Origin of the sequence: Burkholderia sp. Tr-20390 (assembly GCF_017104595.1) — a bacterium.
Lineage (GTDB): Bacteria > Pseudomonadota > Gammaproteobacteria > Burkholderiales > Burkholderiaceae > Burkholderia.
Window position 1 is genome coordinate 1 of sequence record NZ_JAAGPC010000028.1, and the last position, 55,976, is coordinate 55,976.

Sequence of the window (55,976 nt, forward strand, 5' to 3'; positions counted from 1 at the left end):
CACCTGCCGGGCGCCGGCGCCGCGGGCGGCCTCGGTTTCGCGCTGCACATGCTCGGCGCGCAGTTCGAAGCGGGCGCCGAAGTGGTCGCGCGGCAGGTCGGGCTCGATGCGGCGCTCGCCGGCGCCGACTGGCTGATCACCGGCGAAGGCCGCTCGGACGTGCAGACGCTGCACGGCAAGGCGCCGTTCATCGCATGCCGGCACGCGCGGGCCGCCGGCGTGCCCGCATCGCTGCTGTCGGGCGCAGTCGACCCGGCCGCGCTGCCGCGCCTGTCCGAACATTTTTCCGGCTGCTTCTCGCCGGCTCCCGGGCCGATCACGCTCGACGTCGCGATCCGCGACGCGGCCGATCTGCTCGCGAACGAAGCGGAGCAATTGACACGCCTGAAGTACGGCGCACATTGACCGTTGACCCGAGCGCGCGATACAGGAACAATCGGGCCCGCCCTTTTTCTTCAGGATTCGACATGAAAGGCCGTCAAGCCGGGCTCGATCAGTTTCTGACCTATCGCCTCCATGCGCTCACGAAGCGATCCGACCGCGGGATCGGCGAGGTGTACCGGCACAAGCTCGACATCTCGCTGCCCGAGGCGCGCGTGATCGCCGCCGTCGGCGCCTTCGGCCCGTTCTCGATCATGGATCTCGCGCGCCACACCAATCTCGACAAGAGCCAGGCGAGCCGGGCAGCCGAGGCGCTGCTGCGCCAGGGGCTGCTCGAACGCAGCGCGAGCGAGGAGGATGGCCGGATCGTGCTGATCGCGCTGACCGCCGACGGCCGCGCGCTGCATCGCAAGATCATGCCGATCGTGCGCAAGTGGAACGACAGCTTGCTCGCGTGCCTGTCCGACAGCGAACGCCAGACGTTCGAACGGCTGCTCGACAAGGTCGTCGCGCACGCGACCGAGCGGGACGACTGAGCCGCAACACGGGCGCGGCGCCCGCAGTATTGATCCGACGAATTTGACGGGCCGCCCCGGTCGCCACATCGGCGACGCGGGCGGCCCGTTTTGCGTCATGCGGCGCGTCGCGATGCAAACGGACTGCAGCGCTCCGTCTCGCCGGCGTCGCGCGTGCAGCGGCCCCGCCCGCGCTACAGCCCGCTGTTCGCCGCGCGCTGGCGCAGCAACCCGAGTACCGCGTCGCAATACGGGGTCGGCACGCCGAGCTTGCGCCCGAGTTCAGGGAACACGCCGAGGATCGGCCCGATCTCGAGCGCGCGCCCCGCTTCGAAATCCTGCAGCATCGACGTCTTGAACGCGCCGAGCTTGCGCGTGACCGCGATCCGCTCGGGCCCGCTCATTCCCGTCGACAGACCGAGCCTCGCGCCGATCGCGGCAGCCTCCTCCATCATCTGCAACGCGAGATCCTGCGTGAACGGATCGTCGAGCAGCTGCTCGGCCGTCGAGCCCGTCAGCGCGCTCAGTGGATTCATGTTCATGTTGCCCCACAGCTTCGTCCAGATCTCGGTCCGGATCGCGGGCGTCGACTCGACGTCGAAACCGCCCGCGGCGAGCGCCGCGGCGAACCGGGCCGTGGCGACGTCAAGCCGCGGATCGGGCGCACCGACGATCAGCCGGTTGCCGCGCCCGCGGCGCACGATGCCCGGCGCGTCGGTACTCGACGACAGGTGCACGACGCAACCGATCGCCTGCGCGGGCGGCAACGCCGCCGACACCGCGCCGGCCGGATCGACCGCATCGAGCGGCACGCCGTCGAGCGCCCCTTCGAGCCCGTGCGTGAACCACCACGGCAGGCCGTTCATCGCCGCGACGATCACGGTGTCCGGCCCGACCAGCGGCGCAATTCGGGCGGCCAGGGCCGGCAGCACCTGCGCCTTCAGTGCGATCACCACGTAGTCCTGCACGCCGAGCGCGGCCGCATCGTCACTCGCTCGCACCGCAACCGACGATGTCTCGCCCGCCTCGTCGATCACACGCACGCCGTGCGCATTCAGCGCATCGAGCGTCGCGCCGCGCGCATACGCACTCACGATCATGCCGGCCCGCGACAGCGCGGCCGCCAGCAACCCGCCGATCGCGCCGACCCCGACCACCGCCGCGCGCACCGACCCTGAATTCGTGTCGTTCATGATGGAATTCCGTCTCCTGGGAGCTGACGAGCATAACGCTCAATAGTTGCGGGCACAACCATTCGCGTGACCGCATGCAACGTGCGGCGGTCGCGCGACTCAGCGCAATTCAGCGCGACTCGCCACCGGCTTCCACCGGCTCGTCGTCGGCCGCACTGCCCGTTGCGCCGAGCACGCCGGCGATCTGGCTCTTGTCGTGCATGCCGAGCTTGCGGTACGCGCAGCGCAGGTAGTGGCGCACGGTCGTCGGCGAAATCGCCATCTGTTGCGCGACCTCCTTGTGCGAGCGCCCTGCGCCGTAATAGCGGATCGCCGCGAGCTCGCGCGGGCTCAGCCGGTCGAGCAGCGAGCGCGGCCGCGCCTCGATCTGGAACAGGCCCGCAACCGGCACGCACTGGATTCGCAGCGCATCGCCGACGAATGGCTGGCCCGACTGGCGCCGCAAATGCGCGACGAGCGGCTCCGGCACGCGCGTACCGGCCCACGCCGGCCATTCGGTGCGCAGCACGTCGTCGAAACCGTGGTCGGCATGGTGAAGCACGCCGAAGTTATCGCACAGTGCACGCGCCGCCGGCGCGACCGTTTCGCCGCGTTCGCGCGTGAGCTGCGCGGCGCGATTGATCGTCAGCGCCGCCGCGAGATGCGGAATCACTTCCTCGAAGCGGCGTGCATCGTCATCGCTGAACGGGCGATTCAGGCCCTGGCGGTAGATCGACATGAACGTCGTCAGGCCGAACCGGCGATCGAGCGTGCACACGCACATCAGTTGTGCGAGCCCGTACTTCACGCACCAGTCGCGAAACCGGGCATCGAGCCCCGGTTCGACGACCGACAGCCGCACCGCATGGCCATGCGCGCCGCGCAGCGTGCGGTGCGCGAGCGGGTCGCAATCGCGCACGCGCTTCCAGTCGCTGAAGAATGCGTGCGGCAGACGGTACAGGAAGCTGTTGTGCATCACCGGGCCGGTCGGCACGTGGGTCGCGACGCCCGTCCATGCGGCGTCGAACGGGACAAGCGCCTGCAGCAGCGAAAAGAAGCGGTATTCGAATTCGCCGATGCCGGACCGTGCGGCAACCGCGTACAGGTCGAGCAGCATCAGCCCGAGTTCGCGCTGCGATGCGTCGCCGCGCGTGACGCCGTCGAAATCGGCGCGCCGGGACGGCAGCGGCGGCCAGGCGAAGTCGTCGAGCACGATGGCGGCCGGCACGTCGCGCAGCGCATCGAGATCCTGCCCGAAATCCGTCGTGATCCTCACCTTCCGCTCCCCTGCCCGATCGGGCTGCTGATGTGCGCAACGACACCGATCGATTATAGCGATCGGCTTTTTTGACGGGCCACGGTGCCGGAACGGGCGCCAGCCCCATCCATTTGAACGGTGCACGGCACGTTGCTGCTCCGCAGCACGCCGCGCCACGGCACAGCGCCGCGTGCGTGCCGCGCACCACGGGTTTTCCACACCGTTCATCTGTACGACTGTTCGAAGGTTTTCCCGCTGCGGACACTGCGTCGCGACAACACCAACGACAAACCGATGCAGGACGGTATGGAGAACCCCACGTGACGAAACCCCGCTTCATCCGCACGGCCGCGGCCGTCGCGACGCTTGCCGCGTGCAGCGCTGCCGCGCACGCGCAGTCGAGTCTCACGCTGTACGGCGCGCTCGACGCCGGCGTGCAATACCTGACGCATGCCGACAGGCGCCACTCGGCCGTTCAACTGCAGAACTACGGCATCCTGCCTTCCCAGATCGGGATGAAAGGTCACGAGGATCTCGGCGGCGGCTGGCGTGCGCTGTTCAAGCTCGAACAGGGCCTCAACCTCAACGACGGCACCGCGACCGTGCCCGGCTATGCCTTCTTCCGCGGTGCGTACGTCGGCATCGCGGGGCCCGTCGGCACCGTCACGCTCGGCCGGCAGTTCAGCGTGCTGTTCGACAAGACGCTGTTCTACGACCCGCTCTGGTATGCGTCGTACAGCGGCCAGGGCGTCATCGTGCCGATGACCGCGAACTTCATCGACCACTCGGTCAAGTACCAGTCGCCGACGTTCGCCGGCTTCGACGTGGAGGCGCTTGCCGCGACGTCCGGCGTCGCCGGCAATACGCGCGCCGGACGCGTGCTCGAACTCGGCGGCCAGTTCACGAGCAACGGCCTGTCGGTCAGCGCGGTACTGCATCAGGCACATGGCGAGGTTTCGGCGGCCGACGACACGTCGGCGCGCCGCCGCGAACTCGGCACGCTCGCCGCGCGCTATGCGTTCGCCACACTGCCGCTCACCGTCTATGCGGGCGTCGAACGCCTGACCGGCGATCTCGACGCGGCACGCACGATCGTCTGGGGCGGTGCGCGCTACCAGATGTCGAGCGAGATCGGCCTGAACGCGGGCGTCTACCACACCGACTCGCGCACGCCGGCGATCGGCCACCCGACGCTGTTCATCGCGAGCACCACGTACGCGCTGTCGAAACGCACCGTCGCGTACGTGAACCTCGGCTACGCACGCAACAGCAGCCAGAGTTCGCAGACCGTCTACGAATACGACCCGACGCCGCTCGCCGGCGCATCGCAGTTCGGCGCGATGGTCGGCATGTACCACCTGTTCTGATCCCACACGAGAACCCGCCATGAAAACCCTTTCACCGGATGCCGCACTCCCGTCCGACGGCCGCGCGTCGACCTTCGCACGCTCGACGCTCGTCGCGCTCGTCGTGTTCGCGGCCATCACGCCGCTGCTGCTGCTCGTGGCACCCGCCGTCGCGGGCCAGCTCGCGACGCAGCTCGGGCTGTCCGCGTCGCAGATCGGCACCTACTTCTTCGTCGAACTCGGCGCGTTCAGCCTCGCGACCGTGCCGTCGTACCTGTGGCTCGGCCGGGTCGACGCGCGCCGCGTCGCCGCGTTCGCCATCGCGCTGTTCGGCGCGGGCAACCTGCTGACCGCGCTGTGGATGCCGGGCTTCGTCGCGCTGCTCGCGCTGCGCGCCGTCACCGCGCTCGGCGGCGGCTCGCTAATGGTGCTCTGCATGACGAGCGCCGCGACGAGCGAGAACAGCGACCGCGTGTACGGCCTGTGGGTCGTCGGCCAGTTGATCGCGGGCGCGATCGGCCTGTTCGTGCTGCCGCATGTGTTCGCGGCGTTCGGGTTGCGCGCGCTGTATGTCGCACTCGCCGCGCTCGCGCTGGTCGCGGCGCCGCTGTCGCGCGGCTTTCCGTCCACGCTGGGCACGCGAGCCGCACCCGCGCAGAACGCGCGCAACGCTGCGGCGCGGACACCGCAAAGCTTCGTCGTGCTCGCGATCGGCGCGGTGCTGACGTTCTATCTCGCGATCGGCAGCGTGTGGACGTTCGCCAGCCGCGCCGCGACCGAAGCCGGGCTCGATCCGCAGTCGACCGGCAACGTACTCGCGATCGCAAGCGTGATGGGGATCGCCGGTGCGGCGCTCGCGTCGTGCGCAGGCGGCCGGCTCGCGCGGCGCGCGATGCTCGCGGCCGGTTACGCGCTGCTGGCGGCCTCGCTCGTCGCGCTCGCGGTCATGCGGCACGCCGGCGGCTACAGCGCAGCGATCTTCGCGTTCAAGTTCGCGTGGACGTTCGTCCTGCCGTTCATCCTCGCGACCGTCGCGCAGATCGACACGTCGGGCCGCCTCGTGGCCACGCTCAATTTCGTGATCGGCGCGGGCCTCGCGGCCGGCCCGCTGCTCGCCGGGCTGATGCTCGATGCCGGCGGCACGATGCGCGTGCTGTTTACGGCCGCGACGGCCGTCGCGATCGTGTCGTTCGCCGCGTTGCGCCACATCGATCGCCGCACGCGCCCTTCCATTTCCACCCAACCGTGACAGGTCACGCACATCCATGAATCGCACTGCCTTCTTCACCGACGAACGCACTTTCTGGCACACCGGCGGCACGCACGCGCTGTTCTTCCCGGTCGGCGGCTGGGTCCAGCCGCCGTCGAGCGCGGGCTACGCGGAATCGCCCGATTCGAAGCGCCGTTTCCTGTCGCTCGTGCAGGCCTCGGGCCTGGCCGCACAGCTCGACCTGCGCGGCGCCGAGCCGGCCTCGACCGCCGACCTGCTGCGCATTCATCCCGCACACTATCTCGACGCGTTCCGCGCACTCAGCGACGCGAACGGCGGCGACCTCGGCGATCTCGCGCCGTTCGGCAAGGGCAGCTACGAGATCGCTGCGCTGTCGGCCGGACTCGCGATCGCGGCCGTCGATACGGTCCTCGGCGAACGTGCGGCGAACGCCTTCTCGCTGTCGCGGCCGCCCGGCCATCATTGCCTGCGCGATCGCCCGATGGGCTTCTGCCTGCTGGCGAACATCCCGATCGCGATCGAGGCCGCCCGTGCGAAACACGGCATCGAGCGCGTCGCGGTGATCGACTGGGACGTGCATCACGGCAACGGCACGCAGTCGATCTACTACGACGATCCGGACACGCTGACGATTTCGCTGCACCAGGATCGCTGCTTCCCGCCCGGCTACAGCGGCGCCGACGACCGCGGCGAAGGCGCAGGCGTCGGCGCGAACCTGAACGTGCCGCTGCTCGCGGGCAGCGGCGACGATGCGTATCGCTACGCGTTCCAACGAATCGTGCTGCCGGCGCTGGAGCGTTTCCGGCCCGATCTGATCATCGTCGCGAGCGGCCTCGACGCAAGCGCGGTCGATCCGCTCGCACGCATGCAGTTGCATACCGACAGCTACCGGTTCATGACGCGTGCGGTGAAAGAGGCCGCGCAACGCCATTGCGGCGGGCGGCTCGTGATCGTTCACGAAGGCGGCTATTCGGAGGCGTACGTGCCGTTCTGCGGGCTCGCGATCGTCGAGGCGCTGGCGGATGTTCGCACCGACGTCGCCGATCCGATGCTCGACCTCGCGATCGCGCAGCAGCCAGGCGCACGGTTCGTTGCGTTCCAGCGCGAACTGCTCGACGAACTGGCTACGTCGTTCGCGTTGTAGAGCGCGCCGGCGGACGCGACGAGGGCCGGCCGGCGCCGGCCCTCTTGCGCGATCGATGCGGATGGGGTTTCCTGTGCTTTTATCCCCGTTCCGGCCCGAAGCCGCACTCTTCCGATGAAATCGTCCCCGCGCGATCACAATGACGATACCAAGACGCGCCGCCAGCCTTCGAAGCTGGTCCTGAACATCGCCGCCGTGACGGTCGGCCTCATCACGTTCGCGATCGGCGCGGCGTGGGTGATCTATAGCTGGGTCGTCGATCGCGAAGCGCAGTATTTCGCGATCCCGCTGGTGTTCTCGGTGCCGGTGATCGTGGCGGTCGCGATCCGGAGCTTCTGGGAATAGGCATGCCTGGAATGACGCAGCGCCGCGGGTCGGGCGACGCGCGGCGCTGGGTGTCTGGCTTGTTTCAGATGAAGCGGGAATTCCCGCGGTTCACTTGCGGGCCGGTCACAGGCCCGGTCGGGCACACGGATTGGGGGCTGCGCCCTGATATCCGCCCGTGACGGCGCCCAGCGCGGCGCCAGCCAGCGACGTGCCGAGCGCTTTCAGCACGTTTTCCGTAGAGAACGTCTCGCCGCTCGACATCACGCGCCCCGAATACGCGGAGCACGCTGACGACGCCGATGCAACCGTCTGCACGGGCTTGGCACTCCATGCGATGTTCTCGGCAGGCGTATTGGCAAATGCCGGCGCAGCCAGTATCAGCGTCAGAACGGAAAATGGAATGCGTACGGTATTTTTCATTGGCCGACCCCTCGGTGTAATTGTGCTTCGTGTGTGAATGAGCAGCGGTCACGATATTACGCGCGGCCGAGTTTCCGTGTCTGCTCGTACGGATTTGCATGCTGGAGAAAAACACGGCCTAAACAAAAAAGGGCTGTGGCAAGCCGACCGGCGGCGCCTTTCGGGTATGGACAGGCCGCCCTCTCGCAGAAATCTTCGAGTCAGAATTTATGGAGAACGAGAAGATTAGCATGAGCGGCAAGCGCTACACGGACGAGTTCAAGATCGAAGTAGTCAAGCAAGTCATCGAGCGCCGTCATTCGGTGGCAGATTCCGACTATCAAGTTGGAGATTTCGCTGCCGATATCAAACGTGCAGCCAGCAATATCGAAATTCACATGATGAAATCAGACAAGGGCTGGCAACTATTCCCAATAGCAGCCTCGCTCCAACCAACTAGAATTTCAACTGGAAGCCTCATCGTGAATAATTTTTTCGCCGCCGTCGTCGTCACCCTCTCGGCGATCCCCGCATCGAGTTATGCTGCGGGCAATATCAAAAATACCCCCGACTATCGAAATGCGTATCAATGCGCAACAGATGCACTCGCACACCATGACGTCGACCCCAAAGGCGGCGAGAACGGGTTGACGACGTACTGCATCGGAAATTCGCATGATCCGAGCAAGGCAGAACTGCAAGGTTTTCGTGACGCGATCCGAGGTGAACGGCCGATCGCTCAGGCGGCGCCAACCGCCTGCACGTTTGCGTATGGCGTCTACGAGGCCAACGGATCACATGCGGACGGTTTCGCGGAAGGCCGCCAGACGATTCGCACGCTCAAAGAAGTCGCTTGGGCGATCCAGGCCCATCAGGTTGCACTCTACGACCGCAACAATCAGCCGATCTCGTCCGATGTCTCCCGCCATTGGTTCGTATCGAAGAACGGCATTGAATGGAAAATCTCACCGGAAGCCCGAAAAGCCTGTTCGAGACAACAGATCGGCTAAGGTTAGCAGCCGGTATGCACCGGTTATGCTCCCGGTTTGTGCTGCGACATAGGCAGTTGCGCCATGGGTCAGCTGCAAGTTCAATCGCCAACACGATCACCTTTCCACGTCCTGTACAAGAAGCAACAACCATGAATACTTGGCACTATGAAAAAGGCGGCCAACGCGTCGGGCCGGTCTCGAATGACGAGATGCGGCGTCTCATTCAGGAACGCGTCATCACCCTTGGCACGCTTGTATGGAAGCAAGGCTTTGTCGACTGGCGCACGATGGGCGACACCGAACTCGCCTCGCATCTCGAAACCTCCACCACGCCGCCTGCATTGCCGAACACGAAGATCAGCAATGCCATCGTCTGGATTCTTGCATTCGCACCGATCATCGGCCTGATGTTGCAGGCAATGATCGGCGGAGCACTAGCGCCGACCGACGACATGGCCGGGCTGGCCGGCGAGATCGCAGTCAAGTCCGGCCAGTACTGGTGGATCACGCTCTTGCTGAACATCGGCCTGAGCTGGGTCGACGAACGACGCTTGAAGCGCGCGGGCGTCGACACGTCGCAGTTCGGCAAGCTGGTGTTTGTCGTGCCGGTCTATCTTTGGAAACGCGCCCAATCCCTGCGCCAGACACCCGCGTATTTCTGGACGTGGATCGTTCTCTTCGTACTTTCGCTGATCGAAGCTGCCTGATCGGCTTCTCGCTGGTGATAGTCATCGGTCTTCAACGCCTTTCGAACGCGATGTTGCCAGACTTCGACCAGCTTGATCCTCTCAAACGCACTTGATTTTGCATGTGAGTAAGAGGCGTATCGAGTTGGCGCGCCTCTTACTACCCCGCCAAGCACTTCGCCCTGAATCGACACCCACCATCGACTGATGGATTGCATTCGATCACCCTTCTGCCGCTGGAGCCATTTGCACCGGATCCAGCGTGAGATGCGTTGGCCGTCAGCAAGCTTGCAGGACTTTTCGCGGGGCTTCGCCGCACGGACGGCGACATCGATAAGGGGCATTGGGTCATGGGCGCATTTACGTGCCCCAGATCAGGAAAACTGCCCCCTGCGATGCCCCCGATTCCGCGGGTATCAATGGAAAAACGTTGGGCAAAGCTGGTAACAAAAAGCCCCGTAAGTGCTTGACTGACGGGGCTCTTTGGCCAAACTTGGAAATGCTTGGCAGGATATGTGGTGCGTGAGGCCGGACTCGAACCGGCACACCCTTGCGGGCGTCAGGACCTAAACCTGGTGCGTCTACCAATTTCGCCACTCACGCGCATTTCTGTCGCCTGACCACGCGGCACGAAAGATGCGTGACCACGCGCCCGGGACATCGCGCCGGTTGGTTTGTAACCGGCACGCCCGATCAGGCGAGCGCGAGATTCTACCCGATCCGCGCGGGCTTGTCTCGCCCCTGCGGGCACCCGTCGTGCAGCGATGCTAGAATGCCGCGCTCGACGTTTCGGCACCGCGCCGCCGCGCGTCCCCCGAACCCGCCTCCCCACACGATTCCGCCCGTGAACTTCGACGACTACTGTCAGCAAAAGGCCGCCCCCGCGGGCTCCAGCGTCTACTACGCGCTGCGTCAGGCGCCGCACGCCACGCAGCCGCGCCTGACCGCGCTGTTCGCGCTACGCCGCGAACTCGAGGAAACCGTCAAGGAAACCAGCGACCCGACCGTCGGACACACGAAGCTCGCGTGGTGGCACAAGGAACTCGCGGCACTGGCCGACGGGCAGCCGTCGCACCCGGTCACGAAGGCGCTCGCGCAGCATCATCCGGCGATCGCCGCCGAGGCCGATGCATTGCGCACGCTCGTCAACGGTTACGGGATGGATCTCGAACAGGCACGCTACCTCGATTTCGCGAACCTGCAGCGCTATATCGCACAGGTCGGCGGCACCTTCGCGTCGCTGGTCGCGCGCGCAAGTTCGCCAAACCCGGCGGATCCGCAACCGTGGGCCGCGGACGCCGGCCGCGCGCTGATGCTCGCGCAGTTCGTGCAGGATCTCGGCAACGACGCACGCCACGGCCGCATCTATCTGCCGATCGACGAACTGCAGCGTTACAACGTGACCGCGGCCGATCTGCTGAACCGCCGCTACAGCCCGGCCTTCACCGAATTGCTGCAATTCCAGACGGCCCGCGCGCGCGAAGCGCTCGTGGCCGCCGAAGCGGCGATCCCGGCATCGGAACGCCGCGCCCAGCGCACGCTGCGTGCGCAGATCGCACTGGCCGGCTCGCTGCTCGACGAAATCGAGCGCGACGGCTACCAGGTGCTGCATCAGCGCATCGCGCTGACGCCGATCCGCAAGCTGTGGATCGCGTGGCGCACCGCGCGCCGCCGCTGATCCTCACGCCTCACGCCTTCAGCAACGGCAGCGTATCGAAGCGCTGCTGCAGCACGCGGGTCGCATCGAGTCCCCACCACGGCCCGAGCACGGTCGCGTAGAGCTGGCGGAAATCGACCGCGACCGGCAGGTTGCCGTTGCCGTCGAGCCGCCCGAGCGCCGGCGGCGCACCGTACAGCCCGCCGGCCACGCGGCCGCCCATCACGAAATGCGGCGCGGCCGTGCCGTGATCGGTACCGTTGCTCTGGTTCTCGCGCACACGCCGCCCGAATTCCGCATACGTCATCACGAGCGTCTGGTTCCAGCGCCCGAGTTCGATCAACGCGCCGCGCATCGCGCTCATCCCTTCCGCGAACTGCTTCAGCAGCGCGGCCTGCTGCCCCGGCTGGTTCTGGTGCGTATCGAAGCCATTGAGCGTCAGGCGCAGCACCGCGACGCCATCCTGCGCACCCGGGCCGGACGCTTCGCACGCGGCCAGCACCTGCATCGCGGTCTTGACCGACGTGCCGAACGCGCCGGCCGGAAAGGCCGTCCTGAATTCACGCATCCCGCCGCGCGGACGCAGCCGGTCGGCCGCCTTCACGATGTCGTTCTCGACGTCGATGATGTGTGCGAGCGCGGGGTTCTGTTCGCGCAGTGACGACGGCTCGGCAAGCCGGGCCGCACGAATGAACTGCGCGGGGTTGACGAGCGCGATCGCACGCGCACCGTTCGAGAGCGGCCCCATCTCGGCGCTGCCGAGCACGACACCGTCGGCCGCGAAACCGAGCGGCACGGGCGCCTGCGCGAACGTGCGCGTCAGCCAGCCTTCGTGCAGATATTGATCCGAGCGCGACGCGGTATCCCAGATCTCGATCGAGCGGAAATGCGACAGGTTCGGCTGCGGATAGCCGACGCCCTGCACGATCGCGACCTGCCCGTCGCGCCATAGCGGCATCAGCGGCGCGAGCGACGGATGCAGCCCCGTGTGCGCGTCGAGTTGCAGCACCTGCTCGCGCTTGATGCCGATGCTGCGGCGGAACTGGTAATACAGCGGGTCCGCATACGGCACCACCGTGTTGAGGCCGTCGTTGCCGCCCTTCAGTTCGACGAGGATCAGCACGTTCGCGTACCCGGCCGCCGGTTGGCGCCCCGCCTGCGCCACGGCAGCCGCCATCGCAGGCGCCTGCCACATCGACACGCCGGCCGCGGCCGCGGCGCCCGTCAGCGTCAGAAAATCACGTCGGTTCATCGCGCATCCTTTGGTTCACCGTCCGACACCTTTGCCGCACCGGCTCCCCGCTTCATCGTCGTTCGAATCATTTCAGTTGATAGGCCGGATCCATCAGCAGCGCCTCGAGATACGCGCTGCCGGTCGAATCCGTGTCGATCGCCGCGACCGGCGACAGTTGCAGCACCGCATGCTGCAACTGAAGCTCGGTCGACAAACCGGCGATCGCCTGCGGCCGCGCGCGATATTGCGCAAGCCAGCGCTCGAGGTCGAAACGCAGGCCGGCGCGCGCGGGCTTGGCAGGCGGTCCGTGCATGCCGGCAGCGGACGCCGTCTCGACCACCGGCATCGCATGCGCGCGGGCATTCGGCGGCGGCACCATCGCATGCGCCGGCGGGTGCATGCCGGCCGTCTCCGTCGCGCGGAACAGTTGCTCGACGAACTGCTTGCGCGCGAGCAGCGTGGTGCTGTTGATCCACAGCGTGCCGCCCGGCCAGCCCTTCACGTTCGGCGGATAGAACAGGTTCTGCCCGAGCGTGCGCACGGTGTTCGCGAGCATCTGCGGATCGCCGTATGAAACCTCGAACAGCCGCACCGACCCGACGACGAACTCCGCCGGCGACTTGACGAGCACGCCACGATTGCGAGGATCCCAGAAGGCGTCGGTCGACCACAGCGCGGCGAGCGCCGCGCGAATGTCGTAGCCGCTCGAGCGAAACCGTTCGGCCACCGCATCGAGCGCGCCCGGATCGGGCGTATCCGACACGAACTCGCGCCACAGCTTGGCGGCGATGAAACGCGCGGTACCGGGCCGCTTCAGCAGGATGTCGAGAAAGCCGTCGCCATCGAACGGCCCCGTTTCGCCGAGGATCGTCTTGTCGCCGGCGTCGTGCAGATCGGGCCGAACCTCGAAGCGATACGTATCGGGATCGACCGTCCAGCCCGTCATCGCACGCGCGGCTTCGGTCACGTCGTTTTGCGTGTAATGCCCTTCGCCGAGCGTGAACAGCTCCATCACCTCGCGCGCGAAATTCTCGTTCGGGCGCCCCTTGCGATTGCTCGCGCCATCGAGGTATTGCAGCATCGCCGGATCCTTCGCGACCGCATGCAGCAGCACGCCGAAGTTGCCGAGCGCCTCGCGGCGAAACAGCGCGTTCTGCGCCGCCATCGTCTGCGGATAAGGCACCTTGTCCTGCCCCGACGTGAAATGCCCATGCCAGAACAGCGTCATGCGCTCGGTGAGCGGCGACGGCGTGACGATCATCTCGTTGACCCACGCCGCGCGCAGCGCATCGTACCGAACGTTGCGCTCGCGCTGCTCGTCGCGCCGCATGTCGGGCGTCAGCGCCTGGCGCTGCGCGCGCGTCGGCGGCAACTCGGCGATCCAGTCGGGCCAGGTCGTGACGGGGTCGCGGCGAACGTTGCCGAGCGTGTCGGCCACGACCTGAGCGCGCGTCATGCCGACGACGCGCGCAACATCGGCGGGCGCGGGAGAAAAACCGGTACGACTCAGGAAAAACAATGCATCGTCCGCATCGAGCGGCGACTGCATGGCGGGCGACGGCGCCGGTGCGGCAGCGTTCGCTTTCATCGTCATGGACTCCCGGAGCGCACCGGCGGTGCGGATGCCGGTACAACGGCAATCGGCAGGCGAAAGTTGACGGAAAAATTGCTACGAATCTTTTCGGCGCGACGAATTTCGCGCGTGCGAAGGACGGCGTGTCAGCGCTTGTACAGCTCGCGAACGGCGTCTTCGATGTGCTGGCGCAAAAGGTGGCGTTCCTCGGGCGTCATGTGCCCGTCGCGGCGGCGCTGTTCGAGATCGGGAGGCACGGCGGAACGGACCGTCATCTCGGCGGTACGATCGGACTGCGGCGCTTTGCCGCGCGGCAGCTTGCGCGACGATGCGCCCTGCTCGGGGCGCTGCGCATACGCGAAGTTCGACGCATACGGACCGGCAAGCGCGATCGTCAGCATCAGTGCAATCCGGGCAGATCGCATGACCGTCCTCGCTTCTTTGGTCGATTTGTTCCCTTCGTCACGCGGCAACCGGCTACCTCTGGTACTTGAAAAACCCTGCGGAATTCGGGTGTGCAAAGATGAATGATGGAGTGCAGGGGAGTATCTACCGAATTTCGGCTTCGAGTAAAGGAATCTCTATAGCCTGCCTTTACTCGGCGCGACACTACGGGTAAATTTTGTAACCGACTGTAACGCACGAAAATACGCGACCGTGCGTCAATTCCCATTCGCGATAAGATGCCGATCATGGAAACGAAAAACCCCTCCAAGATTCTCGTCGTCGACGACGACCCGCGCCTGCGCGATCTGCTGCGCCGCTATCTCGGCGAGCAGGGTTTCAATGTCTACGTCGCGGAAAACGCGACCGCAATGAACAAGCTCTGGGTGCGCGAGCGTTTCGACCTGCTCGTGCTCGACCTGATGCTCCCGGGCGAAGACGGCCTGTCGATCTGCCGCCGCCTGCGCGGCAGCAACGACCGCACGCCGATCATCATGCTCACCGCGAAGGGTGAAGACGTGGATCGCATCGTCGGCCTCGAGATGGGCGCCGACGATTACCTGCCGAAGCCGTTCAACCCGCGCGAACTCGTGGCGCGCATTCATGCGGTGCTGCGCCGCCAGGCGCCGGCCGAACTGCCGGGCGCGCCGTCGGAAACCACCGAGGTGTTCGAGTTCGGCGAGTTCTCGCTGAACCTCGCGACGCGCACGCTGACGAAGTCGGGCCAGGAAATTCCGCTCACCACCGGCGAATTCTCGGTGCTGAAGGTGTTCGCGCGTCATCCGCGCCAGCCGCTGTCGCGCGAAAAGCTGATGGAGCTCGCACGCGGCCGTGAATACGAAGTGTTCGACCGCAGCCTCGACGTGCAGATCTCGCGCCTGCGCAAGCTGATCGAACCGGATCCGGGCAGCCCGCGCTTCATCCAGACTGTCTGGGGCCTCGGCTACGTGTTCATCCCGGACGGCGCCGCCTGATCTTTTTCCTTTCCGGTTTCGCCCGCCCACGGCCCGTCCCATGCGTATCGACCGGCGCCTCCTTCAGCTCGCGTTCGGCGGGCTGTTCTGGCGCACCTTCCTGCTGATCGCGCTGCTGATCTCGGTCAGTCTCGCCGCGTGGTTCCAGAGCTTTCGCGTGATCGAGCGCGAGCCGCGTGCGCAGCGCGTGGCTCTCCAGCTCGTCGCGATCGTGAAGCTCACGCGCACCGCCCTGCTCTATTCCGATCCCGATTTGCGGCGCGCGCTGCTGCAGGATCTCGAGAGCAACGAGGGCGTGCGCGTTTACCCGCGCGAGAAGACCGACAAGTTCAAGCTGCAGCCCGACGAATCGCTGAACCGCCTGATCGAACACGACATCCGCAGCCGCCTCGGCGACGATACCGTGATCGCCCAGTCGGTCAACGACATTCCCGGCGTGTGGATCAGCTTCAAGATCGACGACGACGATTACTGGGTCGCGCTCGACCGCGACCAGCTCGACAACGTCACGGGCCTGCAGTGGGCCGGCTGGGGGCTGTTCGCGCTCGCGTTGTCGCTATTCGGCTCCGCGTTCATCACCAGTCTGGTGAACCGGCCGTTCTCGCGGCTCGCGCTCGCCGCGCGGCAGATCGGCTCGGGCCAGACACCCGAACTGCTGCCCGAGCGCGGGATGGGCGTCGCGGCCGAGACCAATCGCAGCTTCAACCAGATGGTGCGTGACCTCGAGCAGCTCGAGGCCGACCGCGCGCTGATGCTCGCGGGTATCTCGCACGACCTGCGCACGCCGCTCGCGCGGCTGCGGCTCGAAACCGAGATGAGCCCGTCCGACCAGGCGACCAAGGACGCGATGGTCGACGACATCGAGCAGATGGACCGCATCATCGCGGCCTTCATCGACTACGCCCGCCCGTCGCAACGCAAGCCCGAGCCCGTCGATCTGTCGTCGATCGCGCAGGAAGTCGCCGCCCGCGTGTCGGGCGAGGATGGCGTCGAGATCCGCACGCGGCTCGCGCCGAGCGCGGTGATCGAAGCCGACGAGACCGACATGCGCCGCGTGATCGGCAACCTCGTCGAGAACGCGCGCAAGTATGGCCAGAGCACGCAGGACGGCGTGTCGCGCATCACGCTCGAGACGCGCGTGTCGCACGCGCGCGTCGAGCTGTCGGTGAGCGACGAAGGCCCCGGCATTCCCGAGGATCAGCTGCCGCTCGTGATGCGGCCGTTCTACCGCGTGGACACCGCCCGCACCAAGGCGGACGGCACGGGCCTCGGGATGGCGATCGTGCTGCGCCTCGTCGGCCGCTATCGCGGCGCGCTGCGGCTGCGCAACCGCAACCCGGAAGCGGGCCTCGAAGTCACGCTCGAATTCCCCGGCGCCGGCAAGGCGCGTGCGACTGCGTGACGCGCTCGCGCACGCTTCTTGCGCTGCACACTATCGATCCGGTTGAAAAAAGCTATGAGGATAGTTAGTCAAAATCTATTGAAGCGCATAGCTAATAGTGTTATAGTTTTGCCCATGCTGTCACATCATCGTTGCAGCACCGAGGTAGCTTGACTCAGTCTTCTTCCCAACTCATACAGGAGTATCCGCATGAAAACCGTGGGCGATAAACTCGAAGCTTTCACCGTCGTAGCCGCGAAGCCGGGCTTCAACAATCACGAGGAAAACGGCCAGTCGGCGTTCGAGACCGTCACTGAAGCGTCGTTCCCGGGCAAGTGGAAGATCATCTACTTCTATCCGAAGGATTTCACGTTCGTGTGCCCGACGGAAATCGTCGAATTCGCGAAGCTCACGAAGCAGTTCGAAGAGCGCGATGCCGTCCTGCTGGGCGGCAGCTCGGACAACGAATTCGTCAAGCTCGCATGGCGCCGTGAACACAAGGACCTCGACAAGCTGAACCACTACTCGTTCGGCGACGTCAAGGGCGAGCTGATCGACCAGCTCGGCGTGCGCGACAAGGAAGCCGGCGTGGCCCTGCGCGCAACGTTCATCGTCGATCCGGACAACACGATCCAGCACGTTTCGGTGAACAACCTGAACGTCGGCCGCAGCCCGGAAGAAGTCCTGCGGATTCTGGACGGCCTGCAAACGGACGAACTGTGCCCGTGCAACCGTGCAGTCGGCGGCGCAACGCTGTAAGCGCATCGATGCACGAAGCCCGCGGCGCACGTCCTGCCTGCGGGCTTTTTTAACGGCCAACCCATAGGAGATATCAATGGAATTCATCGATTCGATTAAGGCACGTATTCCCGACTACGCGAAGGACATTCGCCTGAACCTCGACGGCACGATCTCGCGCTCGTCGCTCGAAGGCACCGACGCGGTGGGCGTCGCGCTGGCGGCGGCCATCGCGGCGAAGAGCACGGTGCTCATCAAGACGATCCGCGAAGCCGGCGTCCTGTCGCCCGAAGAAACGAACGCCGTGCTGACGGCGGCCGCGCTGATGGGGATGAACAACACCTGGTATCCGTATGTCGAGATGGCCGACGATGCCGACCTGAAGACGCAACGCGCCGAGCTGCGGATGGGCGCGTATGCGACGCACGGCGGCGTCGACAAGCGCAAGTTCGAGATGTACGCGCTCGCCGCGTCGATCGTCGGCAAGTGCCACTTCTGCGTGAAGTCGCACTATGCGCTGCTGAAGAACGAGCAAGGGATGACCGTCACACAGCTGCGCGACGTCGGCCGTATCGCGTCGGTGATCAATGCCGCCGCGCAAGTGATCGCCGCAGAAGGCGAATAAGCGGTTGCCTCACCCGGCCGGCAGTCGCGCCGGCCCGGTCGCCGCTCCAAACGAAAATGCCACGCACCCGCGTGGCATTTTTCATTTCCGCAGCGCGGCGGGCGAACCGCGCGCCGCCGCCGCCCGGCGTCAGCCGCCCTGCTTCACCAGCAGCGCGGCGGCCTGCGCCTCGATCCCTTCGCCACGGCCGAGATAGCCGAGCTTCTCGTTGGTCTTCGCCTTCACGTTCACGCGATCGAGCGGCAGCCCGAGATCGGCCGCGATGTTCGCGCGCATCCCGTCGATATGCGGCGCCAGCTTCGGCGCCTGCGCGATCACGGTGCTGTCGACGTTCTGGATCGTGAAGCCGGCAGCCTTGACGCGTGCGGCGCACTCGCGCAGCAGCACGCGGCTGTCGGCGCCCTTGAACGCCGCGTCCGTGTCGGAGAAGTGGCGGCCGATGTCGCCGAGCGCCGCCGCGCCGAACAGCGCGTCGGTGATCGCGTGCAGCAGCACGTCCGCGTCCGAGTGGCCGAGCAGGCCGCGTTCGTACGGAATCGTCACGCCGCCGATGATGAGGGGGCGCCCCTCGACGAGCTGGTGCACGTCGTAGCCTTGTCCGATTCTGAAATCCATGCGTATTCCGATTGTGAGGGGTGAAAGTCAGGAAGCGTTCGAGGAGCGTGCGAGGATCGCTTCCGCGAGCGCGAAATCTTCCGGGTACGTGACCTTGAAATTGCGCAGGCTGCCCTGCACGACGCGCGGCGTATGGCCAGCCCATTCGATCGCGCTCGCCTCGTCGGTCAGGTCGTGCCCTTCGCGCTGCGCGCGCAGGATCGCCTCGCGCAGCATGCCGATGCGGAACATCTGCGGCGTCTGCGCCTGCCACAGCGCGTCGCGAGACTCGGTGCGAGCGATCGCGTCGCCGCCGGCCGGCACGCGCTTGAGCGTATCGGCCACCGGCAGCGCGACGATGCCGCCGACCGGATCGTCCTTCAGCGTCGCGACGAGCGTGCGAATCAGCTCCGGCGTGATGCCCGGGCGCGCGGCGTCGTGCACCAGCACCCAGTCGTGGTCGGTCGCGCCGAATTCCGCCAGTTCGAGCAGCCCGTTCAGCACCGACGCCTGGCGCGAGCCGCCGCCGCAGCGGCGCACCGCGAAGCGCAGGCCCGCGAAGCGGCGCGCATCGAAGTGGGAATCGTCGGGCGCGAGGACGACGAGCGTCTGCGCGAATTCGCTGCACGCGTCGAACGCGGCAAGCGTGTAATGCAGCAGCGCGCGGCCGGCCAGCGTGCGGTATTGCTTCGGCACGGCCGAGCCGGAACGGCTGCCGGTGCCGGCACAGGGAATCAGGGCGAAAAGTCGGGGAGTCACGAAGGGAAACGCCGGAAAGATGAAATCGAGAAGCGGATTTTATAATAGGTCTTTCGTCTCGACCGGCGCACCGCGATGCGCCCGTGCACGCCACCCCTGTCGTCCCTATGCCAGATAACGCTTCCACCCCGTCCGCCTCGCCCGTTGCCCGCGTCAAGCCCGGCCAGCGCTTCGCCTTCGACGGCGCGCATGGTTCCGCCGACGCGCTCGCCATCGCCCGTTATCTCGCCGACAACCGCCAGGACGTGCCGCTCCTCGCGGTGATCTGCGCGAACGCGGTCGACGCGCAGCGGCTCTCGCAGGAAATCCGCTACTTCTCGCCCGACGCGCGCGTGCGCCTGCTGCCGGACTGGGAAACGCTGCCGTACGACACGTTCTCGCCGCACCAGGATCTCGTGTCCGAGCGGCTGGCCACGCTGCACGACCTCGGCGAAGGCCGCTGCGACATCCTGCTCGTGCCCGCGACCACCGCGCTGTACCGGATGCCGCCCGCGTCGTTCATGGCCGCGTACACGTTCGCATTCGCGCAGGGCGAGCGCCTCGACGAGGCGAAGCTGAAGGCGCAGCTCACGCTGGCCGGCTACGAGCACGTGAGCCAGGTCGTGCGGCCCGGCGAATACTGCGTGCGCGGCTCGCTGATCGACCTGTACCCGATGGGCTCGCCGCTGCCGTACCGGATCGACCTGTTCGACGACCAGGTCGACTCGATCCGCGCGTTCGACCCGGACACGCAGCGCAGCCTCTACCCGGTACGCGACGTGCGCCTCCTGCCCGGCCGCGAGTTTCCGTTCGACGAAGCCGCACGCACGGCCTTCCGCAGCCGCTGGCGCGAAACCTTCGAAGGCGACCCGAGCCGCGCGCCGATCTACAAGGACATCGGCAACGGCGTGCCGTCGGCCGGCATCGAGTACTACCTGCCGCTGTTCTTCGACGAAACCGCCACGCTGTTCCACTACCTGCCGCAGGATGCGCACCTCGTGTTCACCGGCGATCTCGAGGCGTCGATCCGCCGCTTCACGGCCGACACGAAGCAGCGCCATGCGTTCCTCGCGCACGATCGCGAGCGGCCGATCCTCGAGCCGCAGCGCCTGTTCCTGTCCGACGAGGACTTCTTCGCGTTCGCGAAGCCGTTCGCACGGGTCGTGCTGCCCGCGCAGCCGGCCGGCGGCTGGGCGACGGCGCTGCCCGAGCTCACCGTCGACCGCCATGCCGACGATCCGCTCGCGTCGCTGCGCACGTTCGTCGAATCGTCGGGCAAGCGCGTGCTGCTGACCGTCGAATCGGCCGGCCGGCGCGAGACGATCCTGCAACTGCTCGCCGAACACCATCTGCGCCCCGCGTCGAACGACCACTTCGCCGGCTGGCTCGAGAGCGACGCACGCTTCGCGCTCGGCGTCGCGCCGCTCGCGAACGGCTTCGCGGTGCCGGGCGAAGGCTACGCGGTCGTCACCGAAACCGAGCTGTACGGCGCCCTCGGCCGCCGCACGGGCCGCCGCCGGCAGGAACAGGCGAGCAACGTCGACGCGATGGTGCGCGACCTGTCGGAGCTGAAGGTCGGCGACCCGGTCGTCCACGCACAGCACGGCATCGGCCGCTACATGGGCCTCGTGTCGATGGATCTCGGCGAAGGCGAAACCGAATTCCTGCATCTCGAATACTCGGGCGACAGCAAGCTATACGTGCCGGTCGCGCAGTTGCACGTGATCTCGCGCTACAGCGGCGCCGATCCCGACAGCGCGCCGCTGCACGCGCTCGGCTCCGGCCAGTGGGAACGCGCGAAGCGCAAGGCCGCGCAGCAGATCCGCGATACGGCCGCCGAGCTGCTGAACCTCTACGCACGCCGCGCGGCGCGCGAAGGCCACGCGTTCTCGCTCGATCCGCGCGACTACGTGAAGTTCGCGGAGAGCTTCGGCTTCGAGGAAACGCCCGACCAGGCGGCCGCCATTGCCGCCGTGATCGGCGACATGACGAGCGGCAAGCCGATGGACCGCCTCGTGTGCGGCGACGTCGGCTTCGGCAAGACCGAGGTGGCGCTGCGCGCCGCGTTCATCGCGGTGCTGGGCGGCAAGCAGGTCGCGCTGCTGTCGCCGACCACGCTGCTCGCCGAGCAGCACACGCAGACCTTCGCCGACCGCTTCGCGGACTGGCCGGTGCGGATCGTCGAGCTGTCGCGCTTCAAGACCACGAAGGAAGTCAACGCGGCAATCGCGCAAATCAACGAAGGCAGCGTCGACATCGTGATCGGCACGCACAAGCTGCTGTCGTCGGACGTGCAGTTCAAGCGCCTCGGCCTCGTGATCATCGACGAGGAACACCGCTTCGGCGTGCGCCAGAAGGAAGCGCTGAAGGCGCTGCGCGCGGAAGTCGACGTGCTGACGCTCACCGCGACGCCGATCCCGCGCACGCTCGGGATGGCGCTCGAAGGGCTGCGCGATTTCTCGGTCATTGCCACCGCGCCGCAGAAGCGGCTCGCGATCAAGACCTTCGTGCGCCGCGAGGAGGAAAGCGTGATCCGCGAGGCGATGCTGCGCGAACTGAAGCGCGGCGGCCAGGTGTACTTCCTGCACAACGAGGTCGAGACGATCGAGAACCGCAAGGCGATGCTCGAGGCGCTCGTGCCCGAAGCACGCATCGTGATCGCGCACGGCCAGATGCACGAACGCGAACTCGAACGGGTGATGCGCGATTTCGTCGCGCAGCGCGCGAACGTGCTGCTGTGCACGACCATCATCGAGACCGGCATCGACGTGCCGAGCGCGAACACGATCATCATGCATCGCGCGGACAAGTTCGGCCTCGCGCAGCTTCACCAGCTGCGTGGCCGCGTCGGCCGCTCGCACCACCAGGCGTATGCGTACCTGCTGGTCCACGATCCGCAGGCGCTGACCAAGCAGGCGCAGCGCCGGCTCGAAGCGATCCAGCAGATGGAGGAACTCGGTTCGGGCTTCTATCTCGCGATGCACGACCTCGAGATCCGCGGCACCGGCGAAGTGCTCGGCGACAAGCAGTCCGGCGAGATCCACGAGATCGGCTTCCAGCTCTATACGGACATGCTGAACGACGCGGTGAAGGCGCTGAAGAACGGCAAGGAGCCCGACCTCACCGCCCCGCTCGCCGCGACGACCGAAATCAACCTGCATGCGCCGGCGATCCTGCCGGCCGACTACTGCGCGGACGTGCAGGAGCGGCTGTCGCTCTACAAGCGGCTCGCGAACTGCGAGCACGGCGACGCGATCGACGGCATCCAGGAAGAGCTGATCGACCGCTTCGGCAAGCTGCCGCCGCAGGCGCACGCGCTCGTCGAGACGCACCGGCTGCGGATCGCCGCGAAGCCGCTCGGCATCGTGAAGATCGACGCGAGCGAGGTGGCGATCGGGCTGCAGTTCGAGCCGAATCCGCCGATCGACCCGATGCGGATCATCGAGATGGTGCAGAAGCACCGGCACATCAAGCTCGCGGGCCAGGACAAGCTGCGCATCGAGACGCGCTCGCCCGATCTCGCGATCCGCGTGTCGACGATCAAGGAAACGCTGCGCGCGCTCGGACCCAAGCAGGGAGCGGCTGCCGCCGTGCGCTGACGCGATACTGACGGGCGCGGCGTTGCTGCACCGCACCGCGCCCGGCGCGGGCGGGCCGACGCGTTTTTGAGTATGATTTTCCCATTCATCAGACGGAGTCTTGCCATGTCCACTCTCGACGCGACAGCGCCGTCCGCCGCACCCCAAGGCGCAGCGTCGCTCGTCAGCCTGCCCTGGATCAAGCAACTGGTGTCGATGGACACGACGAGCCGCGTGCCGAACCTCGGCCTGATCGAAACGGTGCGTGACGCGCTCGCCGCGAAAGGCATCGCATCGACGATCACGCACGATCCGCGTGAAGGCTGGGCGAACCTGTTCGCCACCGTGCCCGCGCACGACGGCTCGACGAACGGCGGCATCGTGCTCTCCGGGCATACCGACGTCGTGCCGGTCGACGGCCAGCAATGGGACAGCAACCCGTTCGCGCCGGAAATCCGCGACGGCCGCCTGTACGGCCGCGGCACCTGCGACATGAAGGGCTTCATCGGCGCCGCGCTCGCGCTGCTGCCCGAGATGCAGGCAGCGAAGCTCGCGAAGCCGATCCATTTCGCGCTGTCCTATGACGAGGAAATCGGCTGCGCCGGCGCGCCGCTGATGATTGCGGATCTGGTCAAGCGCGGCGTGCAGCCGTCCGGCTGCATCGTCGGCGAGCCGACCAGCATGCGGCCGATCATCGCGCACAAGGGCATCAACGCGTACCGCTGCTGCGTGCGCGGCCACGCGGCGCATTCGTCGCTGACGCCGAAGGGGCTGAACGCGATCGAGTACGCGGCGCGGCTCATCTGCCACATCCGCGACATCGCCGACCGCTTTCGCGCCGAAGGCCCGTTCGACGAACTGTACGACGTGCCGTTCACCACCGCGCAGACGAGCACGATCCAGGGCGGCAACGCGATCAACACGGTGCCGGCCGAATGCCGGTTCGATTTCGAGTTCCGCAACCTGCCGACGCTCGATCCCGAGCAGATCTTCACGCGCATCGAAGCGTATGCACGGGACACGCTGCTGCCGCAGATGCTGCGCGAGCATCCGAATGCCGCGATCGAGTTCTCGAAGATCGCCGCGGCGCCCGGCCTCGACGCCACCGAACAGGCCGCGATCACGCAGCTCGTGCGCGCGCTGACGGCCGACCAGGACAAGCGCAAGGTCGCGTACGGCACCGAGGCCGGTTTGTTCGAACGCGCGGGCATCCCGAGCGTCGTGTGCGGGCCCGGCAACATCGAGCAGGCGCACAAGCCGAACGAATATGTCGAGCTCGCGCAGCTCGCCGGCTGCGAACAGTTCCTGCGCAAGTTCATCCGCAGCATGTCGGTCGACGCACACTGACTGCCCCCCGCCACGCCGGCTCGCGTGTGCGGGCCGGCCCACTCCGCCACCCGCCACGTCATGTCGACTGAACAACAGGGCGCCGCCCATACGACGATCGACGGCGAGCCGATCCCGACGCTCGACGAAATCGCCGCACAGCATTTCGCGCTGTCGCCGTGGGTCGCGCGCACGCCCGTGTTCGAACGCGCCGACCTGCCATCGCTTGAAGGCACGCACGTCAACTTCAAGTTCGAGTTGCTGCAGGTCAGCGGCAGCTTCAAGGCGCGCGGCGCATTCACGCACCTGCTCGCGCTCGACGAGGCGCGCAGGAACGCCGGCGTCACCTGCGTATCGGCCGGCAATCACGCGGCGGCCGTCGCGTACGCGGCGATGCGGCTCGGCAGCAGCGCCAAGGTCGTGATGTTCCATACCGCAAGCCCGTCGCGCATCGCGCAATGCAAGCAGTACCGCGCGGAAGTCGTGCTGGCCGGCAGCGCATCGCAGGCATTCGATCTGGTCCGGCGGATCGAGGCCGAGGAAGGCCGCTTCTTCATCCATCCGTTCAACGGCTATCACACGATCCTCGGCACCGCGACGCTCGGCTACGAATGGGCGACCCAGACGCCCGACCTCGACGCGGTGATCGTGCCGATCGGCGGCGGCGGGCTCGCGGCCGGCATGGCGACCGCGCTGCGGCTCGCGAATCCGCGTGTGCACGTGTACGGCGTCGAGCCGGAAGGCGCCGATGCGATGAGCCGCAGCTTCGCGGCGAATCACACGATCAAGATGAGCGCGATGCAGACGATCGCCGATTCGCTGATGGCGCCGCATACCGAGGAATACAGCTACCAGCTGTGCCGGCGCCACGTCGACCGCATCGTCACCGTGTCCGACGACGCGCTGCGGGCCGCGATGCTGTTCCTGTTCTCGCAGCTGAAACTGTCGGTCGAACCGGCGTGCGCGGCTGCGCTGGCCGCCCTGCTCGGCCCGCTGCGCGAAACGCTGCAGGGCAAGCGCGTCGGCGTGCTGCTGTCGGGCACCAGTACCGACCCCGCCACACTCGGCATGCATCTCGCGCACGCGACACTGCAGCACTGACCCCACATCGGGCACGCGTGGATGAACCTAGGGTTATCCCCAGATTATGTTGACAGCCCTGTTGATAACCCGCCGGACAAGCACGCAAGTGGTTGAGCGCGCAGCGTTTTGCGCGCGCGGAGGTCGATCGTCACGAAATGGGCAGATGCGCTCGCTGGCCGCCTGCGTCATGGCGACCGCCCTGCTCGCCGGTTGCGCGGCACCGCCGTCGCCCGTCGTCGACGCACCGCCGGCCTGCACGCAGCCCGGCGAAAACCGCATGCTGCAGGCCGACCTGCTGTTCGGGCGCGACATCACGGGGCGCGGCCCCGTCACCGATGCGGAGCGCGCGGCATTCCTCGCCGACACGGTCACACCACGGTTCCCCGACGGCCTCACCTACTGGGATACACACGGCCAGTGGCGCGACCAGACAAGCGGCGGAATCACGCGCGAAGACAGCTTCGTGCTCCGTATCATCGCCGACGATACTGCCGACACACGTGCGCGGCTCGCCGCGATCCGGCAAGCGTACATGCAGCGATTTCACCAGCAATCGGTCGGCATGACGGTCGTGCCGGCCTGCGCATCGTTCTGATTCCCCCCTCTCCGTCTGCCGGCCATTCGCGCAAAAAAACGGGCGCCCGAAGGCGCCCGTCGCATGCCGGAACCGCGGCGTGCCGCTTATTTGCTCTCGAACATGTCCATGATCTGCTGCTTCTCCTGCGGCGTGACGGGCGGCGGCGCAAGCCCCGCCGCGCCAGCCGAGCCGAGTGCGTCGTTCGCGCTGATCGAATTCTCGGCCGGGTTGATGTCGACGTTCGCGACGAAGCCGTTGCCCGGCGTGCGATCGGCGTAGTACAGCTCGCCGTCGATCGACGTCAGGCCGTCCGGCATCGGCATCTGCTGCTCGGGCACGCCGTTCAGCGCGGTGCGCATGTAGTTCACCCAGATCGGCAATGCGAGCTGTGCGCCGAATTCGCGGCTGCCGAGGCTCTTCGGCTGATCGAAGCCCATCCACGCGACCGCGACGAGCGACTGCTGGTAGCCGGCGAACCAGCCGTCCTTCGCGTCGTTCGTCGTACCCGTCTTGCCCTGCAGGTCGCTGCGGCCCAGTGCGTTGGTGCCCGCGCCCGTGCCGGCCGTCGCGACCGAATGCAGCAGGCTGTTCATCACGTACGCATTGCGGCCTTCGATCGTGCGCGGCGCCGTGCTGCCCGCGAGCACCGGCTGCGACTTCTGCAGCGCCTGGCCGCGTGCGTCGTCGACCTCGGCGATCAGGTACGGGTCGACCTTGTAGCCGCCGTTCGCGAACACCGCATAGCCGGTCGCGAGCTGCAGCGGCGTCACGAGGCCCGCGCCGAGCGCCATCGGCAGGTAAGGCGGCGTCTTCGCGGGATCGAAGCCGAAGCGCTGCGTGACGTACTGCTGCGCGTACTGCGTACCGATCGACGCGAGGATCCGGATCGACACGAGGTTCTTCGAACGCTGCAGGCCGGTGCGCATCGTCATCGGGCCGTCCGGCTGGTCGTCGTCCTTCGGCTCCCAGGCGGTGCCGCCCGGCACGCTCGGCGGGAAGTACAGCGGCGCGTCGTTGATCATCGTCGCCGGCCCGAGCCCCTTGTCGAGCGACGCCGAGTAGATGAACGGCTTGAACGACGAGCCCGGCTGCCGCCAGGCCTGCGTCACGTGGTTGAACTTGCTCTTGTTGAAGTCGAAGCCGCCGACGAGTGAGCGGATCGCGCCGTCCTGCGGCGCGATCGCGACGAGCGCGCCTTCGACCTGCGGCAGCTGCACGACCTGCCAGCCCGTCTTGCCGTCCTTCAGCACGCGCACGACCGAGCCCGGCTTGATGCGCAGCGTGTCGTTCGCGCGGGGGCTGAGCGCGCCCGCCACGAAGCGCAGCCCGGCCGGGCCGATCGTCGTGGTCGCGCCGCCGACGAACTGCACCTCGACCGCGTTCGGCGATGCCGACAGCACGACCGCCGACTGCAGGTCGCCGTTGTCCGGGTGATCGGCGAGCGCGTCGTCGATCGCCTCGTCGCGGTCGTCGCCGGCCGCGGGCAGCTTGATCGACGCTTCCGGCCCGCGATAGCCATGGCGGCGCTCGTAGTCGAGAATGCCGCGACGCACGGCCTGGTACGCGGCTTCCTGGTCGGACGAGTTGATCGTCGTCGTGACGGTCAGCCCGCGCGTATAGGTTTCGTCCTTGTACTGCTGGTACATCATCTGCCGCACCATCTCGGCGACGTACTCGCCGTGCACCGCGTACTGGTTGCCCGGCGTGCGCACGTGGATCTCTTCCTTCACGGCCTCGTCGTACTGCGGCTGCGTGATGTAGCCGACCTCGAGCATGCGCTTCAGGATGTATTCCTGGCGCACCTTCGCACGCTTCGGATTGACGACCGGGTTATACGCGGACGGCGCCTTCGGCAGCCCGGCGAGCATCGCCGCTTCCGCGAGCGTGATGTCCTTCAGGTCCTTGCCGAAATACACGCGTGCGGCGGCCGCGAAGCCGTACGAGCGCTGGCCGAGATAGATCTGGTTCATGTACAGCTCGAGAATCTGGTCCTTCGTCAGGGCCTTCTCGATCTTGTACGCGAGCAGCATTTCGTAAATCTTGCGCGTGTAGGTCTTCTCGCTCGACAGGAAGAAGTTGCGCGCGACCTGCATCGTGATCGTGCTCGCGCCCTGGCGCGCGCCGCCGTGCATCAGGTCGGCGACACCCGCACGCAGGATGCCGACGAAGTCGACGCCGCCGTGTTCGTAGAAGCGGTAGTCCTCGATCGCGAGCACCGCCTTCTTCATCACGTCCGGAATGTCCTGGAAGCGCACGAGGCTGCGGCGCTCTTCGCCAAACTCGCCGATCAGCACGTGGTCGGCCGTGAACACGCGCAGCGGCACCTTCGGCTGGTAGTTGGTCAGCGCATCGAGCGACGGCAGCTGCGGCGCCATCACGACCAGCGCATAGCCGACGATCAGCGCGCCGACGATCGCCAGCGTCGCGATAAGGCCGGCGAACCACAGCATGACGCGCGAGCCGAACGAGCGACCACGCCCTCCGCCGCCGCTGCGCTGGGTGCGGCGGTCGTCGTCGCGATCGTCGTCATCGGGGTAATAGGCTCCGGACGGCGAACGGCGCAGCGTGTAGTGGGGTTCGTTCCTGTCGGAAGAAGAAGGCGGTCGTTTGATAATTGGCATGTCGGAATGGCGGGCGGTCGTGGCGCCCTCGGACGCATGCGGAAATGCAGGCGAATGAATCAGAGCGGATACAGCGTGATGCGGCTGTCACGTCGACAGACCCCGCCGCGCGGCGATCCGTTCCCGCGACGTGACAGCGCATTTTAATGAAATCGACCGGGTGCCTTCGCGATTTTTTGTAAAAATTCCCGCAATGCCGTGATTTAAGGAACGTATTGTCGGCATCCTCTGCCTATCATGGACACGCAATATCGCGCGCACGCGCCGGCTTTCTTTCAATCGCGAAAGGTTCGACATCGTGATGCGCAAGCCGCTTGAACTCGCGCGTTTAAGCCGTATTTAAGTGAACCGGTGGTGTAATATCCGCCGGCTCATGCGGGTCGGAACCGGCTCGCAACGGGCACTGCCGCTCTCACGCGGCGCCTTTCAACCACGGAGGATTTCATGTCGCTTTTCGACTCTGTTTCGCGCACGATCAAAGGCCTGCTGAACGATGCGGCCGATTCGGTACAGGATCCGTCGCGCGACGCACGGCAGATCGTGCGGGAGCTCGACGACAGCATCGGCCGTGCCGAGAATTCGCTGATCGAGATCGAGGCACAGGTCGCGACCCAGCGCAGCAAGCGCGATGCGGCCGACGACAAGGTGAAGAAGTACGAGGACGGCGCGAAGCGCGCGCTGCAGTCCGGTGACGAAGCGCTCGCCCGCGAGGCCCTTGCCGCGCAGTCGAACGCGGAAGCCGAGCGTGACGCGCTCGCAGCCGAATTGACGACGCTCGAGCCGTCGGTCGACAAGCTGAAGGGGCAGATCGCCGACATGCGTCAGCGCCGCAACGACCTGAATGCACGCTCGAACATCCTGCAGGCCAAGCAGGAAATCGCGCAGGCGAAGGACGTCGCGGCCAGCGCCCTGGGCGGCATCGGCGGCAAGAACCTGTCCGAGGACTTCCAGAAGCTCGAGGACAAGGTCGCGCTGCAGAACGCCCGCTCGGACGCGCGCCTGAATTCGGCCGACACGTCGAGCGGCAAGGCGCTCGACGACAAGCTCGCCGCGCTGAACAAGGGCCCGTCGGTCGAGGATCGCCTCGCCGCGCTGAAGAAGCAGCTGGACACGCCCGCGCAGTAACGGCCACTGCGGGCCACCGCGCCGCCGCCCGCCCCGGGCGCGGCGCGAACCGATCGTCAGGAGACGGGCGCCTGCGCCCGGTTCGACCATGAAGAAATCTCTCGCCGCACTCGGCCTCTCGCTGATGGTGCTGTCGTCCGCCGCGTTTGCGGTCCCGTCGCTGCAGCAGGTCGAGCAATCGATCGCGCAACGCAACTGGCAGCAAGCCGACACGCAGCTGTCGCAAGTCATCGACGCCCATCCGAACAACGCGCATGCGCGCTACCTGTACGCACAGGTGCTGGACCGCGAAGGCCGCGCGTCCGACGCACTCGAGCAGCTGCAGCGCGCGAAGTCGCTCGATCCGCAACTCAAGTTCACCGACGCATCGCGCTTCGCGCAGACGGAGTCGCGCATCCGCGCCGACGCCGCGCGCGTGAGCGGCAACGTGCCGTCGGCCACGCAGGCAGGGACACTGCAGCCGGGGCTCGCGCCCGCCGTCGCGCCGGCCGAAAAACACGGCCCGTCGACCGGCATGTGGATCGGCTTCGGGCTGATTGCCGCGGTGATCGCGCTGGTGCTGCGCTGGACGCTGCGGCGCGCACGCACGGCCGACGACAGCCGCGCCGACGACGAACGCCGCACCCAGCTCAAGCGCGCCACCGACGTGCTGAACGACATCCGCCCGCTGAAGCTCGACGCGAAGCTGTCGACGGCGCCCGGCGCCGCGGCGCTCACGGGCGAACTCGAAGCGATCGAGACCGATGCGCGCACGCTCGTCGAAACGCTGTCGAACGGCAAGAACCCGGTGCCGCCGTATCGCGTCGATGAACTCGAACAGCGTCATGCAAGCGTGAAGGCACGCGTCGAAGGCCGTCCCGACCCGGCCGCGCAACCGGCGGCACCGGCGAACGGCAGCGGCTCCGTGTATGCGCAGGAAGCCGATCGCATGACGGGCGCGCAAGGCCAGCCGTATCCTCAGCAGCCCTACCCGCAACAGCAACCGCCGGTGGTGATCCAGCAAGGCGGCGGTGGTTTCGGCGGCGGCATGGGCGGGTTGCTGACCGGTGTGTTGCTCGGCGAGGCGATGTCCGGCGGCCGCGAGCGCGTGGTCGAACGCGACGTGATCGTCGACGGCGAGCGCCGCCGGCAGGAGAACGACCCGGGCTTCGACCTCGGCCGCGGCGACAGTTCGAACTGGAGCGACGGCAACGGTGGCGGCGGCGGCATGGATCTCGGCAGCAACGACGACGGCTGGACCGACGACAACACCTGACGCTACGCAGCGCGTCGACGCCCCCGCGACGCGCTGCATTGCACGCCACGCTCCCCTGCAGGGCCGGCCGCGCCGACGCGCGGATTTGTCAATCATTTCAAGATGGACTACCGGCAATGGGGAGCGTTCGCTATCATGCGGCCATCGGCGTGCCACCGACCCTCATTCGACGCTCTGCATCCCTGCGCGTCGCGGCACGCCTCCTCTCGCCCCCAACAGGAGAAAGCCGCTCATGAGCATCATCAAGGAATTCAAGGAGTTCGCCGTCAAGGGCAACGTCATGGATCTCGCCGTCGGCGTGATCATCGGCGGCGCGTTCTCGAAGATCGTCGACTCGGTCGTGAAAGACCTCATCATGCCGGTCATCGGCGTGCTGACCGGCGGCCTGGATTTCTCGAACAAGTTCGTTCTGCTCGGCACCATCCCCCCGACGTTCAAGGGTAATCCCGATTCGTTCAAGGACCTGCAGGCCGCGGGTGTCGCCGCATTCGGCTACGGCTCGTTCATCACGGTGGCAATCAATTTCGTCATCCTCGCGTTCATCATTTTCCTGATGGTGAAATTCATCAACAAGCTGCGCAAGCCGGAAGAAGCCGCACCGGCCGCGACGCCGGAAGACACGGTGCTGCTGCGCGAGATCCGCGATTCGCTGAAGCAGCGCTGAAGCCCAGCGCCCCGCCAGCCAGGCCCGCCCCGTGCGGGCCTTTTTATTGCGCGCGCGATGCACCGCCGCATGCGGCCTATCTCACTTTTTTGTGACGGGCGAATGCACGCGCGGGGAAAGCAGGTCTATGATGGAGACTAAACGACAGTACGGGCGCCAAGACGCTGGCTGTGTCGATCATGGCGAGCAGGTCGACGGGAGACATTGATCGTCGTACTGCACGAAGGCAGCATTTTCGTGTGCTATAAAGGATCGACATGCGGCGTACATAGCCGGGAGTGGGTCGCATGAAAGTGCCGCATTTCTTGCAATTGTTTTTGAGGCGAGTGTTTATGTCCTTCCCGAAAAAACGTCGGCGTGCCCAGCAGGATGGCCAGGAGTCATTCCTCGCGGTATTGCGCCACTCGAAACCGTTTGCCCAGCTCGACACCAAGATTGCCCGCGCCCGTGCGCAGGACGAACCCGTCCTGTACGCACATGTGCTGCCCGGTCTCGACGTGCTCCTGTGCAGCGTACGCGGCGCCCAGCCGCCTTATCCCGCCATCGCCGAGTTGCGCAAGCGCTGCATCGAATCGATCGCCAACGCGCTCGAGCAACCGCTGGACGGCCTCGAGAACGGCGGATACTGGTATGAAGCAAACGGCTTCGGCTTCCTCGTGTTTGCCAGCCGTGCGCGTGCGCGCATCCTGCCCGAGTTTGGTGCAGGCACGAAAGCGAGCCTGCGCGGCGGGCTCGGTCGCCAGAACGCCGGCGACACGACACCACGCTCCCTCGGCTGATCACCGTGCCATTCGATGGGCCGCCTCCGGGCGGCCCATCTGACATTCACGCGCCCCGCTTGCCCGTCACGACACCTGCTGACGCTCGTTGCCGGGTCGCACGATGTCGATGAACGCGGCGAAATCGGCACCGGCGAGCCCTTGCGCGGCGCCGAGCCGCAACACCTGCTGCACGGTGGCCGATACGGGCATCACTGCGCCCGTGTCACGCGCCGCGTCGGCGATCGCATCGACGTCCTTCTGGAACGTGCCGAGCGCGCCGATCGGAGCATGACCGCCCGACGTCATGCGCGGCACGAACGTCTGCAACAGCACCGAATCGGCCCAGCCGCCGGCCAGCGCTTCGGCGAGCCGAGCGGCATCGATGCCGCTCGCCTGCGCCAGACCGACGGCCTCGGCGATCGCGGTCACCGTCGCGGTGACGATCGCCTGGTTGCACAGCTTCGCCGTCTGCCCCGCGCCCGCATCGCCCATGTGCGTGATCCGCGACGCATACGCGTCGATCAGCGGCCGCACCGCGTCGAGATCGGCCGCGCGGCCGCCGGCCATCACCGCGAGCGTGCCGGCCTGCGCGCCGGGCACGCCGCCCGACACCGGCGCATCGACCCAGCCGACGCCGAGCGCCGCTGCACGCGCCGCGTAATCGCGCGTGGCGGCGGGCGCAATGCTCGAATGATCGACGATGCGCTGCAGGCGACGCGCACGCGCATCGCCGGACAGCAGGCCGTGCTCGCCGAACGCGACATCGCCCACCGCGCGGCCGTCGAGCACGCACACGAATACCGTCTCGACGCGCTCCGCCAGTTCGCGCGGCGTGCCGACCACCTGCGCGCCGTCCTTCACGAGCGCCTCGGCCTTGTCGCGCGAGCGGTTCCACACGCTGACCCGATGCCCTGCCGCCAGCAAATGCCGAATCATCGGCGCGCCCATCAATCCCGGTCCGCAAAATCCGACTTCCACGATGCTCCTCGTCTCCGATATGGGTTGAACTTGCCGCCCATCATACCTATCACTCAAGAAGCCGGGCACGCGCGGCGCCGCTTCGGGACCACGGCTTGCGCCGGCCATCCATACCGACATCCCAGGGAGCGCATCATGAGCGACCACGTGTACAAGATGATCGAGCTGACCGGCTCGTCGAAGCAATCGAGCGACGACGCCATCCGCAACGCGATCTCGAAAGCCGGCAAGACGCTGCACAACCTGCACTGGTTCCAGGTGACCGAAACGCGCGGGCACATCGAAGGCGACCAGGTCGTGCACTGGCAGGTCACGCTGAAAGTCGGCATGCGCATCGACGACTGACGCGCCCCCTGCATCACACGCCGCGCCGCTGACCGGATCCGTGCAACGCGCTTTCCGCGCGGCGCCGCGCGCCTCACTTCGCACCCGTTCAGGCCCCTTGTCGCGGCCCGGCCGGCGGGTACCTGCGGGTATCCATCTCTTGACGCTGATTTTCGTTCATATTAAAAACGATATACCCACCCCACCCCTCGATCAGCCCAGCCATATAAACCGGAGATAACATGAGTCAGCAACGCGAGGCGATCGACACGTACCTCTTGCGCGTCTTGCACACCTTGTTGATGGAGCGCAGCGTCACGCGCGCGGCCGTCAAACTGAACCAGTCGCAACCGGCGATCAGCGCCGCGCTGCGGCGCCTGCGCGACATCACCGGCGATCCGCTGCTGGTGCGCGGCAAATCCGGCATGGTGCCGACCGAATACGGGCTGCGCCTGCTCGAGCCCGTGCAGAACGCGCTGCGTGAAATCGAGCGCATCAAGTTCCAGCAGCACAATTTCGACCCGGCCACGTCGATCCGCTGCTACCGGATCGGCTGCCCCGACTACCTGAACGTGCTGTTCGTGCCGACCGTGGTCGAGCGCTTCCGCCAGGCCGCGCCGAACGCGACGCTCGAGTTCCATTCGCTCGGCCCCGCGTTCGACTACGAGCTTGCGCTGGAAGACGGCAAGCTCGACATCGTCGTCGGCAACTGGCCCGAGCCGCCCGAGCAGCTGCACCTGTCGAACCTGTTCGTCGACGAGATCGTCTGCCTGATGAGCAACACGCACCCGTTCGCGAAGCGCGGCGGGCTCACGCTCGACCAGTACCTGAACGCACCGCATCTCGCGCCGACGCCGTACTCGGTCGGCCAGCGCGGCGCGATCGACGTGCATCTCGCGCGCGAACGGCTCAAGCGCCACGTGGTCGTCACGCTGCCGTACTTCAACCTCGCACCGTACGTGCTCGTGAAGTCCGACCTGATCTTCACGACGACGCGACTGTTCGCCGATCACTACGCGAAGTTCCTGCCGCTGTCGGTCGTGCCGGCGCCGCTCGACTTCCCGCCGATGCAGTACTACCAGCTGTGGCACGAGCGCTGCCATTACTCCGACGAAGTACGCTGGCTGCGCAGCCTCGTCGCCGAAGCCACCCGCACGCTGATCGAAGCGTAACGGCGCGCACTGCCCGCGCCGTTTCTGCGCGGCGCGGCGACAGCCGGCGGCCTGCCCCGGCGGCAACACGGCCGCCGGATGGCGCCTCAGCCTTCCGTCAGCGCGATGCCTCCACCAGTGCCTGCGCGAGCGCGTTGTGACGCGCGATGACGGGCGGCAGGTCGAGCGTCGCCAGACGTCCTTCCCTTACCACCACCTTCCCGTTCACGACCGTGTACGCCGTCTGCGACGGCGCGCAGAACACGAGCGCCGCGACCGGATCGTGCAGCGCGCCCGCGAACAGCGGCTGGCGCAGGTCGAATGCGGCGAAGTCCGCGGCCATGCCGGGCTTCAGCGCGCCGATGTCGTCGCGGTTCAGCACCTTCGCGCCGCCGAGCGTCGCGATCTCGAGCGCTTCGCGTGCAGTCATCGCATCGGGCCCGAAGCCGACCCGCTGCAACAGCAGCGCCTGCCGCACTTCCGCGACCATCTGCGCGCCGTCGTTCGATGCGGAGCCGTCGACGCCGAGGCCGACCGGCACGCCCGCGAGACGCATCTTCTTCACCGGCGCGATACCCGACGCGAGCCGCATGTTCGAGCATGGACAGTGCGCGACGCCCGTGCCGGTGCGCGCGAACAGGCTGATACCCGCATCGTCGAGCTGCACGCAGTGCGCATGCCACACGTCGTGGCCGACCCAGCCGAGATCTTCCGCATATTCCGCCGGCGTCATCCCGAATTTCTCGCGGCTGTACGCGATGTCGTTGACGTTCTCCGCGAGATGCGTGTGCAGCGACACGCCGTATTCGCGCGCGAGCACGGCCGCGTCGCGCATCAGGTCGCGGCTCACCGAGAACGGCGAGCACGGCGCGACGACCACGCGCAGCATCGCGTAACGGCCTTCGTCGTGATAGGTCTCGATCAGGCGCTGCGTGTCGCGCAGGATGTCGGGCTCGCGCTCGACGACCGAATCGGGCGGCAGCCCGCCGTCGCGCTGGCCGACGCTCATCGCGCCGCGGCTCGCGTGAAAACGCATGCCGATCCGCTGCGCGGCGCCGATGCTGTCGTCGAGGCGGCTGCCGTTCGGGTAGATGTACAGATGATCGCTCGACGTCGTGCAGCCCGACTGCAGCAGTTCAGCCATCGCGGTGAGCGTCGACACTTCGATCATCTCGGGCGTCAGGTGCGCCCAGATTCTGTACAGGTTCGTGAGCCAGCCGAACAGCTCGGCGTTCTGCGCCGCCGGCACCGCGCGCGTGAGGCTCTGGTACATGTGGTGGTGCGTGTTCACGAGCCCCGGGATCACGAGGTGGCCGCGCAGGTCGAGCACTTCGTCGGCCATCTCGGGCAGCTCGGCGGTCGGGCCGACCGCGACGATCCGGTTGTCTTCGATGTAGAGCCCCGCATCGCGCAGCTCGCGGCGCGTGTCGTCCATGGTCACGAGCACGTCGGCGTGCTTGACCAGCAGGGTTGTCGGGCGGGATGAGGAGGGGTTCGGCGCGCGTGCGCCAGCGTGCTGCTCGAGGTTCATGCGTTCTCCGCGTCGGTCTGCCCCCAGGGGCGGATCCTGGGAGCGGTCACACAGCCGTTCGAACGCTGAATCGCGGCACGCTCCGGTGCCTGCGTCCGTTCGAACGCCCTGGCCCGGTTACCCGGCGTGCTCGCCGTCTTCGGGGTACGCGCGGGCCACGAGCCGACGCGCACGGCGGGAGGATCGCCCAAGCGCGCGCCGCACACAATGCGCGATCCGGAATACCGCGTTTCACGGTTTCGATATGGTACGCCGCGCAACGCCCCGCCGGCGGCCCGAGACGCACGCCGGAAGCCCGCCGGAAACCGTCTCCGGCGTGCCGTCGACAGCCGCTCATGCGCGGCGCATTATCTTTGATATCGCGCCCGTATTTGCGCGGGGAACCTTTTTACAATGCCTGCACGGCGCTCGCTTCAATCTCGCCGACGGGTATGTAGCCACGTGACGTGGAGCCTCGATCCGCCGCACAGTCAATGGATCGAGTCGCCGCCGAACCTCGCATTCACACAAGGACACAACGAATGGGAAAGCTCACTACCCACGTACTCGATACGGCGCACGGCCGTCCCGGCGCTGCAATCAAGGTGGACCTCTACGCGCTGGACGGCGAATCGCGCCGCGCGATCAAGACCGTGCTGACCAATAGCGACGGCCGCTGCGACGAACCCCTGCTCGAAGGCGCCGCGCTCGCCGCCGGCGAATACGAACTCGTGTTCCATGCCGGCGACTACTTCGCGTCGCTCGGCGTGAAGGTGCCCGAACCCCGTTTCGTCGATCGCGTCGTGCTCCGCTTCGGCATTGCCGACACCGGCTCGCACTACCACGTGCCGCTGCTCGTGTCGCCGTGGTCGTACAGCACCTATCGCGGCAGCTGACATTCGAATCAGCGCCCGCATCAAACAAACGATTTGAGTCTGGAGGAGTTTCATGGAAGGCTTCATCACCGACTGGCTGAACCTCGCGCTGCGATGGCTGCACGTCATCGTCGCCATTGCGTGGATCGGCGAGTCGTTCTATTTCGTCGCGCTCGACAACAGCCTGAAACCGCCGACCGACCCGAACCAGCGCAAGCGCGGTGTGTTCGGCGAGCTGTGGCACGTCCACGGCGGCGGCTTCTACAACATGCAGAAGTACACGGTCGCCCCGCCGGAAATGCCGGATGACCTGCACTGGTCGAAGTGGCCGTCGTACACGACCTGGCTGTCGGGCTTCTCGCTGTTCTTCGTGCTGTACCTGCTCGCACCGAACACGTACCTGATCGACAAGAGCGTGCTCGACATGGGCCCCGTGGTCGCCGTCGCGTCCGCACTCGGCTTCCTCGCCGCCGGCTGGATCGTCTACGACTCGCTGTGTCGCATCCTCGGCACCAACGACCGCGTGCTCGGCATCTGCGTCGGCATCTACGTGGTCGCCGCCGCGTACCTCGCGTGCCACATCTTCGCGGGTCGTGCCGCCTACCTGATCGTCGGCGCGATGCTCGCGACGATCATGTCGGCGAACGTGTTCTTCGTGATCATCCCTGGCCAGCGCAAGATGGTCGACAAGATGCTCAAGGGCGAAGAGCCGAACCCGATCTACGGCAAGCGCGGCAAGCAGCGCTCGGTGCACAACACGTACTTCACGCTGCCCGTCGTGTTCGCGATGCTGTCGAACCACTATGCGATGACGTACACGAACAAGTTCAACTGGGTCGTGCTCGTGCTGATCATGCTGGCCGGCGCGCTGATTCGCCAGTTCTTCGTGATGCGCCACCGCGGCAAGCAGCTGTGGTACCTGCCGATCGGCGGCGTCGCGCTGCTGGCCGGCGCACTGGTCTGGACGACGCCGAAGCCGGTCGCACCGGAAGCGCAGGCCGCGAACGCGCCGAAGGTCGTGATCAACGACATCATGCCGATCCTGCAGCAGCGCTGCGTCGAGTGCCACTCGGCGAAGCCGACGCTGATGGGCAGCGCGCCCGCGGGTGTGATGTTCGACACGCCGGACGAAGTGTCGAAGAACGCGCAGCGTATCTATGAACAGGCCGTGCGCCTGAAGGCGATGCCGATCGGCAACGTCACGCACATGACCGACGACGAGCGCACGAAGCTCGCCGCGTGGTTCGAGGGTGGCGCGAACAAGTAAGCCGCCGTGCGCCGGGGTCGTGTTCCGGCGCAATCCTTTCCGTTCGCGGGCCCGTTACGGGCCCGTTTTTTTTGCGTGCTGCAGAGGCCTTGCTAGCGCTCACCGCGCATCGCGTCGCGCTGCAGCGCGACGAGCGCATCGAGTGCGCGCGGGCCGTCGTCGAACGGCACGAAGATGTGATCGTGGCAGGCAGCCGCCATCACGTTGCAACTGATGCCGGCCGCGCCGAGCGCGCGTGCGAACGTCGCCGTGAGGCCGACAGCCGCAAGGTCGGAATGCACGGTCAGCGTGATCCAGGCCGAGCGGAACAGCACGGGCCAGCCGTGACGCGCCGCCGTCTCCTCTTCGACCACGACCGTCAGCCCTTCCGCTTCGCGAAACGTTGCGATCACTTCGGATAACGATACGTCTGCGCCGGTCGGCAGCGATACGAAGGCGAACGCGCCCGGATGCAATTCGGGCTGCATCGTGCTCAGCAGGATCGCCAGGTCGTTTTCAGGTTGGCTCATCGGAGGAACATGCCCGGAATCGGGCGTCGCGCGGTGGAGATGCGGGCACGATAGCACGCGCCACCGTCACCGCTACGCGTGCATCGTCGCGACCTCATCCGCGAGCCAGTCGCGCAATGCGACGATGCGCGGATCGTCCTGCGTGTGCTCCGGATACACGACGTGATAGGCGAGCCCCGGCGCCACGTCGACGTTCACGTCGAACAGTTGCACGACGCGCCCTTCCGCGAGATCGCGCGCGATCATGTGCGGCTCCGCCAGCCCGACCGCCGTGCCATCCGTCACGGCCTGCACGACGTGGCTCGAATCCGGAAACGCGACGCACCGGCTGTCGTCGAAACCGTCGATGCCGGCAGCGGCCATCCATGCGGACCAGCGCGGCCAGGTCACGCCATCGACTTCGCAGTCCACGTGGCACAGCGTGTGGCGCAGCAGATCGCGCGGCTTGCGCAATGGCGGCCCGGCCGACAACAGCGCCGGGCTGCAGATCGCAACGACCGACGTATCGAACAGGCGCTGCGCGCACGCATCGCGATAACGCCCGGTGCCGAAGCGGATCGCGGCATCGACGTCGTCGTCATCGAAATCGCGCAACCGGTCGGTGATATCGAACGACAGCTCGAACGCAGGATGTTCGGCCCTGAAACGCGGCAGGCGCGGCAGCAGCCAGTGCGTCGCGAAGCGCGCGCCGACCGATACGCGCAACTCCGTCTGCTCCCGTGCGACGCGCCGTGCCCGGGCAGTCGCGCGCTGCAGGCCCGCCAGCGCATCAGCGGCCGCGGCAGCCAGCACGACACCGGCCGGCGTCAGCCGGATGCTGCGGCTCGTGCGGACGAACAGCACCATGTCGAGCTGCGCCTCGATTTCCTTGATCTGGTGACTGACGGCCGCCGGCGTCAGCCCGACCTCGTCGGCCGCTCGCGAGAAATTCAGGTGCCGCGCCGCTGCATCGAACGTCCTCAGCGCGCGCGTACCGGGCCACATGCGTTCCATCGATCTTCAAACCGGATTTGATGACCGTTCCAAAACTACTCGTTTTTCAGGACAGCATCAATCGGCAAACAATAGGCTTTCTTGAAGATGTCGCGCGCTGCCCCGAGCCCGCGGCCAACCTGGAGAGTCGCCGATGACCGCTGCACCATTCCCGTCCGTCGCCCAGATCAACGGCGTCGCCGCCACACCCGACGCGCTCGCCGCGCTGGCTTTCGCGGGCCACGCGCATTTCACCGCCATGCAGGTACGCGACGGCCACGTGCGCGGCCTCGACCTGCATCTCGCGCGGCTGCGCGATGCGTCGAACACGCTGTTCGGCCAGGCCCTGCCCGACGACCGGATTCGCACGCTCCTGCGCGCCGCGCTCGAGCGCGCGCCGTCGGCGCTGTCGCTGACGGCGACCGTGCATGCGACGACGGGCGAATTCGTCGCGCCGCGCGACGACGAAACGCTCGACGTGCTGGTCCGCACCGCCGCGCCGTCGTCGGGGCCCGCGGGCCCGCTCGATCTCGCGCTGTTCGAGTACGAGCGCGTGCTGCCGGACATCAAGCACGTCGGCGAAGTCGCGAAGACGCACTTCCTGCGCCGCGCGATCGCGCAGGGTTTCGACGATGCGGCGTTCGTCGATCGCCACGGGCGCATCAGTGAAGGCTCGATCTGGAATCTCGCGTTCTGGACCGGCGACGCGGTCGTGTGGCCGGTGGCCGGCATGCTCGGCGGCGTCACGATGCGCATCGTGCGCCGGCAACTGGCGCGCCTGGGGGTCGCGCAACACGATCGCGAACTGACGCCGGCCGACCTGCCGTCGATGGCCGGCGCCGTCGTGATGAATTCGTGGACGCCCGGGATCGCCGTGCGCCGGTTGGGCGCGACGACGCTGCCCGACGCATCGTCGTTCGTCGCGCTGCTGCATCGCGCATACGAACAGGAGCCGCCCGTCGCGCCGTGACGCGCGCCGCCACGCGCCGTGCGCGCCCTGCTCACCCGTCGACCGTCTCCGGCAGCCGCGCGATCGCCTTGATCTCGAACTGGAACCCATACAGCCAGGTCACGCCGACCGCGGTCAGCGTCGGATGCGGCGCGTCGCCCCAGTATTCGGGAACGATCTCCCAGATCCGCTCGAACGTCGCTTCAGGGTCGACGAGGAACACCGTCACGTCGACGACGTCGTCGAACGTGCAACCAGCCGCGCGCAACACCGCATTCAGGTTGTCGAACGCGCGGCGGACCTGCGCACCCAGTTCCGGCTCCGGCGAGCCGTCATCGCGGCTGCCGACCTGCCCGGACACGAACAGGAAGCCGTTCGAGCGCACCGCCGGCGAATAGCGGTTGCGGTCGTACAGTGCCTGGCGACCGGGCGGGAAAACCACGCTACGCTTTACCATCCCCTACCTCCTTCGGTTGGTGGGGCGAAGCCGCCCCGGCATCAACGATGAAGGCACTTTAGGGATCGTTGCACGGCGAATAAACCGGCAACCCTGTCCAACACTGTTTGCACGCACCAAACAATTCCGACCGACGCGGAGCCCTGACCCGATGGATCGATTCGACGCAATGCAGGCGTTCGCCCGCGTGGTGGAAGCCGGCAGTTTCACGAAGGCGGCCGAGACACTGCGCATGAGCCGCACCACCGTCACGCAACTCGTGCAGCAGCTCGAAGCGCGGCTGCGCGTGAAGCTGTTCAATCGCACGACGCGCAAGGTCGTCGTCACCGCGGACGGCGCCGCGTACTACGACCGCGTCGTGCGCTTGCTGGCCGACATGGACGATGCCGAAACGAGCCTGTCCGCCGCTTCCGCGGCGCCCCGCGGGCGGCTGCGCGTGGACGTGCCGAGCCCGTTCGCGCGCCTGATCCTGATCCCCGCACTGCCCGCGTTCCATGCGCGCTATCCGGACATCCAGCTCGACATGGGCGTGAGCGACCGCGTGGTGGACGTGATCGGCGAGAACGTCGACTGCGTCGTGCGCGGCGGCGAACCGACCGACCGCTCGCTGGTCGCGCGGCGCGTCGGCGACCTGCGGCTCGGCGTGTATGCGTCGCCGGCTTACCTCGCACGCGCCGGCTCGCCGACGCATCCGGACGAGCTGGAGGATACGCATCACCGGATCGTCGGTTTTCTGTGGGCGCGCACCGGCAAGGCGCTGCCGTTCGCGATGACATGCGACGGCGAGCAGGTCACCGTGCGCGGACGCTACGTGCTCGCGGTCGACGACGGCAATGCGTATCTCGAGGCCGGCCTCGCCGGGTTGGGCATTCTGTGGCTGCCCGACTACATGGCCGGCGCGCATCGCGCCCGCGGCGAACTGGTGCCGCTGTTCGAGCAATGGCAACTCGAACCGATGCCGATGTACGTCGCGTTCCCGCCGAACCGGCACGTCAGCGCGAAGCTGCGCGTGTTCATCGACTGGGTCGCCGAACTGGTCGCACATAAAAAAACCCGCGCATGATGCGCGGGTTTCGTCGGACGCTGGCAAAAACGCCGGCGACTCAGGCCGTCAGCGCGTGCAGCGCCTCGTCGGTGAGCCACAGCGATTCCTGCAGGTCCTGCTCGTTCAGGTTCAGGCCGTCGCCACCGCGATCGACGACGATGAAGTCGCTGACGCCGCCGAGCGCGATCAGCGGGTGATGCCACACGCCCTTCGCATAGTTGACGCCCTGCCAGCCGCTCGTCACGAACGCGCGGATCTTCGCCGGATCGAGATCGCCCGCGGGCGCGACGACGACGAGATACGGCTGGTCGTTCAGCGGCACGAACGCCTGGCTGCCGAGCGGGTGCCGCTCGAGCATCTTCACTTCGAACGGCAGCGTGCGCGGCTGGCCGCGAAACAGGTTGACGAGCGTGCGGCCGTCTTCATCGGTCACGTCGACTTTAGCGAGATCGTGAAAGCGGATCGTCGTGCCGAGGTTGATCGGGATCTGCTTAGCCCCTTCCGTTTCGATCACGTCGCCGAACGGCGCGAATGCTTCCTTGGTCAGCGGTTCGATGGCAAGCGTCTTCATTTGTCGAGCGTCCCCCACAGACGCAGGCGCGACACGCCGCCGTCCGGAATGATGTTCAGTCGCACGTGCGTGACGGGGCCGAGCGACGCGATGTCCTGTTCGAAGTAGTGCTGCTTGTCCATCTGCAGCTTCTGTTCGCCGAGCAGCACGGGCCAGAACATCGATTGCGTGATCAGCGAGCTGTCCGTGCCGCCCGACACGTACGCGGCCTGGATCGAGCAACGATCCGGGTAGTTGCCCTTGAAGAACGCGGTATCGACTTCGATCTTGCGGATCACGCCCGGCTGCGCGAGCGCGATGATCGCCCAGTCGTTGCCGGGTTCGCGGCGGCGGCGGGTTTCCCAGCCGTCGCCCATGTTCACGCCGCGGCCCGGCAGCAGCAGGTTCGACGCGACGCCGAAGTGCTGGTTGTTCGCGGCCACCACGTAACCGCCGTTTTCCATCGCCGCGAGATCGAACTGCTCGGTCGCGCTCGCGCCGGCCCAGTCGAGCTGCGGCTGGCCGTACACGCGCAGGCGTGCAATGCCGCCATCCGGATAGATGTTCACGCGCAGGTGCGTGAAGGCGCGCGCATCGCTCGCTTCGACGTAGTGATGGCTGTTGCCCTGCAGCGTCGTCGACGGCACGATCTCGACCCACTCGGTCGCGTGCGTCGGCGCGCCGTCGGCCACGAACGCGGCCTCGATCGACGCGGCCGGCGGGAAGTTGCCGGTGAAGTGGCTCGTGTCGATGTCGAAGCCCTTGATCACGCCCGGGCGCGCGAGCTTGACGATGCACCAGTCGTAGCCCGTCGTGCGCTTGCGGCGCGTTTCCCAGCCGTCCATCCACTTGCCGTGGTCGTCGTACTTGCCGGGGATGAACACGGCCGGCTCGGGGTTCAGCATCCGGTCCTTCGGCGCGAAGAAATCGTCGCTGGCTTCGAGCGCCTGCGCACCGAGACGCGGGTCGGCCAGGTTCACGTAGCGCCGCGTGAAGTCGGGTGCGTTGGGATCGAGAAGCGGAACAGCCATGATGTTTCCTTGTTTCAGTGAGGCGATCAGGCCGCTGCGACGCAGCAGGCCGTAATGCGATGTCAGGCGTCGATCAGGTCGTCGAGGCGAAAGCGTGCGATCCGGTAGATCTGGTCGAGGCTCGCCCGCAGTTCCTCGGTGCGCGAGTGATTCACGCGCGACTCGAAGTTCGCGATGATGCCGTGCCGGTCATAGCCGCGCACCGCCAGGATGAACGGGAAGCCGAACTTCTCGCGATACGTGCGGTTCAGCGTCAGCAGCTTGTCGAACTCCTCCTGCGTGCACTGGTCGAGGCCCGCGCCGCTCTGCTCGCGCGTCGACTCGGCGGTCAGCTCGCCACGCACGGCGGCCTTGCCGGCCAGCTCCGGGTGAGCATTGATCAGCGCGAGCTGGCGCGCTTCGCCGCTCGTTTCCACCGCACCCGACATCGTCTCGTGCAGCGCGTCGATGCTCGCGAACGGCCGCTGGCCCGCGGCGACTTCGGCCACCCACGGCGAATGTTCGAAGATCCCCGACAGTGCCGCGACAAATGCGCTCGGCGCCATCGTATTCAGTTGTTCCAACGTGTAGCGCATCGCCTTCATGCTTTCCCTTCGTTTCGATGATTGGGCTGATACGGATGATGTTCACGCCAGTGACGCGCGATATCGACACGGCGCGTCACCCATACGCGATCGTGCTTCTCGATGTGATCGAGGAAACGCTGCAGCCCGCGGAACCGGCCCGGCCGGCCGAGCAACCGGCAGTGCATGCCGATCGACAGCATCTTCGGCGCTTCGTCGCCTTCCGCGTACAGCACGTCGAATGCATCGCGCAGGTAGTCGAAGAAGTGATCGCCGGTGTTGAAGCCCTGCGGCGTCGCGAAGCGCATGTCGTTCGTGTCGAGCGTGTACGGCACGATCAGCTGCGGCGATGTCTTGCCGCCCGACACGGCGACGTCCATCCAGAACGGCAGGTCGTCGCCGTAGTTGTCGGAGTCGTACAGGAAGCCGCCGTATTCCGCGACCAGGCGGTGCGTATTGGGGCTGTCGCGGCCGGTGTACCAGCCGAGCGGGCGCTCGCCCGTCACGCGCTCGATCGCCTCCATCCCGAGGCGCATGTGTTCGGCCTCGAGTTCCGGCGTCATGCTCTGGTAGTGGATCCAGCGCCAGCCGTGGCACGCGATTTCGTGGCCCAGCTCGACGAAGGCGCGCGCGAGCTCCGGGTGGCGTTCGATCGCCATGCCGACGCCGAATACCGTCAGCGGCATCCCGCGCTTCTCGAATTCGCGCAGGATGCGCCACACGCCGGCCCGCGAACCGTACTCGTAGATCGACTCCATGCTCATGTGGCGATCGGGATACGCGGCCGCGCCGACGATTTCCGACAGGAACTGCTCGGAGCCCGGATCGCCGTGCAGCACGCAGTTCTCGCCGCCCTCCTCGTAGTTCAGCACGAATTGCACGGCGACGCGGGCGCGCCCCGGCCAGTTCGCCTGAACGGGATGGCGGCCGTAGCCGATCAGGTCGCGAGGATAGTTGGGATCGAGTGACATGGTTCGAAGTGCGGCGAAAGCTCGCTGAAATAATGGGTTCGCATCGACTGCGCGGGTGCCGGAGGCCGGCTGCGCAAGCCGATGCGATGACGGCCCAGTTTAGCGAAAACGCCCATACGCGCCCATACAGCGGCGCAGATAGTGCGTGTCAGACGGTGTGTATGTGCGGTTGCGGCAAATTCGGCACCGGTTCCGCCTGATCCCCGTCCAGCGGGCTGAAGCGGGCGAACGCGCCGTCGTAGCGCTTCGGCAGCGGGCGCGCGTAGTCGCCGCGCTTCGCGGTCGCGAGGCGCAGCGCGACGAGCGCCTCGGCCCATTTGACGGCCGCCGTGACGCCCTCCACCACCGGCGCGCCGATCTGCTGCTCGATCTCGTGCGCGAACTCGGCCATCCCCGCGCAACCGAGCACGATCGCGTCGGCGCCGTCCTCGTCGAGCGCGCGCCGGCATTCGTCGACGATGATCCGGCGCGCGGCCGAGCCCGGCCGGTCGAGCTCGAGCACCGCGACGTCGGTCGCGCGCACGTTGCGGCAGAACCGTTTCATCCCGTAGCGCTCGGCGAGATGCCACGCCATCCCGCAGGTGCGCGCGAGCGTCGTGACGACCGAGAAGCCCGGCGCGAGCACGCTCGCCGCATGCATCGCGGCCTCGGCAATGCCGATCACCGGCCCGCGCGCGAGCTCGCGCGCCGCGTACAGGCCCGGATCGCCGAAGCACGCGATCACGTACGCATCGCAGCCGTCGCGCTCGCCCTGAACGATCTCGGCGAGCAGCCCCGGCGTCGCCAGTGCCTCGTCGTAATACCCTTCGATCGACGGCGGCCCCATCGGCGGGCTCACCGCGACGATCTCCGTGCCGGCGGCCGCGACCTCACGCGCACAGCGGCCCATCGCGTCGGTCATCCGCTGGGTCGTATTCGGATTGATCAGTCGGATCTTCATCGCATGCTCCTCAGGCCTTCGCGCTCACGAGCAGCCGGTAGAACACGAAGCCGAGCCCGGCGCCGATGAACCACGAGAAGTTCGCGACGCCCTGCCAGCCCGGCACCATCACGCAAACGATCGCGATCACCGCGGCCGGCAACAGCGCGGCAAGCGCGCGGCGGTTCACACCGCCCGTGTACCAGTACGTGCCGCTTTCCGACATCGTGTACAGGTCGTCGCGCACGAGCCGGCCGCGCTTGACGAGATAGAAGTCGGCGATCAGCACGCCGTACAGCGGGCCGATGAACGCGCCGAGCACGTCGAGCGTGTAGTGGATCACGGCCGGGTTGTTGAACAGGTTCCACGGCGTGATGAAGATCGACGCGACGGCCGCGAGCATCCCGCCCGCGCGCCAGCTGATCAGGCGCGGCGCGACGTTCGAGAAGTCGAACGCGGGTGACACGAAGTTCGCGACGATGTTGATGCCGATCGTCGCGATCGTGAACGTCAGCGCACCGAGGATCACCGCGGTCGGATGGTCGATGCGGCCGACCGTCTCGACGGGGTCGGTGATCAGTTCGCCGAACACCGGCAGCGTCGCGGCCGTCGTGATCACCGTGACGAGCGAGAACGCGAGGAAGTTGACCGGCAGCCCCCAGAAATTGCCGCGCTTCACTTCGCCGAACGAGCGGCAGTAGCGCGAGAAATCGCCGAAGTTCAGCATCGGCCCGGAGAAGTACGACACGACGAGCGACACGGCCGTGATCATCACCGGAATCACTTCCGCGCCGTGGTATTTCACGCCGCCGAGGTTGAGGCCGATGTTGCGCCAGCCCGCGCGCCACACCATGTAGCCGGCGAGGATGAACATCACGACGTAGACGGCCGGCCCTGCGAAGTCGATGAACTTCTTGATCGTCTCCATCCCGTTCCAGAACACCAGCGCCTGGAGCACCCACAGCAGCATGAAGCCGGCCCAGCCGACCGCCGACAGCCCGAGGAAGCCGTGGCGATGCACGTCCGCGTAAGGCAGCCATTGCGGGAAGAACTTCAGCACGACGATCACCAGCGCGCTAGACGCGAGATAGGTCTGGATCCCGTACCACGCGATCGCGATCAGCCCGCGGATCACGGCCGGCACGTTCGCGCCGAGCACGCCGAACGTCGCGCGGCACGCGACCGGATACGGCACGCCGATCTGCTGGCTCGGCCGCGCGATCAGGTTGCACAGCAGGTTCACGAAGCCGATCCCGACGATCAGCGCGATCAGCACCTGCCAGCTCGTCAGCCCGAGCGCGAACAGGCTGCCCGCGAACACGTAGCCGCCGACGCTGTGCACGTCCGACATCCAGAACGCAAAGATGTTGTATGAGCCCCATGTCTGATTTTTCAGGGGTGCCAAATCTTCGTTGTACAGACGTTCGCTGTAACCATTCGGCAGTGTCGGGTCACCGCCCTCGCCGCCTTCGTCCGCCGGATAGGCGCTGTCGTGCGCCACACTGAACTGAGCCATGACTTCTCCTTGACGCGGCCGGGAGGCCGCTCCACCGTCATCGATATCGCTCCGGATCGACGCCCGGAGTCGGACCAGCGGCCCGCGGCACACGCCGCGGGCCTGCATTTCGCTCGTTCTTGTGGCGCGCGGCCGGGTTCGCGTCGCCGCTCAGGCGCCGCCGAACACTTCGCGCAAATCGACCTGCCCTTGTGCGGGCCGGTCCAGCATCTTCAGTTCGACATGCTGCAGGTGGTGCGCCATCAGCGTCACCGCCCGCTTCGGATCGCCGGCCTCCAGCGCACCGAGGATCTCGTCGTGGTCGTCGCACGAGCACGGGCTGCGCCCGTGCGACTCGTACAGCGCCGACATCAGCGTCGAGCGTGCGACGAGCCCTTCGAGGCACGCGCTGAGCGTCGCATTGCCCATCAGCGTGGCGAGCGCCGTATGGAATTCGCCCGACAGGCGGATCCAGGCCGCGAAGTCCTGCCGCTGGAACGCCTTGCGTTCCTTTTCGATCAGCGAGGCGACGCCCTTCAGCCGCTTCGCACCGGGCCCGGTCGCGAGCCGCTCGACCACGGCGAGCTCGATGATCCGGCGCATCTCGAACACCTCGTGCACGTCCTGCAGCGTCGGGCTCGCGACGAACGCGCCGCGGTTCGGCTCGAGATCGACCAGCTTGTCGGTCGCGAGCTGCGCGAGCGCCTGGCGGATCGCCCCGCGCTTCACGTTGAACACGTCGCAGAGCTGCGCCTCCGTCAGCTTCGCGCCCGGCGCGAGCCGATGCTCGAGGATCGCCGTGCGGATCCGCTCGGCGATCGCTTCGGGACTGGCTGCACCGGACGGGTGGGATTCGGGCTCGTTCATGATCGGCATCGTGTGATGATCCTCATCCTAGGGTGGACATAAAGATTGTCAACAATTCTTTTCAAGCATTGCGCACAATCGGCGTGCATCGCCGCGACCTCGTTCGGTGCACGATGCGTCAAATCCATGCATGGCAAGGCCAAGACGTATGACAGACGTGCTTCTCGTCGTATACCCTTCCGGTCATTTTGTTGACAAAACTGGTGCAGGATCCGGCGGCGAGCTTGCAGATGTCGACGAAAATACTTGACCGTTAGTTGCGCGCTTACATAAAGAAAAAGGCGGGGAATGAACCGCCCCCGCCTTTCGACCGACTGCGCCCGCCTCAACCGAGGTGCGGATAGTCCGACAAAGTGAGCCGGAAACCGTGCGCATTCGCGACCAGTTGCGCCTGTGCGCCGAACGGCAACGTCAGCAGGTCGGGCACGTGGCCGAACTGAAGCCCCGTCACGACCGGAATCCCGATCACCGCGCGCACCTGGTCGATCATCGCCTGCATGTCGTAGCCGTTGTCGTACTCGAACGGCCGCGCACCGGTGAACTGGCCGAGCACGAGCGCCTGCTGGCGCGCGAGCAGCCCCGACAGATGCAGTTGATAGATCATCCGTTCGATCCGGAACGGCTGCTCGTTGACGTCCTCGATGAACAGGATGCCGCCTTCGATGTCGGGCATGTACGGCGTGCCGACGAGCGACGTGAGGATCGCGAGGTTGCCGCCCCACAGCGTGCCCGTCACGTTCACGCTCTGCACCTGCGGCGCTTCGGCGATGATCGTCGTGCTCGGCTGCGTCAGCGTCTGCCAGAAGTGCTGCATCGTGAAGTCGCTCGGCGTTTCCGCGCCGAAGTCGGCGGACAGCATCGGGCCGCCGAACGTCTTGATGCGCGCCTTCGCGTACAGCGCGAGCTGGAGCGCCGTGAAATCGCTATGGCCGACGAGCGCGACCGGCTGGTCGCGCAGCCGGCGCTCGAGCCCGCGATAGTCGAGCCCATGCAGGATGCGCGCGGCGCCATAGCCGCCGCGCACCGCGAGCGCGATGTCCGGCAGCGGCCGCTCGGGATCGGCAAGACGGTTCAGGTCGCCTGCCCGCTCGCCGTCGGTGCCGCCGAACCGCTGGAAGCGCCGCTGCGTCGCTTCGATGTTCTCGATGCGGTGCTGCGCGGCGCTGAGGCGCTCGAGCGCGCGATTGATCGCGTCCGGATCGTGCGGATAGCCGGACGGCGCAAGCAGGCGGATGGTGTAGGACGCGGCGGGCTGGAAGGACATGGCGAAGAAAGGTGTCGGGTCGTCAAACCTGCTTAGAGGGTCCGAACCGTCTCCGGTTCACGGAACCGTGCACGCCCGGCTCGGGTCGAGCGACGGGCGCGCCTATGACGCGCCGGAGTCGGCGTCGCGGGCGAGCCGTGCTTCGCGCAGCGCGCGACGGCGGTCGGCGAAGAACGACTTCAGCGCGGCGCCGCACTCGTCGGCGAGCACGCCGCCGGTCACTTCGGTATGGTGGTTCAGTTGCGGATTCGCGAATGCGTCGATCACGCTGCCGCACGCGCCCGTCTTCGGATCGGCGGCGCCGTAGACGACCCGCGCGATGCGCGCATGCATGATCGCGCCCGCGCACATCAGGCACGGCTCGAGCGTGACGTACAACTCGCAGCCGGGCATCCGGTAGTTCTGCAGATGCTGCGCGGCCATGCGCAGCGCGGCCATTTCCGCATGGGCCGACGGGTCGTGCCCGCCGATCGGATGGTTGAAGCCGCGTGCGATCACTTCGTCGCCACGCACGAGCACCGCGCCAACCGGCACTTCGCCGGCCGCGCGCGCCTCTTCTGCGGCAGCCTGCGCAAGACGCATGTAATGCAGGTCACGCGCCGATACGGGCGCGGCTTCGGGAACGGGGGAATCGGCGGCGGGTTCGGCCGCCGGGGCGGCTGCCGACCGGGCTGCGTCGTGCAGCGCGTCGGACGTCACATCGGCCCCGCTTCGGCGGACGCTTCGTCGAGCCCGCGCTCGCACAGGCGCTCCGCGATGCGCCGGCAGTAGTCGCGCGGCATCACCATCGGGCCGCCGCGCAGCGATTCGAGCGCCATGTCGAGCGCGAGGATCTTCGCCTGCAGCCGGCACCGTGCGGCGCGGTCGCTGACCGCCTGCACTTCGTCATGCAGGTTGCGCAGCGCGCGCAATTGCTCGACGGCCGGCGGCACGAAGCCCGCATTCTTCAGGATACGGTTGGCCACCCGCACCTCCTCGGGCACGAGCAGGTCGTCATCCAGCGCCTGTGGCGCGCCGGTACCCGGCAAATCGTCGAACTCGCCCCGCGCGGCGGCGGCGGCAATACGTTGTTCGACCAGGGCGTCAAGCAATCTCATCAGTCAATCGGAACAATGCGGCAGGCCGAATTCTAGCAGGGTGACGCGGGTATGACAGGCCCTTCGAATATATGCTCGATATTGTGTTTTTTAGGGGCCGAATCGCGGGGCATGCGCGCTGATCGGTCTCATATGCCGCTCTGCTGCGCTGCAGCGGGCTGCGGGCCGTCTGGGCACCGGCAAATGCGACCGGTCCCGGGCCCTGTTTTTATTTGCGACGACGCCAACCGAACCGTGCCGTCCCGGAAAAACGGACACGGCCCTGCTTCCAGTTTTCCTGGTTCAGGCAGCCGCCGCTTCCCGCCGCGCATTCGCGAACGGACGGAACATCATCGCGATCAGGAATGCGCCGAGACCGATCGCAAACGAGCCGAGATACAGCCAGCCGTAGCTGCCGAGCGTATCGACGATCAGGCCGCCGGCGACGGGCCCCGCTGCCATCCCCAGACTGCCGGCCATCGCGCAGCCGCCGATCACGGTGCCCATCATCCGCAGCGGGAAGTTCTCGCGCGCCAGCACCGAATACAGCGGCATCACGCCCGCGTAGATGAAGCCGAACACGACCGCGACCGCGTAGAACCCGTCGAGCGTGCGCACGAAGTAGTACCCGAGCGCACCCAGCGCCTGCGCAAGCAGCCCGGCTACCAGCATGCGCTTCGCGCCGAGGCGGTCGCCCAGGATCCCGAACGCGATCCGGCCGCCCATGCCGGCGAGCCCTTCGACGCTGTAGATCGACACCGCGACGATCAGCGGGATCCCGCACGTCACCGCGTAGCTGACCGTATGGAAGATCGGGCCCGAATGTGTCGCGCAGCAGAAGAAGTTGGTCAGCAGCAGCACGATGAACTGCGGCGAACGCAGCGCGTCCGCGACCGACATCGCCGCAGGCTCGGCGGCCGGCGCCGGCACCGCTGAAGCCGCCCCCACGCCGTCGAGCGCGGGCGGCCGGCGCACCAGCAGCGACACCGGAATCATCACGACGGCCGCCAGCGCCGCCATCAGCAGCATCGACGTGCGCCAGTCGCGCACCGACACGAGCCACGCGGCCAGCGGGGCCATCGTCATCGGCGCCATCCCCATGCCGGCCGACACGAGCGACACCGCGAGGCTGCGGTGCGTGTCGAACCAGCCGGTTACGCACGCCATCATCGGCGCGAATATCGCAGCCGTCGCGCCGCCGACGGCGAGGCCGAACGTGAGCTGGAACGCGAGCAGCGACGGCGCGCGGCTCGCCAGCGCCAGGCTTGCCGACAGCAGGACGGCGCCCGTGATGACGACCGGGCGCGTGCCGATGCGGTCCGACAGGCTGCCCCATGCCATGCTCGCGAAGGCCATCGCGATGAAGCCGAGCGTCATCGCGCCGGAAATGCCGGTCATCGACCAGCCCGTGTCGCGCGCGATCGCGCGCAGGAACACCGGCAGCGAAAACATCGCGCCGATCGCGATGCAGCCCATCTGGCCGCCCGCGGCGACGATGACCCAGCGGTATCGGGAATCCGGCATGGGGTGCCTCCTTGTCGTGATGGCGATCCTCGGGAACCGGGCGCCACCTGCTTCGCGCAATGCCCGGTCGACATGGATACGACGGGCGACGCATCGGGAAATCGACATGTGCGGCACACACGCCGGCGAATTTTTTCATCGTCGGCCGATCCGCTCGGCTCGCAACGGGCGGAGCGAGCCGACGCTACATCCCGGATGGTCCGTTCGGTCTGCCCCTTGCCGCCGCGCTTTTCCGGAATCGGAAAGTCGAAATCAGAAATAGTTGGTTGGGCCGCGCGATCCGGCTGACTACACTCGAGCGATCTTGTCATAACAAGTTGACCGATGACCTCCCCCAACGTCGTGCCGCTGTCGGCGGCCCCGCTCTACGTGCAGATCAAGGACACGCTGCGCGCACGCATTCTGGACGGCACCTATGCGCCGCACAGCCGGATGCCGTCCGAGCACGAACTCTGCGCGATGTTCGACGTCAGCCGCATCACGGTGCGCCAGGCCCTCGGCGATCTCCAGAAGGAAGGACTGCTATTCAAGCTGCACGGCAAGGGCACCTTCGTGTCGAAGCCGAAAGCGTTCCAGAACGTGACGTCGCTGCAGGGCTTCGCCGAGGCGATGTCGTCGATGGGCTACGAGATCGTCAACCAGGTGCGCAGCTTCCGCACCGTCAAGGCCGACCGCCATCTCGCGACGAAGCTGAACGTGCCCGAGGGTGCGCCGCTCGTCGAGATCCATCGCGTGCGGCTGCTCAATCGCGAGCCCGTGTCGCTCGAACAGACCTGGGTGCCCGAAGCCCTCGGCAAGCGCCTCGCGGGCGCCGATCTCGCGACCCGCGACATTTTCCTGGTCCTGGAAAACGACTGCGGCATCCCGCTCGGCCATGCCGACGTATCGATCGACGCGATCCTCGCCGACGACGAGATCGTCGATGCGCTGCACGTCGAGGAAAGCAGCCCCGTGCTGCGCATCGAGCGCCTCACGCATGATGCGTCGGGCACACCGATCGACTTCGAATACCTCTACTTCCGCGGCGACGCCTTCCAGTACCGGCTGCGCATCGACCGGCAGAAACCGCGCCAACCTGCAAGGAAACAGCGATGACTACCCATGTGCTCGAATACGACATCGTCGTGGTCGGCGGCGGCACGGCCGGCCCGATGGCGGCGATCAAGGCGAAGGAGCGCGACCCGTCCCTGCGCGTGCTGTTGCTCGAAAAGGCCAACGTGAAGCGCAGCGGCGCGATCTCGATGGGGATGGACGGCCTGAACAACGCGGTGATCCCCGGGCATGCGACGCCCGAGCAGTACACGCGCGAGATCACGATCGCCAACGACGGCATCGTCGACCAGGAAGCCGTGTACGCATATGCGACGCACAGCTTCGAAACGATCGAGCAGCTCGACCGCTGGGGCGTGAAGTTCGAGAAGGACGGCACCGGCGACTACGCGGTGAAGAAGGTCCATCACATGGGCTCGTACGTGCTGCCGATGCCGGAAGGACACGACATCAAGAAGGTGCTGTACCGGCAACTGAAGCGCGCGCGCATTGCGATCACGAACCGGATCGTCGCAACGCGCGTGCTGACCGATGCGCACGGCCGCGCGAGCGGCGTACTCGGCTTCGACTGCCGCACCGCCGAGTTCCACGTGATCCGCGCGAAGGCCGTGATTCTCTGCTGCGGCGCGGCCGGTCGCCTCGGCCTGCCGGCCTCGGGCTACCTGATGGGCACCTACGAGAATCCGACCAACGCGGGCGACGGCTATGCGATGGCGTATCACGCCGGTGCCGCGCTCGCGAATCTCGAATGCTTCCAGATCAATCCGCTGATCAAGGACTACAACGGCCCCGCGTGCGCGTACGTCACCGGCCCGCTCGGCGGCTTCACCGCGAACGGCAAGGGCGAACGCTTCATCGAATGCGATTACTGGAGCGGCCAGATGATGTGGGAGTTCTACCAGGAACTGCAAAGCGGCAACGGCCCCGTGTTCCTGAAGCTCGACCATCTCGCGGAAGAAACGATCCAGACCATCGAGCAGATCCTGCATACGAACGAGCGGCCGAGCCGCGGCCGCTTCCATGCCGGGCGCGGCACCGACTACCGCAGCCAGATGGTCGAGATGCACATCTCCGAGATCGGTTTCTGCAGCGGCCACAGCGCATCCGGCGTGTACGTGAACGCCCGCGCGGAGACGACCGTGCCCGGACTCTACGCGGCCGGCGACATGGCGGCCGTCCCGCACAACTACATGCTCGGCGCATTCACGTACGGCTGGTTTGCCGGGCAGAACGCGGCCGACTACGTGGCCGGCCGCGAGCATGCGCCGGTGGACGACGAACAGGTCGCCGCCGAACGCACCCGCGTGCTTGCGCCGCTGCTGCGCGAGCGCGGCCTCGCGCCGGCGCAGGTCGAATACAAGCTGCGCCGCATGGTGAACGACTATCTGCAACCGCCGAAGGTGACGCGCAAGATGGAAATCGGGCTGCAACGCTTCGATGAAATTACTGAGGATATCGAAGAGATAAAAGCGAACCATCCGCACGAACTGATGCGCGCCGCCGAAGTACGTGCGATCCGCGACTGCGCGGAAATGGCCGCGCGCGCGTCGCTGTTCCGCACCGAGAGCCGCTGGGGGTTGTACCACCACCGCGTCGACTTTCCGCATCGCAACGACACCGAATGGTTCTGCCACACCTGGCTGCGCAAGGGCGCCAACGGCGCGATGCACAGCGAGAAGCGTCCGGTCGAACCGTACGTCGTGCCGCTTGCCGACGACGAGCGCGGCGCCTACACGAATCTGCGCATTCGCGAGCCGGCCGCGCTCGCGGCCGCCCTTTGAGGAACCTGCCATGCCCCATACCCCGCACGACATCTTCCAGCGCAGCAGCGCACCCGTGACGATCGACGAGAACCTCTGCATCGCCGACAAGGGCTGCACCGTCTGCGTCGACGTATGCCCGCTCGACCTGCTCGCGATCGACGTGACCAAGGGCAAGGCCTATATGCAGTTCGACGAATGCTGGTACTGCATGCCGTGCGAACGCGATTGCCCGACCGGCGCGGTCAAGGTCGACATCCCTTACCTGCTGCGCTGACCGCGTCCCTCAACGCTCATTTGAGTCGCCGATGACCACCCCCTCCTTCGCTCCCGTATTGCCGCGCGCAGACGCCCCCGACGAGGCCGCACTCGTCGCCCGCCTCGCCGCGCCCGATGCCGCCGTGCGTCGCGTCGCACTGTTCGAACTCGCCGACCTCGAAGACCCCGGGTTCGTACCCGCGTTCGTCGCC

56 protein-coding genes and 1 tRNA gene (1 of these 57 running past the window's edge) are annotated in these 55,976 nt (G+C 66.8%); 31 read left to right on the top strand and 26 right to left on the bottom strand.

The features are described from left to right. The coding region (locus tag G3N98_RS10875) for a glycerate kinase (RefSeq protein ID WP_206148171.1) at window positions 1–405 on the top strand (405 nt) is incomplete at its 5' end. A gap of 62 nt (window positions 406–467) precedes the next feature. After that, complete coding sequence (locus G3N98_RS10880) at window positions 468–917, top strand: MarR family transcriptional regulator (RefSeq protein ID WP_089473049.1); 450 nt, start codon at window positions 468–470, stop codon at window positions 915–917. Between the two features lie 173 nt (window positions 918–1,090). Here the strand turns inward: G3N98_RS10880 and G3N98_RS10885 are convergent, their stop codons facing one another. Together G3N98_RS10885 and G3N98_RS10890 are read right to left on the bottom strand one after the other, a co-directional pair. Further along, entirely contained in the window at window positions 1,091–2,089 is a 999-nt protein-coding gene (locus G3N98_RS10885; RefSeq protein ID WP_206148172.1) for a 2-dehydropantoate 2-reductase, read from the bottom strand. 109 nt (window positions 2,090–2,198) lie between these two features. Beyond that, complete coding sequence (locus G3N98_RS10890; protein WP_206148173.1) at window positions 2,199–3,344, bottom strand: helix-turn-helix transcriptional regulator; 1,146 nt, start codon at window positions 3,342–3,344, stop codon at window positions 2,199–2,201. Between the two features lie 302 nt (window positions 3,345–3,646). On the opposite strand from G3N98_RS10890, the gene G3N98_RS10895 reads away from it, so the two are divergent. From G3N98_RS10895 to G3N98_RS10910, 4 genes are all read left to right on the top strand, one after another. Beyond that, a complete protein-coding gene (locus G3N98_RS10895; protein ID WP_206148174.1) occupies window positions 3,647–4,693 on the top strand; it encodes a porin in 1,047 nt (348 codons plus the stop codon). Between the two features lie 19 nt (window positions 4,694–4,712). Beyond that, entirely contained in the window at window positions 4,713–5,921 is a 1,209-nt protein-coding gene (locus tag G3N98_RS10900) for an MFS transporter (RefSeq protein ID WP_206148175.1), read from the top strand. Between the two features lie 16 nt (window positions 5,922–5,937). Continuing rightward, the gene (locus G3N98_RS10905; protein WP_206148176.1) at window positions 5,938–7,047 is read left to right on the top strand and encodes a class II histone deacetylase; all 1,110 of its coding nucleotides are present in this window, start codon (window positions 5,938–5,940) and stop codon (window positions 7,045–7,047) included. A gap of 114 nt (window positions 7,048–7,161) precedes the next feature. Beyond that, window positions 7,162–7,392 (top strand): hypothetical protein, encoded by a 231-nt coding sequence (locus G3N98_RS10910; RefSeq protein ID WP_089425634.1) that lies wholly within the window; start codon window positions 7,162–7,164, stop codon window positions 7,390–7,392. A gap of 105 nt (window positions 7,393–7,497) precedes the next feature. Here the strand turns inward: G3N98_RS10910 and G3N98_RS10915 are convergent, their stop codons facing one another. Next, entirely contained in the window at window positions 7,498–7,794 is a 297-nt protein-coding gene (locus G3N98_RS10915) for a hypothetical protein (RefSeq protein WP_089473056.1), read from the bottom strand. Window positions 7,795–8,024: 230 nt separating this feature from the next. Here G3N98_RS10915 and G3N98_RS10920 point away from each other — a divergent pair, with 230 nt between their 5' ends. Both G3N98_RS10920 and G3N98_RS10925 read left to right on the top strand, forming a co-directional pair. Beyond that, entirely contained in the window at window positions 8,025–8,783 is a 759-nt protein-coding gene (locus G3N98_RS10920) for a hypothetical protein (protein ID WP_206148197.1), read from the top strand. Between the two features lie 131 nt (window positions 8,784–8,914). Beyond that, entirely contained in the window at window positions 8,915–9,472 is a 558-nt protein-coding gene (locus G3N98_RS10925) for a DUF4339 domain-containing protein (protein ID WP_206148177.1), read from the top strand. Between the two features lie 495 nt (window positions 9,473–9,967). Here G3N98_RS10925 and G3N98_RS10930 read toward each other — a convergent pair. After that, window positions 9,968–10,054: transfer RNA gene (locus tag G3N98_RS10930), tRNA-Leu, on the bottom strand. 241 nt (window positions 10,055–10,295) lie between these two features. On the opposite strand from G3N98_RS10930, the gene hpnD reads away from it, so the two are divergent. Next, window positions 10,296–11,129 (top strand): presqualene diphosphate synthase HpnD, encoded by an 834-nt coding sequence (gene hpnD, locus G3N98_RS10935; protein WP_175237149.1) that lies wholly within the window; start codon window positions 10,296–10,298, stop codon window positions 11,127–11,129. A 10-nt stretch (window positions 11,130–11,139) separates the two neighbouring features. Here the strand turns inward: hpnD and G3N98_RS10940 are convergent, their stop codons facing one another. The 3 genes from G3N98_RS10940 to G3N98_RS10950 all read right to left on the bottom strand — a co-directional run bounded on the left by G3N98_RS10940 (window position 11,140) and on the right by G3N98_RS10950 (window position 14,340). Beyond that, complete coding sequence (locus G3N98_RS10940; protein ID WP_206148178.1) at window positions 11,140–12,360, bottom strand: DUF1501 domain-containing protein; 1,221 nt, start codon at window positions 12,358–12,360, stop codon at window positions 11,140–11,142. A 67-nt stretch (window positions 12,361–12,427) separates the two neighbouring features. After that, complete coding sequence (locus G3N98_RS10945; protein WP_206148179.1) at window positions 12,428–13,930, bottom strand: DUF1800 domain-containing protein; 1,503 nt, start codon at window positions 13,928–13,930, stop codon at window positions 12,428–12,430. 131 nt (window positions 13,931–14,061) lie between these two features. Beyond that, entirely contained in the window at window positions 14,062–14,340 is a 279-nt protein-coding gene (locus G3N98_RS10950; RefSeq protein WP_011352385.1) for a hypothetical protein, read from the bottom strand. A gap of 267 nt (window positions 14,341–14,607) precedes the next feature. Here G3N98_RS10950 and ompR point away from each other — a divergent pair, with 267 nt between their 5' ends. From ompR to G3N98_RS10970, 4 genes are all read left to right on the top strand, one after another. After that, the gene (gene ompR, locus G3N98_RS10955) at window positions 14,608–15,333 is read left to right on the top strand and encodes a two-component system response regulator OmpR (protein WP_004199523.1); all 726 of its coding nucleotides are present in this window, start codon (window positions 14,608–14,610) and stop codon (window positions 15,331–15,333) included. Window positions 15,334–15,373: 40 nt separating this feature from the next. Next, the gene (locus tag G3N98_RS10960; RefSeq protein ID WP_089425640.1) at window positions 15,374–16,735 is read left to right on the top strand and encodes an ATP-binding protein; all 1,362 of its coding nucleotides are present in this window, start codon (window positions 15,374–15,376) and stop codon (window positions 16,733–16,735) included. 189 nt (window positions 16,736–16,924) lie between these two features. Further along, window positions 16,925–17,473: a peroxiredoxin gene (locus tag G3N98_RS10965; RefSeq protein ID WP_006478563.1), complete on the top strand. Its 549-nt coding sequence runs from the start codon at window positions 16,925–16,927 to the stop codon at window positions 17,471–17,473. A 76-nt stretch (window positions 17,474–17,549) separates the two neighbouring features. Further along, window positions 17,550–18,077, top strand: a complete 528-nt coding sequence (locus G3N98_RS10970; RefSeq protein WP_011352388.1) for a carboxymuconolactone decarboxylase family protein — start codon at window positions 17,550–17,552, stop codon at window positions 18,075–18,077. A 129-nt stretch (window positions 18,078–18,206) separates the two neighbouring features. On the opposite strand, the gene ispF is transcribed toward G3N98_RS10970, so the two are convergent. Beyond that, a complete protein-coding gene (gene ispF, locus G3N98_RS10975; protein ID WP_089431208.1) occupies window positions 18,207–18,692 on the bottom strand; it encodes a 2-C-methyl-D-erythritol 2,4-cyclodiphosphate synthase in 486 nt (161 codons plus the stop codon). Between the two features lie 27 nt (window positions 18,693–18,719). Beyond that, a complete protein-coding gene (ispD, locus tag G3N98_RS10980; RefSeq protein ID WP_089425642.1) occupies window positions 18,720–19,430 on the bottom strand; it encodes a 2-C-methyl-D-erythritol 4-phosphate cytidylyltransferase in 711 nt (236 codons plus the stop codon). A gap of 107 nt (window positions 19,431–19,537) precedes the next feature. Here ispD and mfd point away from each other — a divergent pair, with 107 nt between their 5' ends. The 4 genes from mfd to G3N98_RS11000 all read left to right on the top strand — a co-directional run bounded on the left by mfd (window position 19,538) and on the right by G3N98_RS11000 (window position 25,991). Next, complete coding sequence (gene mfd / locus G3N98_RS10985) at window positions 19,538–23,008, top strand: transcription-repair coupling factor (RefSeq protein ID WP_089431209.1); 3,471 nt, start codon at window positions 19,538–19,540, stop codon at window positions 23,006–23,008. Between the two features lie 105 nt (window positions 23,009–23,113). Next, window positions 23,114–24,334: an acetylornithine deacetylase gene (gene argE / locus G3N98_RS10990; protein WP_206148180.1), complete on the top strand. Its 1,221-nt coding sequence runs from the start codon at window positions 23,114–23,116 to the stop codon at window positions 24,332–24,334. 60 nt (window positions 24,335–24,394) lie between these two features. Continuing rightward, a complete protein-coding gene (locus tag G3N98_RS10995) occupies window positions 24,395–25,414 on the top strand; it encodes a threonine/serine dehydratase (RefSeq protein ID WP_175237146.1) in 1,020 nt (339 codons plus the stop codon). A gap of 145 nt (window positions 25,415–25,559) precedes the next feature. Beyond that, window positions 25,560–25,991 carry a DUF3574 domain-containing protein gene (locus tag G3N98_RS11000; RefSeq protein WP_206148181.1) on the top strand — a complete coding sequence of 144 codons (432 nt, stop codon included), beginning with the start codon at window positions 25,560–25,562 and terminating at the stop codon, window positions 25,989–25,991. A gap of 86 nt (window positions 25,992–26,077) precedes the next feature. Here the strand turns inward: G3N98_RS11000 and G3N98_RS11005 are convergent, their stop codons facing one another. Continuing rightward, window positions 26,078–28,594: a penicillin-binding protein 1A gene (locus tag G3N98_RS11005; RefSeq protein ID WP_089425647.1), complete on the bottom strand. Its 2,517-nt coding sequence runs from the start codon at window positions 28,592–28,594 to the stop codon at window positions 26,078–26,080. 444 nt (window positions 28,595–29,038) lie between these two features. On the opposite strand from G3N98_RS11005, the gene G3N98_RS11010 reads away from it, so the two are divergent. The 4 genes from G3N98_RS11010 to G3N98_RS11025 all read left to right on the top strand — a co-directional run bounded on the left by G3N98_RS11010 (window position 29,039) and on the right by G3N98_RS11025 (window position 32,417). Further along, entirely contained in the window at window positions 29,039–29,719 is a 681-nt protein-coding gene (locus G3N98_RS11010) for a PspA/IM30 family protein (protein WP_059233905.1), read from the top strand. Between the two features lie 88 nt (window positions 29,720–29,807). Further along, the gene (locus G3N98_RS11015) at window positions 29,808–30,974 is read left to right on the top strand and encodes a tetratricopeptide repeat protein (RefSeq protein WP_089425648.1); all 1,167 of its coding nucleotides are present in this window, start codon (window positions 29,808–29,810) and stop codon (window positions 30,972–30,974) included. 232 nt (window positions 30,975–31,206) lie between these two features. Continuing rightward, entirely contained in the window at window positions 31,207–31,638 is a 432-nt protein-coding gene (mscL, locus tag G3N98_RS11020; RefSeq protein WP_006487991.1) for a large conductance mechanosensitive channel protein MscL, read from the top strand. Between the two features lie 332 nt (window positions 31,639–31,970). Next, window positions 31,971–32,417 carry a hypothetical protein gene (locus G3N98_RS11025; RefSeq protein ID WP_027784713.1) on the top strand — a complete coding sequence of 149 codons (447 nt, stop codon included), beginning with the start codon at window positions 31,971–31,973 and terminating at the stop codon, window positions 32,415–32,417. 66 nt (window positions 32,418–32,483) lie between these two features. On the opposite strand, the gene G3N98_RS11030 is transcribed toward G3N98_RS11025, so the two are convergent. Then, window positions 32,484–33,377, bottom strand: a complete 894-nt coding sequence (locus G3N98_RS11030) for an NAD(P)-dependent oxidoreductase (protein WP_206148182.1) — start codon at window positions 33,375–33,377, stop codon at window positions 32,484–32,486. Between the two features lie 135 nt (window positions 33,378–33,512). Between G3N98_RS11030 and G3N98_RS11035 the strand changes: the two genes are divergently transcribed. Together G3N98_RS11035 and G3N98_RS11040 are read left to right on the top strand one after the other, a co-directional pair. Continuing rightward, complete coding sequence (locus G3N98_RS11035; protein WP_011352399.1) at window positions 33,513–33,722, top strand: dodecin; 210 nt, start codon at window positions 33,513–33,515, stop codon at window positions 33,720–33,722. Window positions 33,723–33,943: 221 nt separating this feature from the next. Further along, window positions 33,944–34,873, top strand: a complete 930-nt coding sequence (locus G3N98_RS11040; RefSeq protein WP_006762467.1) for a LysR substrate-binding domain-containing protein — start codon at window positions 33,944–33,946, stop codon at window positions 34,871–34,873. Between the two features lie 97 nt (window positions 34,874–34,970). Here the strand turns inward: G3N98_RS11040 and G3N98_RS11045 are convergent, their stop codons facing one another. After that, on the bottom strand, window positions 34,971–36,383 hold the full coding sequence (locus G3N98_RS11045; protein ID WP_206148183.1) for an 8-oxoguanine deaminase: 1,413 nt from the start codon (window positions 36,381–36,383) through the stop codon (window positions 34,971–34,973). Between the two features lie 521 nt (window positions 36,384–36,904). Here G3N98_RS11045 and uraH point away from each other — a divergent pair. Then, window positions 36,905–37,258, top strand: a complete 354-nt coding sequence (uraH, locus tag G3N98_RS11050) for a hydroxyisourate hydrolase (RefSeq protein ID WP_011352401.1) — start codon at window positions 36,905–36,907, stop codon at window positions 37,256–37,258. A gap of 52 nt (window positions 37,259–37,310) precedes the next feature. Beyond that, on the top strand, window positions 37,311–38,504 hold the full coding sequence (locus G3N98_RS11055; RefSeq protein ID WP_039342830.1) for a urate hydroxylase PuuD: 1,194 nt from the start codon (window positions 37,311–37,313) through the stop codon (window positions 38,502–38,504). A 92-nt stretch (window positions 38,505–38,596) separates the two neighbouring features. Here G3N98_RS11055 and G3N98_RS11060 read toward each other — a convergent pair whose 3' ends face one another. Both G3N98_RS11060 and G3N98_RS11065 read right to left on the bottom strand, forming a co-directional pair. Beyond that, a complete protein-coding gene (locus G3N98_RS11060; RefSeq protein ID WP_175237142.1) occupies window positions 38,597–39,013 on the bottom strand; it encodes an ACT domain-containing protein in 417 nt (138 codons plus the stop codon). A gap of 72 nt (window positions 39,014–39,085) precedes the next feature. After that, window positions 39,086–40,006, bottom strand: coding sequence for a LysR substrate-binding domain-containing protein (locus G3N98_RS11065; RefSeq protein ID WP_206148184.1), 921 nt, complete (start codon window positions 40,004–40,006; stop codon window positions 39,086–39,088). Between the two features lie 133 nt (window positions 40,007–40,139). On the opposite strand from G3N98_RS11065, the gene G3N98_RS11070 reads away from it, so the two are divergent. Next, window positions 40,140–40,955, top strand: a complete 816-nt coding sequence (locus G3N98_RS11070) for an aminotransferase class IV family protein (protein ID WP_206148185.1) — start codon at window positions 40,140–40,142, stop codon at window positions 40,953–40,955. 31 nt (window positions 40,956–40,986) lie between these two features. Here the strand turns inward: G3N98_RS11070 and G3N98_RS11075 are convergent, their stop codons facing one another. Continuing rightward, window positions 40,987–41,391, bottom strand: a complete 405-nt coding sequence (locus G3N98_RS11075; protein WP_206148186.1) for a RidA family protein — start codon at window positions 41,389–41,391, stop codon at window positions 40,987–40,989. Window positions 41,392–41,542: 151 nt separating this feature from the next. On the opposite strand from G3N98_RS11075, the gene G3N98_RS11080 reads away from it, so the two are divergent. Continuing rightward, on the top strand, window positions 41,543–42,454 hold the full coding sequence (locus G3N98_RS11080; RefSeq protein WP_206148187.1) for a LysR family transcriptional regulator: 912 nt from the start codon (window positions 41,543–41,545) through the stop codon (window positions 42,452–42,454). 40 nt (window positions 42,455–42,494) lie between these two features. Here the strand turns inward: G3N98_RS11080 and G3N98_RS11085 are convergent, their stop codons facing one another. From G3N98_RS11085 to G3N98_RS11135, 11 genes are all read right to left on the bottom strand, one after another. Then, on the bottom strand, window positions 42,495–43,007 hold the full coding sequence (locus tag G3N98_RS11085) for an ureidoglycolate lyase (protein WP_043187989.1): 513 nt from the start codon (window positions 43,005–43,007) through the stop codon (window positions 42,495–42,497). Continuing rightward, a complete protein-coding gene (gene alc, locus G3N98_RS11090) occupies window positions 43,004–44,017 on the bottom strand; it encodes an allantoicase (RefSeq protein ID WP_011352409.1) in 1,014 nt (337 codons plus the stop codon). The genes G3N98_RS11085 and alc overlap by 4 nt, the downstream gene beginning before the upstream one ends. A gap of 62 nt (window positions 44,018–44,079) precedes the next feature. Further along, a complete protein-coding gene (gene uraD / locus G3N98_RS11095; RefSeq protein ID WP_206148188.1) occupies window positions 44,080–44,601 on the bottom strand; it encodes a 2-oxo-4-hydroxy-4-carboxy-5-ureidoimidazoline decarboxylase in 522 nt (173 codons plus the stop codon). Beyond that, the gene (puuE, locus tag G3N98_RS11100; protein WP_175237137.1) at window positions 44,598–45,551 is read right to left on the bottom strand and encodes an allantoinase PuuE; all 954 of its coding nucleotides are present in this window, start codon (window positions 45,549–45,551) and stop codon (window positions 44,598–44,600) included. The genes uraD and puuE overlap by 4 nt, the downstream gene beginning before the upstream one ends. 148 nt (window positions 45,552–45,699) lie before the next feature. Continuing rightward, window positions 45,700–46,491 (bottom strand): aspartate/glutamate racemase family protein, encoded by a 792-nt coding sequence (locus G3N98_RS11105; protein WP_089473076.1) that lies wholly within the window; start codon window positions 46,489–46,491, stop codon window positions 45,700–45,702. Window positions 46,492–46,501: 10 nt separating this feature from the next. Then, entirely contained in the window at window positions 46,502–47,986 is a 1,485-nt protein-coding gene (locus G3N98_RS11110; protein WP_089425661.1) for an NCS1 family nucleobase:cation symporter-1, read from the bottom strand. A gap of 150 nt (window positions 47,987–48,136) precedes the next feature. Next, complete coding sequence (locus G3N98_RS11115) at window positions 48,137–48,841, bottom strand: GntR family transcriptional regulator (protein ID WP_089425662.1); 705 nt, start codon at window positions 48,839–48,841, stop codon at window positions 48,137–48,139. A gap of 316 nt (window positions 48,842–49,157) precedes the next feature. After that, window positions 49,158–50,096, bottom strand: coding sequence for a muramoyltetrapeptide carboxypeptidase (gene ldcA, locus G3N98_RS11120; protein WP_206148189.1), 939 nt, complete (start codon window positions 50,094–50,096; stop codon window positions 49,158–49,160). Between the two features lie 102 nt (window positions 50,097–50,198). After that, the gene (gene tadA / locus G3N98_RS11125) at window positions 50,199–50,795 is read right to left on the bottom strand and encodes a tRNA adenosine(34) deaminase TadA (protein WP_089425663.1); all 597 of its coding nucleotides are present in this window, start codon (window positions 50,793–50,795) and stop codon (window positions 50,199–50,201) included. Continuing rightward, window positions 50,792–51,193: a DnaJ family domain-containing protein gene (locus tag G3N98_RS11130; RefSeq protein ID WP_006478536.1), complete on the bottom strand. Its 402-nt coding sequence runs from the start codon at window positions 51,191–51,193 to the stop codon at window positions 50,792–50,794. Before G3N98_RS11130 ends, tadA begins: the two co-directional genes overlap by 4 nt. Window positions 51,194–51,475: 282 nt before the next feature. Continuing rightward, a complete protein-coding gene (locus G3N98_RS11135; protein WP_206148190.1) occupies window positions 51,476–52,696 on the bottom strand; it encodes an MFS transporter in 1,221 nt (406 codons plus the stop codon). A gap of 324 nt (window positions 52,697–53,020) precedes the next feature. Between G3N98_RS11135 and G3N98_RS11140 the strand changes: the two genes are divergently transcribed. The 4 genes in view from G3N98_RS11140 to G3N98_RS11155 are tightly spaced (at most 31 nt apart) and all read left to right on the top strand, a layout consistent with a single transcriptional unit that may run on beyond the window. After that, a complete protein-coding gene (locus tag G3N98_RS11140) occupies window positions 53,021–53,791 on the top strand; it encodes a GntR family transcriptional regulator (RefSeq protein WP_089473079.1) in 771 nt (256 codons plus the stop codon). After that, window positions 53,788–55,527 (top strand): fumarate reductase/succinate dehydrogenase flavoprotein subunit, encoded by a 1,740-nt coding sequence (locus G3N98_RS11145; RefSeq protein ID WP_206148191.1) that lies wholly within the window; start codon window positions 53,788–53,790, stop codon window positions 55,525–55,527. The genes G3N98_RS11140 and G3N98_RS11145 overlap by 4 nt, the downstream gene beginning before the upstream one ends. A 10-nt stretch (window positions 55,528–55,537) precedes the next feature. Continuing rightward, on the top strand, window positions 55,538–55,783 hold the full coding sequence (locus G3N98_RS11150; RefSeq protein ID WP_039342800.1) for a ferredoxin family protein: 246 nt from the start codon (window positions 55,538–55,540) through the stop codon (window positions 55,781–55,783). Window positions 55,784–55,814: 31 nt separating this feature from the next. After that, window positions 55,815–55,976, top strand: the 5' end (the start) of a protein-coding gene (locus tag G3N98_RS11155; protein WP_206148192.1) for a HEAT repeat domain-containing protein. The gene runs 834 nt beyond the window's last position; only the first 162 of its 996 coding nucleotides appear in the window; the start codon lies at window positions 55,815–55,817; its stop codon lies beyond the right edge, outside the window.

Bases quoted from the DNA above. Each gene is read 5' to 3' on its own strand.
- G3N98_RS10880 (WP_089473049.1), top strand. From the start codon at position 468: ATGAAAGGCCGTCAAGCCGGGCTCGATCAGTTTCTGACCTATCGCCTC.
- G3N98_RS10885 (WP_206148172.1), bottom strand. From the start codon at position 2,089: ATGAACGACACGAATTCAGGGTCGGTGCGCGCGGCGGTGGTCGGGGTC.
- G3N98_RS10900 (WP_206148175.1), top strand. From the start codon at position 4,713: ATGAAAACCCTTTCACCGGATGCCGCACTCCCGTCCGACGGCCGCGCG.
- G3N98_RS10905 (WP_206148176.1), top strand. From the start codon at position 5,938: ATGAATCGCACTGCCTTCTTCACCGACGAACGCACTTTCTGGCACACC.
- G3N98_RS10910 (WP_089425634.1), top strand. From the start codon at position 7,162: ATGAAATCGTCCCCGCGCGATCACAATGACGATACCAAGACGCGCCGC.
- G3N98_RS10915 (WP_089473056.1), bottom strand. From the start codon at position 7,794: ATGAAAAATACCGTACGCATTCCATTTTCCGTTCTGACGCTGATACTG.
- G3N98_RS10920 (WP_206148197.1), top strand. From the start codon at position 8,025: ATGAGCGGCAAGCGCTACACGGACGAGTTCAAGATCGAAGTAGTCAAG.
- G3N98_RS10925 (WP_206148177.1), top strand. From the start codon at position 8,915: ATGAATACTTGGCACTATGAAAAAGGCGGCCAACGCGTCGGGCCGGTC.
- G3N98_RS10940 (WP_206148178.1), bottom strand. From the start codon at position 12,360: ATGAACCGACGTGATTTTCTGACGCTGACGGGCGCCGCGGCCGCGGCC.
- G3N98_RS10945 (WP_206148179.1), bottom strand. From the start codon at position 13,930: ATGAAAGCGAACGCTGCCGCACCGGCGCCGTCGCCCGCCATGCAGTCG.
- G3N98_RS10950 (WP_011352385.1), bottom strand. From the start codon at position 14,340: ATGCGATCTGCCCGGATTGCACTGATGCTGACGATCGCGCTTGCCGGT.
- ompR (WP_004199523.1), top strand. From the start codon at position 14,608: ATGGAAACGAAAAACCCCTCCAAGATTCTCGTCGTCGACGACGACCCG.
- G3N98_RS10960 (WP_089425640.1), top strand. From the start codon at position 15,374: ATGCGTATCGACCGGCGCCTCCTTCAGCTCGCGTTCGGCGGGCTGTTC.
- G3N98_RS10965 (WP_006478563.1), top strand. From the start codon at position 16,925: ATGAAAACCGTGGGCGATAAACTCGAAGCTTTCACCGTCGTAGCCGCG.
- G3N98_RS10970 (WP_011352388.1), top strand. From the start codon at position 17,550: ATGGAATTCATCGATTCGATTAAGGCACGTATTCCCGACTACGCGAAG.
- ispF (WP_089431208.1), bottom strand. From the start codon at position 18,692: ATGGATTTCAGAATCGGACAAGGCTACGACGTGCACCAGCTCGTCGAG.
- mfd (WP_089431209.1), top strand. From the start codon at position 19,538: ATGCCAGATAACGCTTCCACCCCGTCCGCCTCGCCCGTTGCCCGCGTC.
- argE (WP_206148180.1), top strand. From the start codon at position 23,114: ATGTCCACTCTCGACGCGACAGCGCCGTCCGCCGCACCCCAAGGCGCA.
- G3N98_RS10995 (WP_175237146.1), top strand. From the start codon at position 24,395: ATGTCGACTGAACAACAGGGCGCCGCCCATACGACGATCGACGGCGAG.
- G3N98_RS11000 (WP_206148181.1), top strand. From the start codon at position 25,560: ATGCGCTCGCTGGCCGCCTGCGTCATGGCGACCGCCCTGCTCGCCGGT.
- G3N98_RS11005 (WP_089425647.1), bottom strand. From the start codon at position 28,594: ATGCCAATTATCAAACGACCGCCTTCTTCTTCCGACAGGAACGAACCC.
- G3N98_RS11010 (WP_059233905.1), top strand. From the start codon at position 29,039: ATGTCGCTTTTCGACTCTGTTTCGCGCACGATCAAAGGCCTGCTGAAC.
- G3N98_RS11015 (WP_089425648.1), top strand. From the start codon at position 29,808: ATGAAGAAATCTCTCGCCGCACTCGGCCTCTCGCTGATGGTGCTGTCG.
- mscL (WP_006487991.1), top strand. From the start codon at position 31,207: ATGAGCATCATCAAGGAATTCAAGGAGTTCGCCGTCAAGGGCAACGTC.
- G3N98_RS11025 (WP_027784713.1), top strand. From the start codon at position 31,971: ATGTCCTTCCCGAAAAAACGTCGGCGTGCCCAGCAGGATGGCCAGGAG.
- G3N98_RS11035 (WP_011352399.1), top strand. From the start codon at position 33,513: ATGAGCGACCACGTGTACAAGATGATCGAGCTGACCGGCTCGTCGAAG.
- G3N98_RS11040 (WP_006762467.1), top strand. From the start codon at position 33,944: ATGAGTCAGCAACGCGAGGCGATCGACACGTACCTCTTGCGCGTCTTG.
- G3N98_RS11045 (WP_206148183.1), bottom strand. From the start codon at position 36,383: ATGAACCTCGAGCAGCACGCTGGCGCACGCGCGCCGAACCCCTCCTCA.
- uraH (WP_011352401.1), top strand. From the start codon at position 36,905: ATGGGAAAGCTCACTACCCACGTACTCGATACGGCGCACGGCCGTCCC.
- G3N98_RS11055 (WP_039342830.1), top strand. From the start codon at position 37,311: ATGGAAGGCTTCATCACCGACTGGCTGAACCTCGCGCTGCGATGGCTG.
- G3N98_RS11060 (WP_175237142.1), bottom strand. From the start codon at position 39,013: ATGAGCCAACCTGAAAACGACCTGGCGATCCTGCTGAGCACGATGCAG.
- G3N98_RS11065 (WP_206148184.1), bottom strand. From the start codon at position 40,006: ATGGAACGCATGTGGCCCGGTACGCGCGCGCTGAGGACGTTCGATGCA.
- G3N98_RS11070 (WP_206148185.1), top strand. From the start codon at position 40,140: ATGACCGCTGCACCATTCCCGTCCGTCGCCCAGATCAACGGCGTCGCC.
- G3N98_RS11075 (WP_206148186.1), bottom strand. From the start codon at position 41,391: ATGGTAAAGCGTAGCGTGGTTTTCCCGCCCGGTCGCCAGGCACTGTAC.
- G3N98_RS11080 (WP_206148187.1), top strand. From the start codon at position 41,543: ATGGATCGATTCGACGCAATGCAGGCGTTCGCCCGCGTGGTGGAAGCC.
- G3N98_RS11085 (WP_043187989.1), bottom strand. From the start codon at position 43,007: ATGAAGACGCTTGCCATCGAACCGCTGACCAAGGAAGCATTCGCGCCG.
- alc (WP_011352409.1), bottom strand. From the start codon at position 44,017: ATGGCTGTTCCGCTTCTCGATCCCAACGCACCCGACTTCACGCGGCGC.
- uraD (WP_206148188.1), bottom strand. From the start codon at position 44,601: ATGAAGGCGATGCGCTACACGTTGGAACAACTGAATACGATGGCGCCG.
- puuE (WP_175237137.1), bottom strand. From the start codon at position 45,551: ATGTCACTCGATCCCAACTATCCTCGCGACCTGATCGGCTACGGCCGC.
- G3N98_RS11105 (WP_089473076.1), bottom strand. From the start codon at position 46,491: ATGAAGATCCGACTGATCAATCCGAATACGACCCAGCGGATGACCGAC.
- G3N98_RS11110 (WP_089425661.1), bottom strand. From the start codon at position 47,986: ATGGCTCAGTTCAGTGTGGCGCACGACAGCGCCTATCCGGCGGACGAA.
- G3N98_RS11115 (WP_089425662.1), bottom strand. From the start codon at position 48,841: ATGCCGATCATGAACGAGCCCGAATCCCACCCGTCCGGTGCAGCCAGT.
- ldcA (WP_206148189.1), bottom strand. From the start codon at position 50,096: ATGTCCTTCCAGCCCGCCGCGTCCTACACCATCCGCCTGCTTGCGCCG.
- G3N98_RS11130 (WP_006478536.1), bottom strand. From the start codon at position 51,193: ATGAGATTGCTTGACGCCCTGGTCGAACAACGTATTGCCGCCGCCGCC.
- G3N98_RS11135 (WP_206148190.1), bottom strand. From the start codon at position 52,696: ATGCCGGATTCCCGATACCGCTGGGTCATCGTCGCCGCGGGCGGCCAG.
- G3N98_RS11140 (WP_089473079.1), top strand. From the start codon at position 53,021: ATGACCTCCCCCAACGTCGTGCCGCTGTCGGCGGCCCCGCTCTACGTG.
- G3N98_RS11145 (WP_206148191.1), top strand. From the start codon at position 53,788: ATGACTACCCATGTGCTCGAATACGACATCGTCGTGGTCGGCGGCGGC.
- G3N98_RS11150 (WP_039342800.1), top strand. From the start codon at position 55,538: ATGCCCCATACCCCGCACGACATCTTCCAGCGCAGCAGCGCACCCGTG.